Annotated in this window: 53 protein-coding genes and 3 pseudogenes; 38 read left to right on the top strand and 18 right to left on the bottom strand. The window is 61.7% G+C overall.

Annotated elements, in window-relative coordinates; genetic code table 11:
* Positions 1–225, top strand: a 225-nt coding sequence (locus AC1MH0_RS23745) for a hypothetical protein (RefSeq protein WP_480966478.1), incomplete at its 5' end; no start/stop codon positions are given.
* Positions 226–355: 130 nt separating this feature from the next.
* Here the strand turns inward: AC1MH0_RS23745 and AC1MH0_RS23740 are convergent.
* Positions 356–718, bottom strand: coding sequence for a hypothetical protein (locus AC1MH0_RS23740; protein WP_200910677.1), 363 nt, complete (start codon positions 716–718; stop codon positions 356–358).
* 368 nt (positions 719–1,086) lie between these two features.
* The gene (locus AC1MH0_RS23735; protein ID WP_156360279.1) at positions 1,087–1,461 is read right to left on the bottom strand and encodes a TFIIB-type zinc ribbon-containing protein; all 375 of its coding nucleotides are present in this window, start codon (positions 1,459–1,461) and stop codon (positions 1,087–1,089) included.
* 56 nt (positions 1,462–1,517) lie between these two features.
* Between AC1MH0_RS23735 and AC1MH0_RS23730 the strand changes: the two genes are divergently transcribed.
* The 16 genes from AC1MH0_RS23730 (at position 1,518) to AC1MH0_RS23655 (ending at position 15,656) form a co-directional block, all read left to right on the top strand.
* Complete coding sequence (locus AC1MH0_RS23730) at positions 1,518–1,775, top strand: hypothetical protein (RefSeq protein ID WP_156360278.1); 258 nt, start codon at positions 1,518–1,520, stop codon at positions 1,773–1,775.
* A 298-nt stretch (positions 1,776–2,073) separates the two neighbouring features.
* Positions 2,074–2,514 carry a hypothetical protein gene (locus tag AC1MH0_RS23725; protein ID WP_156360277.1) on the top strand — a complete coding sequence of 147 codons (441 nt, stop codon included), beginning with the start codon at positions 2,074–2,076 and terminating at the stop codon, positions 2,512–2,514.
* A gap of 65 nt (positions 2,515–2,579) precedes the next feature.
* Positions 2,580–3,950, top strand: a complete 1,371-nt coding sequence (locus tag AC1MH0_RS23720; RefSeq protein ID WP_480966477.1) for a TolC family protein — start codon at positions 2,580–2,582, stop codon at positions 3,948–3,950.
* A complete protein-coding gene (locus AC1MH0_RS23715) occupies positions 3,950–5,113 on the top strand; it encodes an efflux RND transporter periplasmic adaptor subunit (protein ID WP_200912159.1) in 1,164 nt (387 codons plus the stop codon). The genes AC1MH0_RS23720 and AC1MH0_RS23715 overlap by 1 nt, the downstream gene beginning before the upstream one ends.
* Positions 5,114–5,116: 3 nt before the next feature.
* Positions 5,117–8,362 carry an efflux RND transporter permease subunit gene (locus AC1MH0_RS23710; RefSeq protein WP_056060082.1) on the top strand — a complete coding sequence of 1,082 codons (3,246 nt, stop codon included), beginning with the start codon at positions 5,117–5,119 and terminating at the stop codon, positions 8,360–8,362.
* Positions 8,363–8,367: 5 nt separating this feature from the next.
* On the top strand, positions 8,368–8,700 hold the full coding sequence (locus AC1MH0_RS23705; protein WP_480966479.1) for a DUF190 domain-containing protein: 333 nt from the start codon (positions 8,368–8,370) through the stop codon (positions 8,698–8,700).
* Positions 8,687–9,262 carry an SRPBCC family protein gene (locus tag AC1MH0_RS23700; protein ID WP_056405879.1) on the top strand — a complete coding sequence of 192 codons (576 nt, stop codon included), beginning with the start codon at positions 8,687–8,689 and terminating at the stop codon, positions 9,260–9,262. The genes AC1MH0_RS23705 and AC1MH0_RS23700 overlap by 14 nt, the downstream gene beginning before the upstream one ends.
* A gap of 41 nt (positions 9,263–9,303) precedes the next feature.
* Entirely contained in the window at positions 9,304–9,639 is a 336-nt protein-coding gene (locus AC1MH0_RS23695; RefSeq protein ID WP_235524600.1) for a hypothetical protein, read from the top strand.
* Positions 9,636–10,253, top strand: a complete 618-nt coding sequence (locus tag AC1MH0_RS23690; protein WP_056060071.1) for a cation efflux transmembrane domain-containing protein — start codon at positions 9,636–9,638, stop codon at positions 10,251–10,253. The genes AC1MH0_RS23695 and AC1MH0_RS23690 overlap by 4 nt, the downstream gene beginning before the upstream one ends.
* Positions 10,246–12,729: a heavy metal translocating P-type ATPase gene (locus AC1MH0_RS23685; RefSeq protein ID WP_056405877.1), complete on the top strand. Its 2,484-nt coding sequence runs from the start codon at positions 10,246–10,248 to the stop codon at positions 12,727–12,729. The genes AC1MH0_RS23690 and AC1MH0_RS23685 overlap by 8 nt, the downstream gene beginning before the upstream one ends.
* 59 nt (positions 12,730–12,788) lie before the next feature.
* A complete protein-coding gene (gene fliE / locus AC1MH0_RS23680; protein WP_056405875.1) occupies positions 12,789–13,145 on the top strand; it encodes a flagellar hook-basal body complex protein FliE in 357 nt (118 codons plus the stop codon).
* Positions 13,142–13,546 carry a hypothetical protein gene (locus tag AC1MH0_RS23675; protein WP_056060068.1) on the top strand — a complete coding sequence of 135 codons (405 nt, stop codon included), beginning with the start codon at positions 13,142–13,144 and terminating at the stop codon, positions 13,544–13,546. Before fliE (AC1MH0_RS23680) ends, AC1MH0_RS23675 begins: the two co-directional genes overlap by 4 nt.
* Complete coding sequence (locus AC1MH0_RS23670; RefSeq protein ID WP_480966476.1) at positions 13,534–14,220, top strand: ZIP family metal transporter; 687 nt, start codon at positions 13,534–13,536, stop codon at positions 14,218–14,220. The genes AC1MH0_RS23675 and AC1MH0_RS23670 overlap by 13 nt, the downstream gene beginning before the upstream one ends.
* Positions 14,221–14,279: 59 nt before the next feature.
* Complete coding sequence (copM, locus tag AC1MH0_RS23665) at positions 14,280–14,654, top strand: CopM family metallochaperone (RefSeq protein ID WP_056405872.1); 375 nt, start codon at positions 14,280–14,282, stop codon at positions 14,652–14,654.
* A gap of 76 nt (positions 14,655–14,730) precedes the next feature.
* Positions 14,731–14,973 carry an NAD(P)/FAD-dependent oxidoreductase gene (locus AC1MH0_RS23660; RefSeq protein WP_321164096.1) on the top strand — a complete coding sequence of 81 codons (243 nt, stop codon included), beginning with the start codon at positions 14,731–14,733 and terminating at the stop codon, positions 14,971–14,973.
* Positions 14,970–15,656, top strand: coding sequence for an NAD(P)/FAD-dependent oxidoreductase (locus tag AC1MH0_RS23655; protein WP_321164095.1), 687 nt, complete (start codon positions 14,970–14,972; stop codon positions 15,654–15,656). Before AC1MH0_RS23660 ends, AC1MH0_RS23655 begins: the two co-directional genes overlap by 4 nt.
* 370 nt (positions 15,657–16,026) lie before the next feature.
* On the opposite strand, the gene AC1MH0_RS23650 is transcribed toward AC1MH0_RS23655, so the two are convergent.
* A complete protein-coding gene (locus AC1MH0_RS23650) occupies positions 16,027–16,722 on the bottom strand; it encodes a DUF6118 family protein (RefSeq protein WP_183937714.1) in 696 nt (231 codons plus the stop codon).
* Between the two features lie 62 nt (positions 16,723–16,784).
* Complete coding sequence (gene traA, locus AC1MH0_RS23645) at positions 16,785–19,706, bottom strand: Ti-type conjugative transfer relaxase TraA (RefSeq protein WP_480966475.1); 2,922 nt, start codon at positions 19,704–19,706, stop codon at positions 16,785–16,787.
* Between the two features lie 155 nt (positions 19,707–19,861).
* On the opposite strand from traA, the gene AC1MH0_RS23640 reads away from it, so the two are divergent.
* The 6 genes and pseudogenes from AC1MH0_RS23640 to AC1MH0_RS23615 all read left to right on the top strand — a co-directional run.
* Positions 19,862–20,134 (top strand): hypothetical protein, encoded by a 273-nt coding sequence (locus tag AC1MH0_RS23640; RefSeq protein WP_156360282.1) that lies wholly within the window; start codon positions 19,862–19,864, stop codon positions 20,132–20,134.
* On the top strand, positions 20,134–20,463 hold the full coding sequence (locus AC1MH0_RS23635) for a conjugal transfer protein TraD (RefSeq protein ID WP_056405867.1): 330 nt from the start codon (positions 20,134–20,136) through the stop codon (positions 20,461–20,463). Before AC1MH0_RS23640 ends, AC1MH0_RS23635 begins: the two co-directional genes overlap by 1 nt.
* A 13-nt stretch (positions 20,464–20,476) precedes the next feature.
* On the top strand, positions 20,477–20,713 hold the full coding sequence (locus tag AC1MH0_RS23630; RefSeq protein ID WP_082446661.1) for a conjugal transfer protein TraD: 237 nt from the start codon (positions 20,477–20,479) through the stop codon (positions 20,711–20,713).
* A gap of 120 nt (positions 20,714–20,833) precedes the next feature.
* Positions 20,834–21,436, top strand: a pseudogene (locus tag AC1MH0_RS23625) (Tn3 family transposase); the annotation flags it as partial.
* Between the two features lie 93 nt (positions 21,437–21,529).
* Positions 21,530–22,060, top strand: coding sequence for a P-loop nucleotide/nucleoside kinase family protein (locus tag AC1MH0_RS23620; RefSeq protein WP_056405863.1), 531 nt, complete (start codon positions 21,530–21,532; stop codon positions 22,058–22,060).
* A gap of 89 nt (positions 22,061–22,149) precedes the next feature.
* Positions 22,150–22,899, top strand: a pseudogene (locus tag AC1MH0_RS23615) (type IV secretory system conjugative DNA transfer family protein); the annotation flags it as partial.
* A gap of 583 nt (positions 22,900–23,482) precedes the next feature.
* Here the strand turns inward: AC1MH0_RS23615 and AC1MH0_RS23610 are convergent.
* The 3 genes from AC1MH0_RS23610 to AC1MH0_RS23600 are packed head-to-tail and all read right to left on the bottom strand — an operon-like array spanning position 23,483 to position 25,422.
* Entirely contained in the window at positions 23,483–24,436 is a 954-nt protein-coding gene (locus AC1MH0_RS23610) for a replication initiator protein A (protein ID WP_056060039.1), read from the bottom strand.
* Positions 24,437–24,479: 43 nt separating this feature from the next.
* On the bottom strand, positions 24,480–24,770 hold the full coding sequence (locus AC1MH0_RS23605; RefSeq protein ID WP_311725827.1) for a ribbon-helix-helix domain-containing protein: 291 nt from the start codon (positions 24,768–24,770) through the stop codon (positions 24,480–24,482).
* Between the two features lie 4 nt (positions 24,771–24,774).
* A complete protein-coding gene (locus AC1MH0_RS23600) occupies positions 24,775–25,422 on the bottom strand; it encodes a ParA family protein (protein WP_056060036.1) in 648 nt (215 codons plus the stop codon).
* Between the two features lie 281 nt (positions 25,423–25,703).
* Between AC1MH0_RS23600 and AC1MH0_RS23595 the strand changes: the two genes are divergently transcribed.
* The 3 genes from AC1MH0_RS23595 to AC1MH0_RS23585 all read left to right on the top strand — a co-directional run bounded on the left by AC1MH0_RS23595 (position 25,704) and on the right by AC1MH0_RS23585 (position 26,860).
* Entirely contained in the window at positions 25,704–26,030 is a 327-nt protein-coding gene (locus AC1MH0_RS23595; RefSeq protein ID WP_056060099.1) for a type II toxin-antitoxin system RelE/ParE family toxin, read from the top strand.
* Positions 26,030–26,344 (top strand): helix-turn-helix domain-containing transcriptional regulator, encoded by a 315-nt coding sequence (locus tag AC1MH0_RS23590; RefSeq protein WP_056060032.1) that lies wholly within the window; start codon positions 26,030–26,032, stop codon positions 26,342–26,344. The genes AC1MH0_RS23595 and AC1MH0_RS23590 overlap by 1 nt, the downstream gene beginning before the upstream one ends.
* Before the next feature lie 63 nt (positions 26,345–26,407).
* A complete protein-coding gene (locus AC1MH0_RS23585; RefSeq protein ID WP_056060030.1) occupies positions 26,408–26,860 on the top strand; it encodes a hypothetical protein in 453 nt (150 codons plus the stop codon).
* Positions 26,861–26,936: 76 nt separating this feature from the next.
* On the opposite strand, the gene AC1MH0_RS23580 is transcribed toward AC1MH0_RS23585, so the two are convergent.
* Genes AC1MH0_RS23580 through AC1MH0_RS23570 form a run of 3 tightly spaced genes read right to left on the bottom strand, consistent with a single transcriptional unit; the run spans position 26,937 to position 29,835 of the window.
* The gene (locus AC1MH0_RS23580; RefSeq protein ID WP_480966474.1) at positions 26,937–27,491 is read right to left on the bottom strand and encodes a recombinase family protein; all 555 of its coding nucleotides are present in this window, start codon (positions 27,489–27,491) and stop codon (positions 26,937–26,939) included.
* A 50-nt stretch (positions 27,492–27,541) separates the two neighbouring features.
* Complete coding sequence (locus AC1MH0_RS23575; RefSeq protein ID WP_480966473.1) at positions 27,542–28,366, bottom strand: AAA family ATPase; 825 nt, start codon at positions 28,364–28,366, stop codon at positions 27,542–27,544.
* Positions 28,366–29,835, bottom strand: a complete 1,470-nt coding sequence (locus AC1MH0_RS23570) for a transposase (RefSeq protein ID WP_480966472.1) — start codon at positions 29,833–29,835, stop codon at positions 28,366–28,368. Before AC1MH0_RS23570 ends, AC1MH0_RS23575 begins: the two co-directional genes overlap by 1 nt.
* 148 nt (positions 29,836–29,983) lie before the next feature.
* On the opposite strand from AC1MH0_RS23570, the gene AC1MH0_RS23565 reads away from it, so the two are divergent.
* On the top strand, positions 29,984–30,580 hold the full coding sequence (locus AC1MH0_RS23565; RefSeq protein ID WP_480966471.1) for a recombinase family protein: 597 nt from the start codon (positions 29,984–29,986) through the stop codon (positions 30,578–30,580).
* Positions 30,581–30,806: 226 nt separating this feature from the next.
* Entirely contained in the window at positions 30,807–31,298 is a 492-nt protein-coding gene (locus AC1MH0_RS23560; protein ID WP_480966470.1) for a P-loop nucleotide/nucleoside kinase family protein, read from the top strand.
* Between the two features lie 410 nt (positions 31,299–31,708).
* Here the strand turns inward: AC1MH0_RS23560 and AC1MH0_RS23555 are convergent.
* Both AC1MH0_RS23555 and AC1MH0_RS23550 read right to left on the bottom strand, forming a co-directional pair.
* Positions 31,709–31,941: pseudogene (locus AC1MH0_RS23555) on the bottom strand (ATP-binding protein); the annotation flags it as partial.
* A 142-nt stretch (positions 31,942–32,083) separates the two neighbouring features.
* On the bottom strand, positions 32,084–33,526 hold the full coding sequence (locus AC1MH0_RS23550; RefSeq protein WP_082441329.1) for a TolC family outer membrane protein: 1,443 nt from the start codon (positions 33,524–33,526) through the stop codon (positions 32,084–32,086).
* A gap of 489 nt (positions 33,527–34,015) precedes the next feature.
* Between AC1MH0_RS23550 and lpdA the strand changes: the two genes are divergently transcribed.
* On the top strand, positions 34,016–35,410 hold the full coding sequence (gene lpdA / locus AC1MH0_RS23545; protein ID WP_056060025.1) for a dihydrolipoyl dehydrogenase: 1,395 nt from the start codon (positions 34,016–34,018) through the stop codon (positions 35,408–35,410).
* Between the two features lie 117 nt (positions 35,411–35,527).
* Here the strand turns inward: lpdA and AC1MH0_RS23540 are convergent, their stop codons facing one another.
* Positions 35,528–35,794, bottom strand: coding sequence for a hypothetical protein (locus tag AC1MH0_RS23540; RefSeq protein WP_056060022.1), 267 nt, complete (start codon positions 35,792–35,794; stop codon positions 35,528–35,530).
* Positions 35,795–35,902: 108 nt separating this feature from the next.
* Between AC1MH0_RS23540 and AC1MH0_RS23535 the strand changes: the two genes are divergently transcribed.
* The 9 genes from AC1MH0_RS23535 to fliE (AC1MH0_RS23495) all read left to right on the top strand — a co-directional run bounded on the left by AC1MH0_RS23535 (position 35,903) and on the right by fliE (AC1MH0_RS23495) (position 44,542).
* Positions 35,903–37,075 carry a sodium:proton exchanger gene (locus tag AC1MH0_RS23535; RefSeq protein WP_082446659.1) on the top strand — a complete coding sequence of 391 codons (1,173 nt, stop codon included), beginning with the start codon at positions 35,903–35,905 and terminating at the stop codon, positions 37,073–37,075.
* A gap of 928 nt (positions 37,076–38,003) precedes the next feature.
* Positions 38,004–38,348 carry a hypothetical protein gene (locus tag AC1MH0_RS23530; protein ID WP_156360280.1) on the top strand — a complete coding sequence of 115 codons (345 nt, stop codon included), beginning with the start codon at positions 38,004–38,006 and terminating at the stop codon, positions 38,346–38,348.
* A gap of 221 nt (positions 38,349–38,569) precedes the next feature.
* On the top strand, positions 38,570–40,105 hold the full coding sequence (locus AC1MH0_RS23525; protein ID WP_235516319.1) for a SulP family inorganic anion transporter: 1,536 nt from the start codon (positions 38,570–38,572) through the stop codon (positions 40,103–40,105).
* Positions 40,102–40,779, top strand: coding sequence for a carbonic anhydrase (locus AC1MH0_RS23520; protein WP_056405860.1), 678 nt, complete (start codon positions 40,102–40,104; stop codon positions 40,777–40,779). Before AC1MH0_RS23525 ends, AC1MH0_RS23520 begins: the two co-directional genes overlap by 4 nt.
* A gap of 371 nt (positions 40,780–41,150) precedes the next feature.
* Positions 41,151–41,360 (top strand): hypothetical protein, encoded by a 210-nt coding sequence (locus tag AC1MH0_RS23515; protein WP_056405858.1) that lies wholly within the window; start codon positions 41,151–41,153, stop codon positions 41,358–41,360.
* A 49-nt stretch (positions 41,361–41,409) separates the two neighbouring features.
* The gene (locus tag AC1MH0_RS23510) at positions 41,410–41,913 is read left to right on the top strand and encodes an MgtC/SapB family protein (RefSeq protein ID WP_082446662.1); all 504 of its coding nucleotides are present in this window, start codon (positions 41,410–41,412) and stop codon (positions 41,911–41,913) included.
* Positions 41,914–41,996: 83 nt separating this feature from the next.
* Positions 41,997–42,602 (top strand): DedA family protein, encoded by a 606-nt coding sequence (locus AC1MH0_RS23505; protein WP_082446657.1) that lies wholly within the window; start codon positions 41,997–41,999, stop codon positions 42,600–42,602.
* A 13-nt stretch (positions 42,603–42,615) separates the two neighbouring features.
* A complete protein-coding gene (locus AC1MH0_RS23500; protein ID WP_056405854.1) occupies positions 42,616–44,073 on the top strand; it encodes a phospholipase D-like domain-containing protein in 1,458 nt (485 codons plus the stop codon).
* A 118-nt stretch (positions 44,074–44,191) separates the two neighbouring features.
* A complete protein-coding gene (gene fliE, locus AC1MH0_RS23495; protein WP_056060013.1) occupies positions 44,192–44,542 on the top strand; it encodes a flagellar hook-basal body complex protein FliE in 351 nt (116 codons plus the stop codon).
* 454 nt (positions 44,543–44,996) lie between these two features.
* Here the strand turns inward: fliE (AC1MH0_RS23495) and AC1MH0_RS23490 are convergent, their stop codons facing one another.
* From AC1MH0_RS23490 to AC1MH0_RS23470, 5 genes are all read right to left on the bottom strand, one after another.
* On the bottom strand, positions 44,997–45,368 hold the full coding sequence (locus tag AC1MH0_RS23490; RefSeq protein WP_235516318.1) for a TFIIB-type zinc ribbon-containing protein: 372 nt from the start codon (positions 45,366–45,368) through the stop codon (positions 44,997–44,999).
* A gap of 63 nt (positions 45,369–45,431) precedes the next feature.
* On the bottom strand, positions 45,432–45,746 hold the full coding sequence (locus AC1MH0_RS23485) for a hypothetical protein (protein ID WP_156348781.1): 315 nt from the start codon (positions 45,744–45,746) through the stop codon (positions 45,432–45,434).
* A gap of 196 nt (positions 45,747–45,942) precedes the next feature.
* Positions 45,943–46,911 (bottom strand): magnesium and cobalt transport protein CorA, encoded by a 969-nt coding sequence (locus AC1MH0_RS23480; RefSeq protein WP_056405852.1) that lies wholly within the window; start codon positions 46,909–46,911, stop codon positions 45,943–45,945.
* Between the two features lie 305 nt (positions 46,912–47,216).
* Positions 47,217–48,176 carry an IS481 family transposase gene (locus tag AC1MH0_RS23475; RefSeq protein ID WP_056059999.1) on the bottom strand — a complete coding sequence of 320 codons (960 nt, stop codon included), beginning with the start codon at positions 48,174–48,176 and terminating at the stop codon, positions 47,217–47,219.
* A gap of 64 nt (positions 48,177–48,240) precedes the next feature.
* On the bottom strand, positions 48,241–48,690 hold the full coding sequence (locus tag AC1MH0_RS23470) for a DUF411 domain-containing protein (protein WP_056059997.1): 450 nt from the start codon (positions 48,688–48,690) through the stop codon (positions 48,241–48,243).
* Between the last annotated feature and the right edge of the window lie 304 nt (positions 48,691–48,994).

Below are 48,994 nucleotides of genomic sequence, written 5' to 3'. Positions count from 1 at the left end.
ACATTGGCTTTTTCAGTGTGCGCGCTCACCGCATGCACTGGTCCCCTTGCCCGCCCCCGCCACTCAGCCATGTCTGTCTACGATCATGTTTCTTGCAACACCCCCGGCGCGCGCCGTGAGGAACCGATCCCGTCAAATGCGGCGGAGTCGGAATCTACTCCGGTGAAGGCCGATCCGAATAAATCTCGTACCATCACTTGCGTGATTGAACATCGGCCTGGCTAAGAGCGCATTTGACATGCGGTTCTGCCGCTTGCTCGACGGAGATTTTGGCATGGCGACGTCTGCCAACCCTGATTGCGTTCAGGAATTGGCCGGGCAATTTCTCGGTGCTTATTCAGTCAGTGAACTCTTGCTAGCGAACCCCCTTGGCGGAAGCGTCCTTGGTAGCCTTATCCAGCGCAGCGACGGCCCGCGCTGCCGCCTTACAGTCATTGCCGCTTTCCTGACCGCGCTCGCAGCGTGTCACGATCAATCTGGCTTCTTTAGCATGAGTGCGGAAATATCCCTCGTCGGGCGGCGTGATCAGACTACAACCACATAAGGCAAGCGTGACGGCAAAGGTGACGGTCAAACGTGTCCTGTCAATCATCGAAATATCGCTTTTCTGATGTTGGGGTGTCCAAAAGAACTGAGGGCCAATTTGGTTTGAAGCTTGTTTACTATCAAGGCCTGTACGCCGGGGTGGTGGTGAACGAGCAATTTGCTGACTGATCAATCACTTGGGTCGAAACCCAGAACCGCCTGTTCCGATGAACGACGATCGTTATGCCGGACAGCGTGATCGCTGCTGTTATTTTGGGCGTGTGGCGCGCGAGGTAATTGCATGGAATAAGGCGAAGGCTGCGGCATTTGGTAGGCGGGACGGAGTGCAGAAGAGCGAGGGTAGTCTCCGTAGCTTCCTCCCTCATAGGCATGCCTACCGTCCCAGTTGACACCGCCATGCGTACCGCTCCAACTGACGCCAGCGCCATGGGATATGACCTGCGCGCTGACAGACGCTGTGGTCCATCTGACAAGGATTAATAAGGCCACGAGCTTGAGCCCGCATCTTCTGGTCACGCTATCTTCCTCTATGCACCACGACTATGAGACACCTATCTGTTTAGAACACGCGGCCGATTGCCGATCAATGCTGGAACAGACCGCCAAGGACGTCGCCAGGGCGATAGGCAGCATGACCACCGTGGCCATGCTGGCTGTCACGGTGCCCACCGCCATAAGGTCTCTCATTGTATCCGCCCCAAAGAGTAGGCTGGGCGTATCCAGGCTCAATCGGCTGTAACGGAAATCGGGTGCCGGCCTCGCCGTCGCCTCGAACAAAGCGTTCTTATCGATGATGATCTTGTCGAGTTCGCCGCGATTCAGCCAGATACCCCGACATTGCGCACAACACTCGATCTCACCCCCTGCCTGTCCGCAAGCATGAGGTCGATCCGGCACACGGGACAAAACATGCATTGTATCCGGGTGGTCGTGGTTACCGGTGCGGCGTCCGTCATGGTGCAGCCCCCTGGTTGATCGACGTCGACATGAGCGACTGCGTATCGGGCGTCGCTTTGATGTTAGTAACTATACCCGCCGTAACGCTGATTATGCTCGCGACGCTCATGCCGGCGCTCGCGATGCTCCTGATGCTCCTGCCGACCATTATAGCCGTAGCTGCCACGATAATAGCCGCCATTGCCACGCCAAGATTGGTTATAGCCAAGATCACGATCACGATCGCCAAAAGAGCAATCATGCCCAATGTTGCGCGGTATTGGTCACCGTAAACTTGGCCTCTACCCTAACCGCCATAGGATTGGGCCGTCGCAGCCGGGGTCAAAAAGGCGATGACCGCAAAAATTAAAATAATATTACTTTAATAAATAACTCCATTGCAAAGCGACTAAAAATTTCACAATTCAACTTATATGATATTATGAGTAAAAAAAGGTAATACTACCGGAAGCGAATACTCATAGAGGTACAATATTACATATCTTTGCATAAAACTGTACCTATGATTGGCATTATATCTAAGCCGATAAGACGGCGTACTGAGGTCAAGAAATTCGCAAACATCGAAAGTTGAAAATTTCGGCAACAGGATCGGTCGCACAGGGGTGCCGTTGCAATCCGGACTATCACTTCATCGTCGTTGATGCTACGGCGCAATCCGTGCGACGCCTCTTGAACATTTTTGCCTGCCTAATGCTCGTTTTCTCTCTTGAGACGACGGCAGCGGCGCATGTGTTCGAACGGCCGGATGCCAGCATCAGTGCAAGCGAGACGCCGGGCGAACAAATCGCCGAAGGGCACACGCCCGGCGACGCCGATCAGGTGCCCTCGGATGGCGACAAGGGTTATCCTCATCACCACGGTGGGTGCCACGGCGATCATGTCGCGGCGCCGGTCAAGATCGCCAATGCCGCCGTCACGCGCGACCTCCGCCTTGCCCCCGTTTTCGCAGGCCGATCGATGCTGCCTCTGTCCACGGCCGATCCCGCATTGAGGCCGCCACAAGCCTGACGACCCGCTAACCCCGCCGGCTGCTGCCGCGCGGGGCGAACTAGGTTCGTCAGGAGTCATCATCGATGCATCGTACAATCGCGACCTTCATGGTCGCGGCGTCCCTGGCCAGTGTGGCCGGGGCGCAAACATCACCGCCGCCGGGTCTTCCGGCGGCGACCACCTCGTCACAGGCGACGCCCGCCTTTTCGCTCGATGCCGCGCTCGGCGCTGCCGGCATGCCATCGGCTTCTCGCACGACGGCAACAGACACCACAACAGGCGGGGCGGCGTCCGGTCCCGGCGGGAGCACGCAATCCGCGCTGCCTTCGATCGGAGCGGCGACCGCGAACGTCGCGGCCGCAACCGCCGCAAGGCGTGTAGCGGGGCTGCGCCCCAATCCCGAATTACAAACGCAGGTTGAGAATATCGGCGGCAGTGGTGCCTACAGGGGGGTCAGGAGTTCCGAGACAACCGTTGGCGTAGCGCTGCCGCTGGAGCTGGGCGGCAAGCGCCCCGCGCGTGTCGCGTTGGCGACGGCCCGGCTGACCCGCGCACAGATCCAGGCCGAGATCGCGCGGGCCGATCTGCGCTTGAGGGTCACACAACTCTACATCGAGGCCGCCGCAGCCGAGCGTCGCTCGGAAGTGCTGGGTGAGCAGGCGGGGATCGCCAACAACGCGCTGCGCATCGCCCGAGAACGCGTCCAGGCAGGCGACGTCGGCCCGATTGAGATGCAACGCGCAGAGGTACTGCGCATCAACGCACAGGTCGCCGCGGACAGCGCGACACGACAGGCGCAAGCGGCACGGGCCAATCTCGAAACGTTGCTCAATGCAGCCGTAACTGGACCGCTCGACCGCGCCTGGTTTGAGCGCATCGATGGCTATGGACCACAGCGCCCTGTCGAAATCGAAGGGACGCTGGCGCTCGTCGCTGCACAAGCTGATGTCCGCACCGCCGACGCGCAGGTTCGCGTCGCCCGGTCGTTGCGGGTTCCGGACTTGACGGTCAGCGCGTTCGCGCGGCGACTGGCGGCGACCAACGACACCGCGGCCGTCGTCGGCCTTTCGATCCCGCTGCCGTTCTTCAACAACGGCAGCGCGTTCGTCGCGCAGTCGCAGGCTGAACAAACCCAGGCACAAGCGCTGCGCAGTCTGGCCATCGTCGACACCCGTCAGCAGATCGCCAGCGCGCAGACCGAGGTGGCGAATGCTGCCGCCACCGCACGGGCGGCGGGTGGGCCAGGCCTTGCCGCCGCGCAGGAGGCTGCGCGCATCGCACGGATCGGCTGGACCCAGGGCAAGTTCGACCAGATCGCGCTGCTCGATGCCGAGCGCACACTGTCACAGACCCGCCAGACCTATGTCGATGCACTCGCCGCGTATCACGACGCGCAGGCTCGGCTCGATCGGCTCACGACGCCGGCCCCCACGATTTCCGGAGATGAACGATGATGAAGGATAAGCGCCTGCTTGGCGGCGGCGCGGCCGTCGCGCTCGTCGCCGCACTTGGCGGTTTCGGTGTTGCACGCTGTAGCTCGGATCAACCTGCTCCCACGGAAGCGGCGAACGGCAACACCGCAGCCCCGGCCGAGGAGGAAAAAACGCCAGACACGGTGGCGATGACCGCGCAGGCGATCGAGCAGGCCGGCATCGCAACCGAGACGATCAATCCCGGCGGGTTGGGCGCGGAGATTGTTGCGCAAGCGACGGTAAGCGCATCGCCGCAAGGCGAGGCGATCGTCAACGCCCGCGCAGCCGGTGCCGTGACGCGGCTGATGAAGCGGCTTGGCGACCCGGTGCGTGCCGGCGAGACGCTGGCGATCGTCGAAAGCCGCGATGCGGCGCAGATCGCGGCTGACCGCAGCGCTGCCGCTGCCAAGTCGACGCTGGCGCAGAAGGCGCTCGCTCGCGAGAGCTATCTGTATCGCCAGAAGGTCTCGGCGCGGGTCGAGCTGGAACAGGCACAGGCGGAAGCCGCCTCGGCCGCGGCCGAAGCGCGACGCGCCAGCGTCGCGGCGGGTGCCGCGCGCATCACGTCCGATGGACGCGGCGTGCTGGTGTCGAGCCCGATTTCAGGCCGCGTCACCTCGGAGAATGTCAGCCTGGGCGCGTTCGTCCAGCCGGAAACCGAACTGATGCGTGTTGCCGATGCGTCGAAGATACAGGTCGAAGCTGCGGTCGGACCGGCTGATGCACAGCGGCTTTCTGCTGGCGATCGGGCGATCATCGAACTGCCTGATGGCCGGACGGTGGAGGCGCGGGTACGCGCCGTCACGCCGGGCCTTGCCAACGACACGCGCTCGGCGACCGCGGTCCTTGATGTGACGGGAACACTGCAACCGGGTCTCGCGGTGCGAGTGCGTCTACTCCCGAGCCGGGGCAGCACGTCAAATGCGATCGTGGTGCCGGAAGATGCGGTCCAGACGGTCGAAGGGCGCGATGTCGTGTTCGTACGGACCGCCAAGGGCTTCCGCGCGCAAAACGTCACGATCGGACAGCGCAGCAATGGCCGCGTCGAGATCCTGAAGGGGCTGCCCGCTGGCAGCCAGGTCGCGACCAAGAACGCATTCCTGCTCAAGGCCGAACTCGGCAAGGGCGCGGGCGAGGAAGAATAGACCATGATAGCCAACCTCATGGCGCTCTCCGTCCGCGCCCGCTGGACGGTCCTCGCATTGTTCCTCGTCATCGCCGGCCTCGGCGTGTGGCAGCTTACCAAGCTGCCGATCGACGCGGTGCCCGACATCACCACCAAACAGGTTCAGATCAATACGGTCGATCCGCGGCTTTCACCGGTCGAGATCGAAAAACTCGTCACCTATCCGGTAGAAATATCGCTCGCCGGCATCCCCGGCCTGGAGACGACGCGCTCCATCTCGCGCAACGGCTTCAGCCAGGTCAGCGCGATCTTCACCGACAGCACCGACCTTTACTTCGCGCGGCAGCAGGTCGGTGAACGCCTGCGACAGGCCGCCGAGAACCTGCCGGACGGCGTGGAACCGCAGATCGGACCGGTAACGACCGGCCTCGGCGAGATCGTCATGTACACGGTCGGCTACGCCAATCCGGACGGAAAAGGCGCGAAGAAGGTGGCCGGCCAACCCGGCTGGCAACCCGATGGCAGCTACCTGACGCCGGAAGGCGAACGGTTGACCGACGCTGTCAAGAAAGCCGGTTATCTGCGCACCGTGCAGGATTGGATCATCGGTCCGCAGCTTCGCTCGGTGAAAGGCGTGGCAGGCGTCGATTCCATCGGCGGCTTTGCCAAGACGTTCGTGGTCGAGCCCGATCCGACAAAGCTCGCCAGCTTCGGCATCTCGTACAGCGAGCTGGGGCAGGCGCTCGAAAACGCCAATCTCGCGGTCGGCGCCAACTATTATAACAAGGGCGGCGAAGCCTATCTTGTCCGCGTCGACTCCCGCGTGCGAACCGTCGATGAAATCCAAAATGCCGTCGCGGCAACGCGGGGCGGAACGCCGATTACGATCGGCCAGATCGCCAACGTCCGCATCGGCGGCGATCTGCGCACGGGTGCGGGTAGCATGAACGGGCGGGAAGCGGTGATCGGCACGGTGCTGATGCTGATCGGACAGAACAGCCGCGTCGTTGCCGAGCAGGCGTCGACCAAGCTCGATCAGATAACCAAGACCCTGCCAAACGGGATACAGGTAAAGGTAGTGCTGAACCGCGCCGAGCTGGTCGGCGCTACGGTGGCTACGGTGCAGCGCAACCTGACCGAGGGCGCGATCCTTGTTGCGGTTGCGCTGTTCCTGCTGCTGGGCAACTGGCGTGCCGCGGTGATCGCGGTGCTGGTGATCCCCTTTTCGTTCCTGATGATGGCCATGGGAATGAACGCGTTCAACGTCCCCGGCAATTTGATGAGCCTGGGAGCGCTCGACTTCGGTCTGATCGTGGATGGCGCAGTCATCATCATCGAAAACTGTCTCGCCAGATTGGCGCATCGACAGGAACATGAAGGCCGGCTGCTCGCGCTTCGGGAACGGCTGGAAGAGACGATGCGGGCGGCGCAGGAGATGATCAAGCCGACCGTCTTCGGGCAAGCGATCATCCTGCTCGCGTTTGCCCCGCTGCTGACCTTCACCGGCACCGAAGGCAAGACGTTCTCGCCGATGGCGATCACGATCATGCTCGCGCTGGTGGCGGCATTCTTGCTGGCGATCACGCTTGTTCCCGCACTGGTCGCTATCCTGATCAGCGGCAAGGTCGCGGAAAAGGACGTGTGGCTGATCCGCAAATCCAAGGCGGGCTATCTTCCACTGCTGGATCAGGCGATTGCGCGGCCGTGGCCGTTTATTATCGGCGGACTGGCCTTCTTCCTGGCGGCAATCCCTGCGTTCGGGTTGCTGGGATCGGAATTTATCCCTCAGCTTGATGAGAAAAACCTGGCATTCGCGTCCACGCGCGTGCCCTCGGTCAGTCTCGAACAATCGCTCTTGATGGAGCGCAAGGTTGAGGCGGCGGTAACGAAAATCCCCGAGGTCGCCTTGATGTTCTCCAAGACAGGCACTGCGGAAGTCGCGACCGACCCGATGCCGCCGAACGTTTCGGACGGCTTCGTCATTCTGAAACCATCAGAGGAATGGGCAAAGGGCACAACCAAAGCCGATGTCGTCGCCAAGATTGAAAAAGCGACGGGCGGACTGCTCGGTAACCTTTACGAGGTCAGCCAGCCGATCCAGCTTCGCTTCAACGAGCTGATTGCCGGCGTCCGCGGCGACGTCGCGATCAAGCTCTACGGTGACGATCTCGACAAGATGTCGCAGACTGCGAATGAGATGGTGCGTGTCCTGCAGACCATCCCTGGTGCCACAAGCGTCAAGGCCGAACAGGTCGGTGGCGCGCCGGCGCTCGACGTGAAGCTCGACCGTGCGGCCATCGCGCGGCTCGGCCTCACGGTGCGCGATGTATCCGATACGATCGCGGCGGGCCTGGGCGGACGTGAATCGGGATTGGTATACGAGGGCGATCGTCGGTTTGACGTCACCGTGCGCGTGCCCGAGGCGACGCGTGCCAACCTCGACGACATTCGGTCGCTGCCAGTGCTGCTGCCGGAAGTCGAAGGACGTCCCCGGGCACAGGTGCCGCTTGCGCAGGTAGCACAAATCCGGCTGACCGAGGGGCTGAACCAGATCAGCCGGGAGAACGGAAAGCGTCGTGTTGTCGTCCAGGTAAACCTTGGCGGACGCGATGCCGGCTCGTTCGTGGCAGAAGCGCAGGCAAAGATCGCGAAAGTGAAGCTGCCGGCCGGCTACTACCTCGAATGGGGGGGGCAGTTCGAGAACCTGCAGGCGGCCTCGGCTCGGCTGTCGATCGTCGTACCACTCTGCTTCCTCGCAATCTTCGGGCTGCTCTACATGGCGCTCGGCGGGTTCGGGCGGGCGGCATCTGTGTTCCTGGCGGTGCCGCTGGGGCTCGCCGGCGGCGTGTTCACGCTCGCCTTAACCGGGATCAACTTCTCGGTGTCCGCGGCCGTCGGGTTCATCTGTCTCGCCGGCGTGGCGGTCCTGAACGGCCTCGTGGTGATGACCGCGATCCGGGAAAGCAGCGAAGCCGGACTACCCGTCGCGGAGGCTATCCGACACGGCATGGCCGAGAAGATGCGGGCGGTGATCATGACCGGGTTCGTGCCCGCCATCGGCTTCGTGCCGATGGCACTCGCTCACGGCACCGGCGCGGAAGTGCAGAAGCCGCTCGCCGTGACCGTAATCGGTGGCCTCGTTGCCGCGACCATCCTGACCCTGCTGGTGCTTCCAGCCATCGCCAAGGTCGTCCTGGGGGCGACGTCCGGCAAACGAACAAAGGATGACGACCGACCGACCGACGCACACGAGGAGGCCACGGCATGACCATGATGAAGCTGCTGCGGGTATATACCGACGAGAATGCGTATTTTGGGGACCGCAAGGTCTTCGAACTCATTGCCGAGCGGGCGCGCGACGCCCGTCTCGGCGGTGCGACGGTGATCGAGGCGATGATCGGGATCGGGCGATCGGCGCACACACACCGTCGTCATATCCTCGAGAACGACCGGTCGGTGGTGATCGAGATCGTCGACGACGACGCGAAACTTCGGACCTTCATGACGGGCTTGCGCGACCTGAAGGGCATCGGCCTGATAACGCTGGAGGCGGTGGAAATCATCGACCTCCATGCCGACGCGGACGCGGACGATGACGGACGTTGAGCATGGCGGCGCGATCGGTCCAGTTGGCGCTTCGCCTGATGGTGCGCGCCCGGCGAATGCCGCGCGCGCCGCGATCGAGAATGTCGTGATCCTGACGGCATCGCCGCTGCGCGTCTGGTCGGTCCTCACGGACTTCGCCGCGCATTCGCAATGGAAGCCGTTTGTTCAACTCGCGGGTGAAGCGGTCGAGGGCGGCGAGGCAACGTACAGCTTCCGCATCGGGGGGCTTGGGAAGCCTGTCACGACGACGGCTGACATCACCCGTGTCGAAAAGCCCGTCGTCTTTGCGTGGACTGCGGGTGTAGCAAAAGTGCTGTTATTCGAAGAACTGTACGAACTAGAAAGCGATCCGGCTGGCACTCGCCTGCGACATAGCTTGCGTTTTCACGGTTTACTCAATGGCATATGGACGGCGCTCCTGCGTAAGAAGCTGCAGGCAGGGCTTGTCCAGTCGGATCGATGCCTGGACCGGCGGCTTCGGTCGCTAGCAGTGCGGCCAAATCCGAAACCACGGCTCTTACCTGTCCGGCATGGTGGCAAGAAAACCAGGAGGCATAATTGATGCCACTTTGCAGCAAGGTTGCAACCCTGAGCTTGGCTTCGATGATGGCGCTGTCTGCCTGCTCTGAACAATCCCCGAAGATGCCACCAACCGAGCAGGAGACCCACGCCCGCGACAGTGCCGTGACAAGCGGTACGCCAGGTCGCCACCTTTATCGATGCGACGATGATCAGACGCTCTTGGTCGACTTCAAGGATCAGGGGCTCACCATCGAGTTACGGCGCGATGCGAGTGCGCCCGCGGCCGTTCTGACGGCACCGTTGCAGGGCCTCCAATACGTCGGAGATGCGGAGACTGCGACGTTTTCGGGCAACCAAATCAAAGTCGAGGCACCCGGCAAACGTCCGATGCTTTGCCAGAAAGCGACCCAGTTATGACTGATCCCACTCTAGATGCCGGCGCGACAGATCGTCAGCGACGTACGCTCTGGATCGTCCTGATCCTCAACGCGGCGCTTGCTGTAGCATTCGTCGCTACGGGACTGATCGGCGATTCCAGTGCGCTGATCGCCAATGGTCTCGACAACGGTTCCGATGCCGCGGTCTATGGGCTCAGCATCGTCGCGTTGACGCGCAGCGCACGCTGGAAGCAACTCGCGGCCGGGGTGTCCGGCATCATGCTGCTCCTGTTCGCGGTCGCGGTCCTCATCGATGTCGCGCGCCGTTTCGCGCAGGGCAGCGATCCGATCGGTCCGACCATGATCGGCATGTCGATCGTCGCGGGTATAATCAATTATCTTTGCCTGCGCCTCCTGCAGAAGCTGGAGAACAAGGACGTCAACCTGCGCGCGGCGACGACCTTCAGCCTTAACGACTTCATCTCGAACGGCGGCATTGTCATCGCCGGCGCTTTGGTCATGTGGCTGGGCGTGAACTGGCCGGACCTCGTGGTCGGGCTGGCGACGGCCGCCATCCAATTGTGGGGCGGCATCAAGATCCTGCGCGACGCGAAACAGGATGCGCGCCTAACCAAGGACAATCAGAATGGCTGAGAAAACCAGGCTCGACCTTGCCGTCATCCTGCCCGACGTGCCGGATGCCGCGGACGCCTGCGTCACGCGGCTTGTACAGAGGTTGGTAGACCGCGAAGGCGTCAGCGAAGCCCATGTCGTCCCCGCCAGCGGCGAGACGCCGGCGCAATTGTGCATTCATTACGATCCAGACCGGCTTTCACTCTTTCGCATTCGCAAGGTAGCGTCTGGCGCAGGCGCGCAAATCGGTGCGCGCTATGGTCACGCGATGTTCGACATCGCGGCCATGCATCAACGGCGCGCGCGTACCCTCGCCGATCGATTAAAGGCCATGCCTGGAGTACTGGAAGCCGATGTCGCTGCTGGTGGTCGTGTGCAGGTCGAGTTCGACCGGGAACGCACCGACGAAGCCACCATCCGCAGCGCCGTTGCCGATCGTGACGCGCCCGCTTCCCAAACCTCGAACGACGATCACGCGGGTCACGATCATGGTCCGGGCGAACACGATCACGGCAAGGAGGGACACAACCACAGTCATGGCGGTATCCTCGGACCGAACACCGAGCTGTTCTTCGCGCTCGGCTGCGGTGCCGTCCTCGGCGTCGGCTTCGCGATCGAGAAACTGGTTGTCGGGGCACCGTCCTGGCTGCCGCTCGCCTGCTACCTGATCGCCTATGTTCTGGGCGGCTTCTTCACCGTTCGCGAGGCGATCGATAATCTGCGAATGCGCCGGTTTGAGATCGACACGCTGATGCTGGTCGCCGCGGCGGGGGCGGCCGCGCTCGGCGCCTGGGCGGAAGGCGCGCTGCTCCTGTTCCTGTTCAGCTTTGGCCATGCCCTCGAACATTATGCGATGGGCCGCGCCAAGCGAGCGATCGAGGCACTGGCCGAGCTGGCGCCGAAAACAGCCCTGGTTCGCCGGGAAGGCCGGATCAGCGAGGTCTCAGTCGATACGCTGGTGATGGGCGACATCGTCGTTGTCAAACCCAATGCGCGGCTGCCCGCCGACGGCTTCCTGACACTGGGCTCAAGCAGTATCAACCAGGCGCCTGTGACGGGCGAGAGTATCCCGGTCGACAAGACCGCCGTCGACGATGCGGATCAGGCCCGGGCCGATCCCGACCGCGTCGATGCCGCCAGCCGTGTGTTCGCCGGCACGATCAACGGTAGCGGGGCGATCGAGATAGAGGTCACGCGCTTGTCGACCGAAAGCGCGCTCGCCAAAGTCGTGAAGATGGTCAGCGAGGCTGAGACGCAGAAGTCACCGACGCAACGCATGACCGACCGGTTCGAGCGCGTGTTCGTGCCGGTGGTGTTGGGTCTGGCCGTCCTGCTGCTGTTCGCGTGGGTCGTCATCGATGAACCCTTCCGCGACAGCTTCTACCGCTCGATGGCAGTCCTCGTCGCCGCCAGCCCCTGCGCGCTGGCGATCGCAACGCCGAGCGCCGTGTTGTCGGGTGTCGCTCGCGCCGCGCGCGGCGGTGTGCTGGTGAAGGGCGGCGGGCCGCTGGAGAACCTCGGTTCGCTGACCGCCATCGCTTTCGACAAGACCGGCACGCTCACGGAAGGCCAGCCTCGGATCACCGATGTTGTCGCTATGGCGGGGGTAGCCGATGACCGGCTTCTTATCACGGCCGTCGCCGTGGAAGCCCTGAGCGATCACCCTCTTGCTGCGGCGATCGTCAAGGACGGCAAGACACGCCTAAACGACGCCGCGTTGCCACAGGCTAGCGATCTGGAAAGCCTGACCGGCCGTGGCGTCCGCGCGACGCTGGAGGGCGATCCTGTCACGATCGGCAAGGCCGAGATGTTCGGCAAGGACGGTCTCGCTGCATTGGCCGAAGAAACGATGGCCGCGGTCGAACGGCTCCGCGCGGGCGGGCGGACGACAATGGTCGTGCGACGCGGTGACGTCGATCTGGGCGTGATCGGGCTGATGGATACGCCCCGTGCGGCAGCCAAGGCGACGCTCGCGATGCTGCGCACGCTCGGCATCAAGCGCATGATCATGATCTCGGGCGACAACCAGACGGTCGCTGAGGCAATCGCCCGCGAGGTTGGTATCGACGAGGCATGGGGCGACCTGATGCCGGAAGACAAGGTCGAGGCGATCAAGAAGCTGCGCAGCGACGGCAAGGTGGCGATGGTCGGCGACGGCGTGAACGACGCGCCCGCGATGGCGAATGCGACCGTCGGGATCGCGATGGGCGCGGCGGGCTCCGACGTCGCGTTGGAGACTGCCGACGTGGCGCTGATGGCGGACGACCTCGCCCATCTCCCGTTTGCGGTCGGCCTGTCGCGGCAGACCCGGTCGATCATCCGGCAGAACGTCTTCGTCAGTCTGGGCGTGGTGGCGATCCTGGTGCCCGCGACGATCTTCGGTCTCGGGATCGGGGCAGCCGTCGCCATGCACGAAGGGTCGACGTTGCTTGTCGTCGTGAACGCGTTGCGGCTGCTCGCCTATCGCGATCGGTTCGCCGCGTCGCGGACCGCCTGATGTCCTGGAGACCGCGTCCATCCGATGCGGTCTCCGCAGGTTAGGAAGGACCGTTTGAGATGTCCGATACCACCGTCTCCGGCGTCCTAGCCGTTCGTGCGCAGATCCTCGCACGCAGTCAGACGCTCAACCGCCTGGCGTCGCCTGCTGCGGCGCCGGGTGCAGCTACGGCCGTGCCGCGGACCGAAGCGCCCGCGACATTCGGGGACACCCTCAAGAACATCGTCGGCAAGGTGAACGAAGCGCAGGAAGCGGAGGATGTGGCCACCGAGCGCTACGATCGGGGCGAGACCACTGACATCGTCACTGTAGCGTTGATGCAGAACCGCGCTTCTGTGTCATTCGAGGCGACGCTTCAGGTCAGGAACAAGCTCCTGTCGGCCTACAGGGACATCATGAGCATTCCACTCGGATGACACAGATCAGCCGTGGAATCCTGTCTGGAAGCGTGTTCGTCAGGCGTGCGGGCGTGGTGCTAATCGCTTTGCTCGCCGCGGCGTGCTCGTCCCCAGATGCGGATGCCGATGGCGAGGCGCACAACACCTCGGCGCCCGGTTCCAAGATGCAGATGCATGTCTTCACCTGTGAGGATGGATCATCGATCCTAACTGGCTTGAGTGCCGACAGCTTCGTTGTCGATCTGGTCGGTTCAGCGCCAGAGGACCGTGAAACGCTGACCGTGCCACGCGGACGTGCGCGCGCAGTCGATGGAAGATTGACGGTCGCGATCGGCAAGGATCTGCTCCACCTCGAGCGGATCGGGCAAAAGGGTGGCAACGAACATCTGTCGTTCAGGGGAAAATCATGCTGGCGCTGAGCTATACCATCATTCCGGTCCTCGCGGTTATCCTCGGCGGTGCGTTCGCGACTTGGCGCAGGCCGGGCGACGCGTTCATATCTGCCATGCAGCACCTCGCGGCAGGTGTCGTGTTCGCCGCTGCGGCGACCGAAATCCTGCCTCAGGTCCTGCACGCCGGGTCGCCGCTGGCGACGTTCATCGGCGGATCGGCCGGGGTCGCGGTCATGCTGGGACTGAAAGCATACGAGGACCGCGCGGCCGGACCGGTCACATTGATATCCGCGGTCGGGATCGACATCGTCGTCGACGGATTGGTGCTGGGCCTTGCGTTCGTCGCCGGCGCCAAGGCGGGCGTTCTGCTCACCGTCGCGCTCACGCTGGAGGTGCTGTTCCTCGGCGTGACGCTGACGACGGAACTCGCTGAATCCATCACCTCTAAACTCAGGATCATCCTTACCGTGGTGGGACTCGCGCTGCTGCTGCCGATCGGCGCGCTGCTGGCGATCCCGGTCGCTGGCTTGTCACCCCCGGTGGTCGCCGGCTTCCTGTGCTTCGGCCTGATGGCGCTTCTGTTCCTCGTCACCGAAGAGTTGCTAGCCGAAGCACACGAGAAGCCGGACACGCCGCTGATCAGTGCGATGTTCTTCGTCGGCTTCCTGACGCTTCTTCTCATCGAGGAAATCGCACTTTGAGTAGGCATCGTTCACGCGGGTTCGATCCAGGAACCGACTATTTTAATAAGGAAAAAAGAATGTCGCTCATCAAGGCGCGCTGGCTCATTCTCAGTGTTGCTATGGCTCTGTCCGCCTGTTCCGCAGAAAAGCCTCCCTACCAGTTCGCGTCAAAAGAGTTGGGTTTGACCGATGCGATGCACGGGGCGAACCCTCCGCACGATAAGACAAGCATGGTCGTGCCATCCACGGGCGATCCGGACACCGACTTCCTGCGAGGCATGATTCCCTATCACGAAGGTGCAGTGGAGATGGCGCGTGCCGTAATCGCTAATGGAACAGATCCAAAAATTCGTGCGATGGCGGAGGAAGTAATCCGAACCCAACAGGCAGAGATCAAGACGATGCAGACTTGGCTTGCCGAACGGCAAGCTTCTGAAAAGGGCTCTCGATGACGGCTCGCAGTCATTTCGACAACGCTTCGCTACCCCTCGCGCCCTCTGCCCCTCGGGCTCCGATGGGACGGATGGCGTGACAGAAGCTCGATGCGATGCGCTCATCATCGGCGGCGGACCAGCGGGATTGACTGCCGCAATCTACCTTGCACGCTGTCATCGGCGCGTCATCGTGGTCGATGAGGGAAATAGCCGGGCAAAATGGATACCGCGTTCGCACAATCACGCCGGTTTTCCGGACGGGATCGCTGGTGATGATCTTCTACAACGGATGCGCGAACAGGCCGAGCGCTACGGTGCTACGGTGCTACGATTGTGACTGCCCGCATTGATGCAGTAGCGCAAAACGCCAATGACTTCGACGCTCGCGGGGTGGGAATAACCCTGTCCACGCGATCGATCCTGATCGCAACGGGTGTCGAGAACCGTCGCCCCTCGATCGACGCCGCGGCCCATCGCGACGCACTGGATCGCGGCCTGCTGCGCTACTGCCCGATCTGCGACGGTTATGAAGCGACTGGCCAGGCTATCGGTGTCATCGGTGCGGACACGCATGGCGTCGCTGAGGCGCTGTTCCTTCGCACGTTCTCCGACCGAATAACACTGGTGGCGAACGAGGATTTCGAACTCGACGCTTCCGACCGCGGCGCGCTGGAGGGGGCAGGCATCGCTTTCGCGCCAAGTGCACTCGAACAAATCGACTTTTCTGGAGAACACGTAACGCTGCGTCTAGCCGATGCGACCGAAATGCAGTTCGATACGATCTACCCGGCGTTGGGTTCGGACAGCAATAATGCTCTTGCGAAGCAGCTCGGGGTCGAGCTTAGCGATGATCGCTGTATTGTAGTTGATACCAAACAGCGCACTAGCATCTCGGGTGTTTACGCTGCTGGTGACATCGTTATGGCGCTAGATCAGATAAGCGTCGCCATGGGTCATGCAGCTATCGCCGCAACCGCTTTACATAACGACCTACGCAAGCTCGATGGCCATACCCACTGAAATAAGATTATTAGTCCTTGATAACTGCCATGGAATGAGGCTATGTTGTGACGATCAGCGAACTGCCTAATTTGACAATGAAATACTCGCCTCCGTTCATCCGCCATCCCATCCACTGGTGGGAGCTGGCGGTCCCAGCCGGCGTATGGATTGCCAGCGCGAAGATGCTATTGGCATGTGCCCGCACGTTGCGCCGGTCAGGATTTCGGCATCCAAATACTATATTTTTGCTTATTCGATTATCGAGTCGATTTTTTCGCATTGGTTTCCGGATTTGGCGGCACTTAGGAAGCAAGTGGCGCTAAACGCTGTAATGTATCTACGGCGCCGACGGGGTCCTGCAGATTGACATCCAATCGCCAGTACCAGTTCATTGTTTCAACGGATCAACACTAATCGTACATCGCACCGGCGTGCGCCCCTTGTTCGCGCGTTTTCTGCACGCCTGCAAAATAACGCGATTGGCGGTGACAATCCGGTCACCCGCCGCGATGTTAGCAAAAGCATCCGGTGCTGCGGCTTGCATAAGCCGCTGACCGGCTTCCCATTTCGGCAGGCCGAGCGTGCGCACCGCCATCCACTCGGGCACCTGCCATTTCGCCGGCAACTCGCGCGCGACGATCCCCGGCACGATCATCCATAGCAGCGCCCCGCCCAGGAACGCCCCGGCGCCGACCTGCCACAGGGTCCGGCGCTGCTCGTCCGCGCGGCGGGCATAACCACCGATGCCGTGCAAGGCGGTGGTCGCCTTGTCCATCTTCTCGCCGGCGGTCGCGATCAAGCGCCGGTCCTCATCACGGGCATGGGCGCCGGCCGCGACGATCCTGTCGGCGACATAGCGCGGCGCGACATTGTCCTCGGCCGCCTTCGCCAGCACGCCGACATTCTGCATGGTCGCGTTAAGCGCTTTCGCCATCTTCCCCAGCGTCTCGCTGTAATCGGGGAATTCCGGCACTTCGGCACGTTCAGCTGCCAGTCGCTCGACGGCGCGGCGCATCAATGCAAGCTCGCCACGCACGCCCTCGAACGCCTCCGCTGCGGCATCTAGTTCGTGATCGTCACCCATGCATTGCTTCTCCTTTTACCGCACGAAAGCACAAACCGGATCATACCCGAAGGCACGAACTCTCACCGGCTCATCCCCCGGTCCCGATCGCGCCCGCGATCAAGCGACGACGACAGGGCATCGCCGATCGCCCGCTCGCGCTCGGTTTTCAGTACCAGCTCGGGCGCGCGGGCGCGCAACGCGGATTCGAGCTGTGGGTCGCGGTGCAGGCCACCCGCGGCCTTCTCCATCCGCTCGCGCAACCGCTCGGCACCGGCGCTGTCGCCGGCCCGCTCCATGCCCGCCCGCGCCTGCTGCATCTTCTGCCAACCCTCCACGAACCGGTCCGCGCGCGCCTCCGGATCGAGCCGCACGCGCTGCTCTTCGGCCATCGCGCGCGCGGCACCGGTCGTATTGCCGCCCGCCACCTGCTCGATCAGCTTCGGGTCGCGCGCCAACGCCGATGCAAGATCACGCGCGGTATGGGGACGGCTCGCGTCCAGCGTCTCACCGGCTTTCTGCAAGGCGCTTTCCTGATGCGGCAGCACCGGCAGCCCCTTGTCGCGCATCCGGCCTATATCGCCCACGGCACGCGCATAGCGTTCGATCGCCTTGGCCTGGTCGGGCTTGCCAGCGGTCGAAAGCCCGCCGCGATCAAGCACTGGCGACGCCGCTTTCTCCAGCGGCGGTTTCGGCCGGAAGCCGGCGAACATGCCCCTGGCCTTGTCGCGGACCTTCTCGACCACCTGGCGCGCGCGTTCCGGGAACCGGATCTCGCGCCGATCGGCGAACGCGCGGGCCTGGTCCTGCTCGGGCTTGGCGTAATCGCCGGCCATGTCCTTGCCCCGCTCGCGGCTGAGCGTGCGGACAAGCTGGCGCTGATCGGCGAAGTCGTCGCGGCCATAATGGAGCTGCACGTCGTCACGATGCCGCGACATGCCGACATAGGCGCTGTGGCGGTCCATGTCGGGGGTGGCGAGGACATGCGCCCGATCGACCGTCACGCCCTGCGATTTGTGAAACGTCGCCGCATAGCCGTGATCGACATGGGCGTAATCCTTGGTGTCGAACGCGACCCCGCGCCCGTCATCGAGGCGCACCGCCATGCCCTCGGGCGATACCCGCTCGATCGTGGCGAGCGTGCCATTCTTCACCCCCATACCCCGTTCGTTACGCAGGAACATGATGCGGTCGCCGGTCGCGAACTGCCGCTCGCCACGCTCGGCCTTCACCGTCACGTCGTCGCCAAGGTCGCCGCTCGCGCGCAACCGGTCGCGCGCCTCGCCATTGAGGCTCTGCACTTCGGCGTTGGTGTGGGTGAGGATGATCCGGGTGCTTCCGGCTTCGGCCTGGCGCGCGCGATCCCACCCGTCGACCAGTTCGCCCCGCGCCTGCTCGCGGGTGTCGGCCGCGTGGACCATGCCCTTGCCGTCATAGGCGTGGATCGCTTCGCCGGTGCGCCCGGTCGCCAGCGCGCGGGTGGCGTCGCGCTGCCAGTCCTCGCGCTGCCGCCTGATCTCGGTGATCTCGGCCGCGCCGTGGCGCTCGGTGACGCTGCGGAACGCCGCGCCCGCCTCGATCGCCTGCAACTGCTCGGGGTCGCCGACCATGACAACCTTGGCCCCGGCATCGCGCGCCTGCGACAGCACCCGCTCCATCTGGCGCGAGCCGATCATGCCGGCCTCGTCCACCACCAGCACGTCCCTAGGGCTTAGCTGCTCGCGCCCCTGCCCCCATGCGTGTTCAAGACTGGCGATGGTGCGGGACCGGATGCCGGACCCGCCCTCAAGGTTCTCGGCCGCGATGCCCGACAATGCCGCGCCACGAACCGTGTAGCCCTGCCCCTCCCATGCCTCGCGCGCGACGCCCAGCATCGCAGATTTGCCGCTGCCGGCGTAGCCGACGACGGACGCCAGCCCTGCGTCGCCGGTGACGTGATCGAACGCGTCGCGCTGCTCGCGGGACAGGACAAGCCCCCGCGCCTCGGCCGCGCCGATCGCGGCGTCACGCTGCCGATCGCCGACACTGTGTTCGCCCCGGCCCGCCAGCTCGTCGCCGGCCCGCTCAAGCCGGTTCTCTACTGCAATCATGTCGCGCGACGTGAACCGCTCCTGGTCCCGCCCGTCCTTCCCCAATGCGACCAGCTCGGGCGACGCCCGTACCGCCCCCATTACCTGGTCGAACTGATCCTTGCCGTCGCTGTGGCGGAACGCGAACGTCGCAAGGTCGCGGGTGGTGAACGTCGCTTGGCTGCGCGTGATCGCGTCCAGCGCGACATTAGGATTGGCGATGATCTTCGCGCCGTTCTCACGGGCGATGCGCGTGTGATCCTCGATCCGCTCCGCCTCAAGTCCCTGCTCCGGCCGGCGCGATGCTGCGGGTCCGATCTTGTGCTGCGGCTCCAGGCCAATCCCCTGCGCCTCATAGGAGCGATGATCGATCCGACCCTCAAGCCCCAGCTCGGCCATGCGCTCGTTGACGTGCGCGCTCCACGCCTCGCGCCAGTCCTTCAACAGCTCGGTGCTGTTCCAGTCCCGGTTCTTCTTCCCGAAGCCGTCCGGTCCCACGTCGCGCATCGTCATCATCACATGCGCGTGCGGCTTCGGCGTGCCGTCCTTCGCCTTGTCCCAATGCACGTTCAGGTCTGCGACCATCCCGCGATCGACAAACTGCTTCTTCACGAAATCGCGTGCGAGCTGGACACCCTGCTTCTCGTTCATCTCGCGCGGAATCGAGAACTCCACTTCGCGGGCAAGCTGCGCGTCCTTGCGCTTCTCACCGGCCTCCACTTCGTTCCACAAGGTCGAGCGGTCGTTTAAACGCTCCGGTGCGCCCTCCGGCAACATCACCTCGGAGTGGATCACACCGGCCTTGTTGCTGAAATCGTGATCGCGGTTCAGACGGTCATCGTGCAGCTCGGACGCGGAACGATAGGCGGCGCTCGCAACGGCGCTCGATCCGTTCGCGCGGCTCACAACCTTGGCGGAAAAATGGTAGATCGCCATGATGCTCCGCACATTGCCTTACTTAGCGCACGTCGGCAACGACGTATAAGCGCGCACTCATCACTCGCTACGCTCCTCATGATTGACTTCGTGCTGCTTCCTGCTTGATCTCTCCATACACTCTGGCAAACTGCCTACAGCAGGGAGAGAATTTGATGAGCCATCCCCATAAGGGTGCGATGAAGCATCATCGCAATGAGCATATTGCCAATGCGCTGGGGATCGATGTGGGTACGCTCAGGAAGCACCCCTTCAGCGTGACGAAAACACCAGTCACAACGGCATGGCGTGAAGATGGGGTAATCTATGGCTGGCGCATTGTTTGGGAGGGGAAAGCACCGCCCGGCATCGATGTGGATGGCACAGCGGGTTCGCTGTGGTCGGATATTCCAGCTGCGTTGGAGGAACTGGATGAGGATAACTCGTGATGCGTAAGGTTCGCGATTACGATGCCGAGCTGAGGGCGCTGAACGACAAGGCTCGGTCGCTCAAGGCGAAGCGGGTCGAACAGCTCGGCCAGCTCGTTGCCGCTACAGGTGCCGATGCGCTGGATGCGCAAACCCTTACCGGCGTCCTGCTCGATGCGATTGGATCGAAAGACGCTGCGGCAAAGGAGGCGTGGCGATCGAAGGGCGCGGCGTTCTTTCAGCGGCGTGGGCGCAAAGGTGGCGGCGTTGCTGCAATCGACGGATCGGGCGCTACGATTGAACCGGGCGGCGACGCTGCGAGCGGAAGCGGCGGAACGGCGAACGGATAGCAGGAGCTGGGTCGTGCAACGTCGCGAACGAACACGCCACCTGATTGAGCTGGGCGGACTGGTCCAGAAAGCTGGCTTGGTCGAGCTGACAGACGATGATCGCGCCACCCTTTACGGCGCGTTGCTTGATCTCGCCGGGCGTGGTCGCGGCGACGATTCTGGCGATATGCTGGCGCTGTGGAAAAGACGCGGAAAACGCGCGTTCGATTCTGAGGCCGATGCACCTTCTGGCTCGCTTGCTGAGGGGTGACCCCGTGAGGGTCGATCATCATGAAGGGGGAGGATCGACCATGCGTTTTTTTTAAAAACAATGGCCTGACGATCGTGCTGCTCCTGCTGTTCGCGGCCAGCATCATCGGACATTTGCTGGCCGGATGGCAGCTCGCCAACTCCGACGCTGCTCGTCATGGTCGGCGATCCGATCGCGCACGACCATGCAGCCGCGCATTGGGACGAACTGCTGCGGCTTGCCACCTCGATCCGGACTGGGACTGTCACAGCCTCGGCGATGCTGCGCAAGCTGTCCGCCTATCCGCGCCAGAACGGTCTGGCACTGGCATTACGCGAGGTCGGGCGGCTCGAACGCTCGATCTTCATGCTCGACTGGTTGCAGGACATCGATCTGCGCAGGCGAACCCAGGCCGGGCTGAACAAGGGCGAGGCGCGCAACGCGCTTGCTCGCGCATTGTTCTTCAACCAGCTCGGCGAACTGCGCGATCGCCGGTTCGAGAACCAGTCCTACCGTGCCTCCGGCCTCAACCTGCTGGTCGCCGCGATCATCCTGTGGAACACCCGCTATCTCGAACAGGCACTGGCCGACATGGGAACGCTGGAAGACGTTGCCCGCCATATCGCACCGCTGGGCTGGGAGCATATCGCGCTCACGGGCGACTATAGCTGGGAGCGGGGCGACAGGCCGGGGCTGGGTCAGCTAAGGCCGCTTCGCACATCGCCCTCATTACTGGCCGCCTGAAACCGTCTGTGGGACCAGAATCACTCAGTTGCGGCCGTTCTCGACCTAACCGGCAATTCCTGTAAGCAAACGTGATTTGGCAACGGAGGTCTTATGCTCATCGTGCTTAGCGGTCTGCCCGGGACCGGCAAGACGACTATTGGGAAGGCGTTGGTTACCAAACGATCGGCAGCCTATGTCCGTGTTGATGAGATCGAGCACGTGCTGAGGCAACAGTCAGGATTTGCCGGCGATATCGGTGCCGCAGGCTATGTCGTTGCTTTCGCCATCGCAGCGTCGAACCTCAAGCTGGGCAACTGGGTTGTTGCCGATAGCGTCAATCCCGTCCCCGAAAGTCGGCAAGGCTGGCGTGGTGTGGCGCAAGCCATTGACGGAGCAGGCGTCTTTGAGGTCGGAATCATCTGTAGCGATGTAGACGAACATAAGCGCCGGGTAGAGGGTCGTGCACCCGACATAGAAGGTTTCAGACTTCCTACGTGGTCGTCCGTCACATCGCACGATTACGTCCCGTGGACCGAACCCCGCCTGATAGTGGACACGGCCCTTTTCAGCGCCGTGGAGGCTGTTGCTATGATTGAACAGCGGCTTGAGATGATAGCCGAGGATCGAGCGCCGTCGCCATGAGCGGACAAACCGCTTTCCAACAACTCCTGCCGTTCGCCGTTCGTTCGCGCCTAGCGTACGTAAAATTCACTTTCGTGCAGTGACCCCAAGGTGGCCTGGTCGCGCGCGCCGCCAACCGCCAGCTCGGCAAATCCGATCGCGAAGCGGCCGGCGTGCTGTCCGCCGCGCAACGCCATACCCACTTTCTCGACTCCCCGCGCATGGCGACGGTGTTGGGCGGCTCGGATTTTACGTTCGCCGGGTTGAAGGATGCGCCGGCGACGGTGTTCCTCGTGCTGCCGCCCGATCGGCTCGCCAGCTATGCGCGCTGGCTGCGGCTGATAGTCGCGCAAGCCCTGACCGAGCTGGCGCGCGCGCCGGGTCGCCCGCCCTGGCCGGTGCTGTTCCTGCTCGACGAGTTCGCGGCCCTCGGCCGTCTCGAACCGGTCGAACGCGCGATGGGACTGATGGCGGGCTATGGCGTCCAGCTCTGGCCGATCCTCCAGGACGTTCACCAGCTCCGCGCGCTATACGGGCAGCGGGCCGGCACCTTCCTGTCTAACGCAGGGGTGCTACAAGTGTTCGGGGTCAACGATCAGGACAGCGCCAAACTCGTCTCCGATCTGGCCGGGCAGGAAACCGTCGTGTTCGAGACCATGAGCCGCGCAATCGACGCGGAAGAAAGCGGCCTATCCTACGGGCAGCAGCATGTCGGCCGCGCCCTCCTCACCCCCGATGAAGTCCGGACGCTGCGCCCCGATCGCCAGCTCCTGTTCCTCGCCGGGCAGCGCCCGATCATCGCCGCCAAGCTGCGCTACTACGACGATCGCGAGTTCGCCGGGCGGTTCGATCCGGCGTGACCGGTCGCGGCCTGCTTGTTCGGCCGCAAACCAACGGGTTGATTTAAGCCCCGCTGGTGACGTTCACTGCGATCAGCACCTGGGATAGTCGAAGGCCCTTTCCCTGCCCTCCACCGCGCTCCTGACGGTCGCTGTGCAACCTTCTGGCCGCTACCTCGCCCACTTCTTTCCCGCTTAGCCAGCGGCGCTTGCGCCGCCCTTGTGATGCCGAAGGCGGCACGAAACGAAGGCGGATCGGCCATAGGCCGATTCCATTTGACCTTCTCTCGTAGGGTTCTGGGCGTACTGCTGACGTTAAAAGAATCTGTTAAATATGAATCGTTAAGTAGGTTAAGCCGCAAAAAGTGGCCATTTCCTCCTTTAGGATCAATGGGTTGCATAAGTCGGCGGTGGGTGAAAACACGTGATTCGGTGTGTGAAAACACGATAGCGCGGTGTGTGAAAACACGTATCAAAGGTGTGTGAAAACACGATAGAAACGGCTCGAAAATGCCGATCGCGGGTGTCCTGTTGGCCTTGTCGGCTCCTGATCTCAACGGGGCTGCATCGCTTCCGAGGGCGGCGGTGTGTGATAACACGATAGTTAGGAGCGTCCTGAAAGCCGGTCCATCAGGTCATCGACCTCTACGGTGCGCCGTCGATCGGCTTCCATGCGGTCGCGCCGGTCTTGCTCGGCCTGGAGCTGCTCGGAGAGTGCCAAGGCTTCTGCCTCCCCTCTCAACCGAAATAGAATGGCCGGGCTACCGTCGTTCGTTGCCACCATTTCCACCGCATAATCGGGAAGTTGGTTGGTCTCCACGATTTTGCGGAGCATCCGGTTGAACTCTTTTGGCTTGCTGTCGCTGCCGGTTTTGTCGCGCAGCACCTCCACCCGGCACGTCCACCCTCCACGCTGATTGCCAGCGTGCTTGCGCGCGATACGATAAAGCGCCCGCTCAAGCCCGCCGGTTAGCAGGAAGTAGTCGGGGTGCATGGTCAGAAGCGACCGCTCCGCCATGATTCCCTCATAGACCCAATCCGACAGGGTGATGGTCATGCCGCGAGGCTGGTCCGTTTCGGGGTCGACCTCCAACGTCCATTTGTCGAGCCAGTTGAAGCCCGCCTTGCTGCGACGTTTGGGCGCGCGGATCGACGTGGAAATGGAGGTCGTCTGCAACCGCTGTAGGGCGGCCTGGAGATCTTGATAGGCGCGACCGCTGGTGTTGCGCTTGATCGCCCGCAAAAGGTCGTAGGACGTGGTGGTAAGCGTCCTGGGCAGGTCGTTGCCCCCCTGCTCCCGCATCCGATTGAGCGCCGACGTGGCCCATATGATGATATCGGCGTCCCAGATCGTCGCCATGCCGTAGGCCGGTATCGCCTCGATCTTCACCCAGGTCGCGCCGTCCGGGCTGGTATATTCGATCGGCTTGACCCGCTTGCGTTTCTGCAAGGAAAAGAACGGCCGCTCCATCGTCTCACGCTGATCCTTGAGCGGAAGGTCGCCCATGATCGGCAGGAACAGGTCGAACTCCGGGCTAGGGTCGCGCCGCTTCTTCATGGTTCAATCCTGCACGTTTGCAGTTGTGCATATGTGCACACGTTCAAGCACGTCCGAACTGCTTGTCGGCGTCGTATTTGGCGACCAGCTCGGCGATCGCTTCGGCCAGCAATTCCTGATGGCTGCGGCGTGTCCTCGCGGCCAGAACTCGGAACGCCTCGGCGGTGGGGTCGGCCGGATCGAAGTAAGCGCCCAAGTGATATTTGCCCGGTCGTTGCCCGCTCGACCGGGGAGCGCGCGCGTCCGGTGGGGACGTTACACGCTCAGGCGAGGCGGACTCGGACTTTGCCTTTGTGGCGACCGCGGGCGCGAGGAGCGATGATCGTCGTGCCATGATATCAAGCCTTCACATTTGCAGGTGTGCAATTCTGCAATTCATGAAACAGGAATTGGCGAAGTGATGCAATCTCCTGGGCGGCTTTGCCGGACGGTTCATGCTCGGTCACGCCAAGCCCGTAGGGCCATGCTGCGCGATAGGCGCTGCGCTCCCTGATGACTGCGCGCGCGACCTTTAGCCCGGTATCCTCCGCCAGTGTCCTCGCGTCATACAGTAGCGTCGTTGCCGTAGGCGGAGCCGCATTGAGCACGACAAAGCCGGTCCTGCCGGTGCTGATGATGAGCTGGGCCGTGCGCTTGATCGCGTCGAGGTCGATAAGGGAAGGGCGGCACGGTATCAGCACGATATCGGCTCGTTGCGCGGCTGCGGCTGCCTCGGCCCCGGCTGCCGGGGGCGTGTCGATGATGGTGAGGTCGAAACCGTTTGCCTCGGCCGCGTCGATCGCCTGGTTCAAGCGGCGCGCGCTGATCGGCTCTACATGGGGTAGCTCGGCCTCGCGGCGCTCGCTCCACGCCGTCGCGCTTTCCTGTGGGTCAAGGTCGAACAGGGCCGTCCTGATGCCTGCCGCCTGCGCCGCAACCGCCAGATTGACCGCAAGCGTCGTTTTGCCGACGCCACCTTTTTGCGCTGCAAGTGTGATTATATGCACGTGTGCACACCTTCAATATTGAAGACATGATAATATGCAGATTGGCAGGATCGCACAACCTTTCTTGTAGCCGGTCTAAAAGGCCGGCCTCAGGGCTGGGCGGGCGGGACAACAACACGGCCGCCTCGGCGGCCTCTCTGTTCGCGCGAGCGATCGTAGCCCGTCAGGGGCGAGACGCCAGCATGGCGGCTCGATCGGAGCTGCCAAGCGGAGATAGAGCGCGGCCCGCTCGGGCGCGTCCACCCTTGACGATCGGCTCAATGGTAACATATATGGAACCGATGGTGCTAAAGGAGTATAAGGACGGGGAAGGGCGAAGCCCGTTCGGACTCTGGTTTGCCGCGCTGGATGCGGTAGCCGCCGCAAAGGTGACGGTGGCGCTGAACAAGGTCGAACGTGGCGCGCTTTCCAACGTCAAACCGGTGGGAGAGGGCGTCTCGGAATACAGGATCGATTTCGGGCCTGGCTATCGCGTCTATTTCGGCATGGACGGCCAAACCCTCGTCATTCTCCTGAGTGGGGGCACGAAGAAGCGGCAGCAGCGTGACATCGACACCGCCAAGTCGCTGTGGGCGGACTACAAGGCGCGGAGGAAAGGAAGATCGTGATGGCTCTCACTCGCAACTTCAAGGATACTGTGCGCGCCCGTGTTCAAGCGGACTCGGCGTTTCGCTCGGCGCTCCTCACCGAAGCCGTCAATGCCTTCCTCCTCGGTGATATCGACACGGGAAAGGCGGTCTTGCGCGACTACATCAAGGCGACGGTAGGTTTCGAGGAACTGGCCGAACAAACCGGACGACCGTCCAAGAGCCTGATGCGGATGTTCAGCCCGGCGGGCAATCCCGCTGCTGACAATCTGTTTTCGGTCATCAGCACACTGCAACGCGCATCGGGTGTAACACTGGAAGTTCGCGCCACGTAATTTGAACCCGAAAGCGGTAACTTTCCTCTTTCGTTCTGCTGCTGTCTGACTCATAGAATCGTCATGCCGATCGCGCGCGAACATCGCTGGCTCTATCCGATCGACTGGCGCGAACTGTCAAACCTCATCCGGTTCCGGCGCGCGAAGGGGCGTTGCGAGCATTGCCGTCGCCCCCACGGCCGCGACGTGCTGCACTTAGGGAATGGCGTCTGGTGGGACGCGGACGCCGCGACCTGGCGCGACGGGCAGGGCAGGGAGCTTCGCCGGCTGCCGTCGCCAGACGAGCTGGCGCGGGCGCAACCGGGTCTCGCCGGCATCGACCCGCCTGCTCATCTTCGGATCACGCGCGTGGCCCTCGCCAGCGCGCATCTGAACCATGATCCCGGCGACAACCGGCCGCGCAACCTCGCGGCGCTCTGCCAGCGCTGCCACATGGTCCACGACGCCACTGAACATCGCCGACGCCGTTGGCTCAACGCCTTCCGGCTACGTGCGATCGGCGACCTATTCGCCTGACTGCCGGGCCGCAAGGCCAGGCGCTAACGGTTGGGTGGGTGGGACAAAGACGCGGCCGTCGAACGAAGGCCTCCACCTAAGCCGGTTGGCTAAGCGAGCTGCGCCCGCCCGGTATGTGGCGATAGAGCGTCGACGGCTGCACGCCAATCTGATGTGCGACCTCCTCGACGGTGATGGTCGGATCGGCGAGCATCGCTTTGGCTCGCTTGATCTCGGCAGGCCCCATCGCCGGCTTGCGCCCACCACGCCGCCCCAAGGCCCGCGCCTGGGCAAGCCCGGCATGGGTGCGCTCCAAGGTCAACTCCCGCTCGAACTCGGCGACGGCCGCGAAGACGTGGAACACGAGCCGCCCGCCGGGGCTGGTAGTGTCGATCGCCTGGGTTAGCACCTTTAGGCCGATCTCGCGCTTGGCGAGATCCTCGGCCGTCTCCACGAGCTGCCGGACGGAGCGTGCGAGCCGGTCCAATTTCCACACCGCCAGCGTATCGCCGGCGCGGAGATAGTCGAGCGCGGCACGCAACTCCGGCCGATCGCGCTGCGCGCCCGACGCCTTCTCGGTGAACACCTTCTCGCACCCGGCTTCGCGGAGCGCATTAAGCTGTAGGGCAGGGGACTGATCCCTGGTGGACACGCGCGCATAGCCTGTAGATGTCAGCGGTGATTGGCACGGTTCTGTCAGCGCTAAGTGACACCGATCACGAGCGTGCTGCGGGCCGCTTCGACCACATCCTCGGTGATGACGGTCAGCTCGTTGAGACGTAGGATGCGCTCGATCTGGACGAACAGGCGATGCAGCAGCCGGAAGTTGCCTCCGGTCATGCGCACGATCGCGGCGACCGCCTGGGCGTCTGTGAAGTCTGCGTCGTCCAGCGACAACCCGAGATCACGCCAGCGCCTCGTCAGCACGAACGTCAGCTCCTGGTCCTGCAAGGGACGGTAGTGATGGGCGAAACCCACCCGGCTGAAGAGCTGGGGGTAGCGCGCCATGCGCTTGTCGATCCCCGGCATGCCGATCAGGATGAGGCCGATCCCCCGTCGATCGAACAGATCACGCAACCATTCCAGCGCTGTCGTGGTCAGCCGCTCGGCCTCGTCCACGATCAGCAACTCCACGTAGCGGGTCGTGTGGTCGATGATCTTGCACTTGCCCTCAACGCAGGGGCGAACGTGATCGTCGATGCACATGTCAGCGCGGCTGATAAGGTCCGGCACGTCATGCCGCAGCTCGCGCAGGCTGCAGCTGACGGTCGGCGTGAAGAAGACGGTCCGGGATCGGGCGAGGTAGGCATTGACCTTCGCCTCATCTGGCCCACGCCTGCCCCATACTTCAACGGTTTCGGCAGCCACATCCCAATGGGCGTAGCGGCGGGCGGAAAGCGTCTTCCCGACCCCGGCGGGGCCATGGCACAGGCCGATATAACGATGTTTGCGGACGGCATCGGCGAACTCGGTGAAGCGGCGATGCTCCTGGGTCGCGATGAAGCTGGTGGCGCGAGCCGTGCCCATCAGTCGCCTTCGCTATAGGTGCGCAGGCGCGGTTTCTTCGGCGGTCGTGTGACTTCGGCGCTGGCCGAACGGGCCGGTGTCGTTGGCAAGGCGGGGCGAATAACGAGGGCTGGAAAGAAGTCGGCGACACGGGTCTTCCGCTCTCCGATTTCGCATCGCAGGCGACGGCGGTGCGCGACGCGAGCGGCCTGTATGTCCTTCAGCGTGATGCTGTCGCCGGCATGGTCGGCGCTTACTGCCCTGCACAAGAAGGTGTTGCGGTGGAAGACACGGATCTCGCCCATGTCGCGAGGATCATAGCGGATCGTCACCGGCTCCCCGACATACGCCGCGAGCGTCGGATCAAAGTAGCGCAGCCCCTCGAAGCGGATGCCGTCGCGATGGACCGTGCGGGACTTGGCGACCATGACCAGCAACGCGTCCAACTCGGCGAGCGTATCTGGCATTCGGGGCAACCACCCGTCGCCGCGCCATGCCTCAACCGGGGCAACGCCGATCGCGCGATGCGGACGGGCATTGTAGGTCGAGACGATGTAGACGCCGATCGCCGCGTCCAGCTCTGCGAGCGACAGGCGGGGCGGCGAGGCCGGCTTGCCGTTGTGAAGATTCCCCGGCAGCTCGGGCAGTAGCTCAGTATTGATGGTGCGGAACAATCGCTCGATCTTGCCCCGTCCCTGTGGTCGGGCAACGCCCGAGTAGATCAGGCGGAAGCGCAGGTCGGCCGATGCTTGTTCGAGGTGGAGGCTGGTGAAGTCCGATCCGTGATCGACGTGCAGCACGTCGGGGATGCCGCACACAGGCCACGCCGGATCAGCCTTGCGCCAGATCGCCTGCCGAAGCGCGAGCGAAGTGTTGAGCGCGGACGGTGCGCCCAGCATCACCATGTAGCCGGCGATCGCTCGCGAATGATCGTCCAAAACTGTCGTCAGCCACGGTCGGGCCTCTTTGCCGTCGGCGTCGAGGATCAGGATATCGAGCTGCGTGTGGTCGGCCTGCCATGTCGCGTTGGGTCGGACGGCCCGGTGTCGATGGATTAGCTCGTACTTGTCGCGGAACGCGGCTGCGCCCTCGTGCGCCAGAGTCGCTATCGCCGGATCGATCCCGCCCACGATGCTACGCACGCTGCCGTAGGATGGTGCCCGCCATCCCCGCTCGCTGGCAAGGCCGGTGATGCGTCGGTGGATGGTCGCGATCGATGGCGGCGGCTTCAGGAGTGCCATGCCTTCGATCAGCTCGACCAACTCCTTTGGGAAGGTGCGCTTACCGGCTTCCGGTCGCGGCGGACGCACGAGCCCAGCAGGTCCATCAGCGCGGTAACGGGCGATCCAGCGCCGGGCGGTTCGGATCGGGATGCCGGCATCGGCCGCCACCTTCGTCAGTGGCACGCCATCGATCAGGTGCGGTCGCAACACAGCCATGCGCTTCGCGACTTCTGCGCTTTCAATCTCCGGCCCTCGATCATCCGCCATGGTGATCGCTCCTGTCCGATAGAGGATCGTTCAGCGGACGGTCGCTGGCTAACCTGTCGAGGCACGGGAAACCGCCAAAAGCCGAGTCTCACATAGATGGTACTATATCTTTTGCGTTGAAGGACCCCTTTACGTTACAGATTTGTCCATGACGCACACGCTGATCGGTTATGCCCGCTGCTCCACTGACAAGCAGGACCTTGCCGCCCAGCAGGATGCGCTGGTCAAACTCGGCGTCGCGGCCGATCGAATCTACACCGACAAGGGGTTCACCGGCACGAACCGGAGCCGCCCCGGTCTGGACCAGGCGCTGGCGGCAATACGAAGCGGCGACACGCTGGTAGTCCCGAAGCTCGACCGTCTCGCACGATCGGTGCCGGACGCGAGGGCGATCGGCGACGACCTTGCCGCGCGGGGCGTAAAGCTACAGCTCGGGGCCAGTGTCCACGATCCGTCCGACCCGATGGGCAAGCTGTTCTTCAACATCCTCGCCACCTTCGCCGAGTTCGAGGCCGACCTGATCAGGATGCGGACCCGCGAAGGCATGGCGGTCGCACGTTCGAAAGGGAAGCTGCGCGGCAAGAAGCCCAAGCTGTCGGATCGCCAGCAGAAGGAGTTGCGCCGCATGTATGACACCGACGATTATTCGATAAGCGATCTCGCCGAGGTGTTCTCGATATCCCGGCCGACCGTGTACCGCACGCTTGGACGCCAACCCGCTGCACCTGCGGGCAAGGCGGCATGATCCTCCCCCGGCCATCTCGTTAAATCTTCCCAATCGGCAAGGGCGGGATGCGACGATCGCCACTGGACTATAGCCGGTAGTTTTGGCACCCTATCGTTATGACCTTCGTGTTTCACATCGCTATTGCGTGCAGCGGACGAATTAACCGCCCGGCCTGATGCGTCGGGCCGGGTTTATCCGCATGTGAATGTCATGATGCCAAGCGCATCTGCGAAGGTTCTCGATTATGTCCTTAGAACACCCGACGCTGCACCTTGTGTGCGGTAAAATAGCTGCTGGAAAATCCACGCTTACAAGTGCCTTGGAAAAAAGCCCCAATACGGTTTTAGTGAAAGAAGACTATTGGTTGGCGCGCCTCTACCCAGGCGCGCAAAATTGCCTTGCAGACTATGTACGAAACTCAACGCGCCTGCGCGATGCAATGACACCGCATCTGATCGATTTGCTGCGATCCGGATTATCGGTAGTATTGGACTTCCCGGCAAACACGCCAGAAAGTCGCGCATGGATGCGCTCCCTGTTTGAACAGGCTGGATGCGCTCATCAGCTCCACTTTCTCGATGTAGATGACGATGTTTGCAAAGCTCGGCTTCATCAGAGGAATGCAAGCGGCACGCATGAGTTCAACGTCAGCGACGAAGATTTTGCTCTGTTCACCAAGCACTTTGTTCCCCCTGCAACCAGCGAAGGGTTCGACGTGGTGTCACATCGTCCATGACGATCGCCCCTCCGCTATCACGCCTTGGGCGTCGGTAGCGGAGGGCCAGCCGATTGCTTCAATCCAATCGTGATCAGATTACCGGTTCCCATTTGTGGATCGTTTGCGGGACCGCGTGCCCCGACGTAGCGTGACAATTACCGCTGACAGAGCGTGCCAGTTAGCGCTCAAATCTACACGCATAGCCGACGAGCAAGGGGCTTCTCCGAAAACTCGACACGACCTAGCCGGATTTCGGAGAAGGAAACAAGGGACGGTTTTAGGAAGTCAGATGGGCCGTTTTAGTGGCTTCCGCCGCGATCGGACCGGCTGTCGCGCGAACGACCGTTTGCGAGAGCATTTGTTGATCTCTACCTTCCGGCGATGGTCACTGCCCGGTTGTTCTTTTCGCTTGTGTTGATCGCGGTCCTGACCAGATGGAAGAGCAGCTGCCCGCCCGAGTGGCGAACGGCAGATAACCAAGCTCGTCGAGCATCACGACCTCAAGGCGTGACGGCCGAGCTGCGAACGTACCGGCCTCGCCGAGGCGGATTTCCTCCTCAAGCCGGTTCACTCAGTCGATCGTGTGAAGTAGCGGTCGCGGGCACCATTTGCCGGTAATGGCACTTGCAAGGCACGTCTTGCTAGTTCCGGTAATAGCAACCGAAATAGTACTGATTATAAATTTGGCTGTTGAAGTGAAATTCAAATAGTTACGACGATCGCCAAGTTAAGGTCGCGTTCACGCTCGGAATTATCATCCGCTCCCCTAGATCACGGGCCGACAAAATAAATAGGCTTTTACCCTAAGGTTCGGTGGACGATAATGAGGCGTTGAAAGGCTGCTCACCCTGCTCAATATTGTCGGAAGGTCCGTAATTGCTATCAAAGCGGCGATCTCGCACCGGCGCCTGATCACGAATTCTTGGCTGATACAACCCACCGCCAAACAATCCCAAGTCTCGCGCCTCTGCGCGTCCCATACTCGCAAGCAAGGCAAAACCGGCCACATAGGCGTCCCGTTCAGCAGTTACCAACTGGACTCTACTATTGAGCAGTTCCTGTTCGGCATTTAGTACATCGAGTACGTTGCGCGTGCCGACGCTATTTTCGGCGCGAACACCCTCAAGCGCCAGTTCGTTTGCCGCTACGGCTGCTTGCGATGACCGGATTACCCGCTCCGTCGCGCGGTGCCGGGTAAAAGCAGCGCGTGTTTCCGCAACTACCCGGCGCTCAACAAACACGATCTGTTCTAGTGATTGACTGGACAAAGCCTGTGCTCGTCGAACCTGAGCAGCGGGCAGACCACCCTGGTAGAGCGGAATCGTAGCAGAAAGCCCGACTGTAGCAGTTCGCTGGGATTGGAGGAACGCCCGACCGGGAATCGTGCTGGTTAGTGTGCCCAGATAGTTATTATAGTTGCTTGAACCCACAGCCGCTAGCCGTGGCAGCCGGGCGGCGTTAGCTACACGGATGTCGTAGCGTGCCGCCGCAGCGTCGAACTTCGCAGCGATCAACAGTGGGTTGTTGCGGAATGCCGTCACCAGCGCCGCCTCTACGTTCGCCGGCAGTCCCAGAAACTTCGGCGGTTTCTCCAAATTTTGTGCTGGAACACCAACAAACCGAATGTAGTTCTCGAGGCTGGTAACCAATTGTGCTTTTACAAGTTCGAGCTGCCCACGAGCGAACTCGAGCCGTGCCTCCGACTGAGCGACGTCGGTCCGGGTAAGGTCACCGACCTGAAAGCGATCACGGGATGCGCTAAGATTGGTTTCAAGAACTTCGACATTACGGGTGTTTAAACCGACAATGGCGCGGTCACGAATGACATCCATGTAGACTGATACAATAGCGGTGAAAACGTCCGCTTCAGTTGCTCTAAGGTTTGCCCGGCCGGAATCCACCCGAGCGTCCGCCGCGCGAATGCCGTTTTTGACACGGCCGCCTTGATAAAGCGGCAGCGACACATTCGCCGCCGCATTAGCGGCTCGCAGTGGTGCAGAGAAGCTATTAGCGGTACGAACGATAAACTCTTGATAATCTGCCGTTGCCGACAGGGTCGGCCGCGCGGCGGCCTTTGCAATCGAAACGCCTTCATCAGTCACGCGCAAACCCGCTCGCGCACCTGTCAGGCTTGGGTTCGTGCGATAGGCATTTATGAGTGCCTCGCCGAGCGTGTCTCCTCGAACCGGAACAGTCGTACTTAAAAGAATTGCGATCGCGCATGGATAAAGGGCGGCGTACTTCATTTGCACTCCCGTGCGTTGTTCTCCCCATAAATGCCTGAATGGGACTCACGGGCTTGTTTGATGTACTATTCAGGTAAACGTTACCCCAGCCTTGTACGGGTGGCCGATCAGACCGGCAAAGAATAGAAAGGGCAATAGCGAGCCTTTGCGCTCAATCACGAAAATTTGATGATTCCGATAGTAGAAACCGTGCGATTGGGGGAACGACCCTATTCAAAATACCGATCATAGTCTCTGAGCTTACCATGGCTTGTTGAAACATACGTTACAAGTTGCACCATCTGGTCGGTCCTCCAACACCGGCCCCATGCGCAGTCGTTTAATGGGACCTGAGTCAAGTCACTCCTCTCCGGTTGATGGAATTAACTCTAGATTTCCTGCTTTGGCAAGTCGCGTTTCCGCCTTCCTGCATAACCCATTGTCAGTTGTCAGTGTTCGTGCTCCTGAGCAAACGGCGGTGTCCCGCCATCAGGCCGAACGGAGTTTTAAATGGGTGACTACGACTACGACATTCTTGTCATAGGTGCCGGTCCCGGCGGCTATGTCGCTGCCATTCGCGCGGCGCAGCTCGGGCTGAAGACAGCCTGCGTAGAGGCGCGCGAGACCCTTGGCGGAACGTGCCTCAACGTCGGCTGCATCCCATCGAAGGCACTGCTCCACGCCTCCGAGCTGTACGAGGAAGCCAAGTCGGGCGCTCTTGCGAAGTTTGGAGTAGAAATCGAAGGCGCTCGCCTGAATTTGACGCAGATGCATTCCGAGAAGAGCAAGGCCGTCGGAGAGCTGACCGGCGGCATCGCCTTCCTATTTAAGAAGAACAAAGTCGAGTGGCTCAAAGGGCTGGCCACCTTCACCGGCAGGGACAGCGTCGAAGTCGCAGGCAAGACCGTGCGCGCAAAGAATATCGTGCTCGCTACCGGTTCGTCGGTGACACCGCTTCCGGGTGTCGAGGTGGACGGCGAAGTGGTTGTGGACTCCACAGGCGCGCTGGCGTTCCCCAAGGTCCCCGAACATCTCGTCGTCATCGGTGCCGGCGTGATCGGCCTTGAACTCGGCTCAGTTTGGAAGCGGCTTGGCGCCAAAGTGACGGTGATCGAATATCTCGACGAAATTCTTCCTGGCCTCGACGGCGAAGTGCGCAGGGAAGCGCGCAACATCTTCGGCAAACAGGGGCTCGCGTTCAAGCTCGGCACCAAGGTTACCGCGGTCGCACGCAACGGCTCAACCGCAACCATTACGGTTGAGCCCTCTTCCGGTGGCGAGGCTGAAACGATCGAGGCCGACGTGGTACTGGTCGCGATCGGACGGCGCCCTAACACCGGAGGCCTGGGACTCGACAAAGCCGGGCTTGGCTTGAACAAGAAGGGGCAGATCGAAGTCGACCACCGCTTTGCAACCGCTGTTCCCGGCATCTGGGCGATCGGCGACGTCGTTCCTGGCCTTATGCTTGCGCACAAAGCGATGGACGAGGGAATTGCGGTCGCCGAGAATATTGCGGGGCAAATCGGTATCGTGAATCACGCGGTGATACCATCCGTTGTCTACACCCATCCTGAGATCGCGGGCGTCGGCCTGACCGAGGAGGAGGCGAAAACACGCGGGGAAATCACGGTCGGCAAATTCCCCTTCGCAGCCAACAGCCGCGCCAAGACCAACCGAGATACCGACGGCTTCGTCAAGGTCGTTGCCGATGCCAAGACCGACCGCGTGCTTGGGGTTCACATCATCTCCACACTCGCCGGCACGATGATCGCTCAGGCTGCCCAGGCGATGGAATTTGGCGCAACTAGCGAGGATATCGCCTACACCTGCCATGCCCATCCCACGCACTCGGAGGCGCTCAAGGAAGCGGCGATGGCGGTAACGGGCAAGCCAATTCACATGTGAGGCAAAATCTTTGGCTGCCCCAGCCTCCTCTCCGCAGGGCGTCTTGTCCAAGGGGTCACTGCACGAAAGTGAAGTTTACGTACGCTAGGACCGAACGAACGGCGAACGCTGACGGTGCTAACGTCGGAAGGGTATGACGACGGCATGGTCGAGGAAGGCGCGCATACCTTCTTCATCGACGGTCTGACGAAAAACAGCATGCGCGGCATCATCAGTCGCGAACAGGTCGTCCCAGACCGTAGAAGTTCCATGCTCGTTTTCGACTTCAAGCGACCAGCCCGGCTCATTTTCCAACCGGATGATGTTCACTCTCACGGTGACGCCCTGTTCGGTGACGAAACCAGACAGGCTCGAGGTGACGATGTTGGGATCGCGTTCGTGCATCACTCTTTCCTCATGTTTTGTGTGCGGTTTTAGCAGCGGTGGGGTCGGTTCCGGTTGAGGGCGGAATGACACCCTAAGCGTGGGGCACGAAGCACGCAGTCTGAGTTTATGGTCGCCGCGCTCTTCGGCATTGCGATCCTCGCAGCGGGCTTCATGCTGTCCTGGGGTGCGGAGGCCGCAGAGAAGCGCGTCAGCCAAGGGCTGATCGTGGCGGCAATCGCGCTCGTCACCGTGCTGCCGGAGTATGCGGTCGACTTCTACTACGCCTATGCCGCGGGACAGGACCCGTCGTCTAACTATGTTCACTACGCTGCCGCGAACATGACGGGCGCCAACCGCCTGCTGGTCGGACTGGCGTGGCCGCTGATGGTGCTCGTCCACTGGTTTCGCACCCGCCAGCGCCGCATCGACCTTGCACCGGTCAACGCGGCAGAAGTCGTGTTCCTACTGATCGGCACCGCCTGGTCGTTCACGATCCTGATGCGCGATGCGATCGGGTGGATCGACAGTGTCGTGCTGGTCGCGATCTTCGCCGCCTATGTCTGGCGCGTCAGCTATCTCCCCGAGGCGGAAGAAGACGAGGACGACGAACCTGGCCCCGCAGCCGCGCTTAGCCAGCTGTCGTCGGCGCGTCAGTGGGCCGCGATGGCGGCGCTAACGGTCGTTGCGGCGACCGTTATCCTGATCTCGGCTGAACCGTTTGCCGAGGCAATGGTGGACTCAGGGCGCTCGGTCGGCATCGATGAGTTCCTGCTGATCCAGTGGCTCGCGCCACTCGCCAGCGAGGCGCCTGCGGTGACCATCGCGGTACTGTTCGTGCTCTCGGGGCGGGCGGCTAACGGCCTTGCAACGATGATCTCGGACAAGATCAACCAATGGACCCTGCTGGTCGGCATGCTGCCGTTAGCAATGAGCCTCGGGGCAGGCGGACTCACCGCTCTGCCGCTCGATGCGCGGCAGCATGAGGAGTTCTTTCTCACTGCCGCGCAATCGCTGTTCGGCATTGCCCTGCTGTTGCGGTTGAGACTGGGTGTGTGGGGTGCGCTGGCGCTCACCGGCCTGTTCGCCCTTCAGGTCGGCTTGACGCTGAATTTTCTCGGAGACGATGCGCGAACGATCGCCAGCCTGACGTGGCTTTCCTGGGGGTATCTGGCGCTTTCCGCGATCGTCGTGGCCACGAACGCAAAGTCGCTTGGACATCTGTTTGCGGTCGGTCTCTTCGCCAGCCACCCTGAAGCCCATCCGCCCCGCGCCGCTCCCGCCGCAGGCGAGCAGTCATGAACGATTGAGCGCCTATCCGGGTGAATGACCGAGGCCGATACCGGCTGCGTCCCGGCCCCAGGCGGCGACGTGCAATGTTCGAGAGCCGAACCATATATATTCGGTCCGGCAGCCCAACTGCCGACCAAGAACGAATGGAACGCACCATGCCGAACATCCGCAAGCCTATCATCATCGTCCCGCTGGCCGGGGCGGTTCTGCTGGGCGGCTGCGCCACCTATGCGCCGCGGCCCTCCGCCTATTCCTACTTCGCCGTGCCGTGCGACACTCCCGGTGCGATCCGGGCAGTACCGATCTCTCCGCCGGATGGTCCGCCCGGGGGAACATCCGCTGCACTCCCGGCGCCCGTTCCGCCGCAAGCGGCCGTTCCCGCAGCGCCGGGCAGCGTGGCTCAAGCGGGCGCAAGCGACTGCCTGATCGCGGTCGCTGACCGCGGGCGCGGTTGGCGCGGCGCTGGCTACTATGGCGGCGGCTATCCCTATCGTTATCAAAGCCCCTACGGCTACTACGGCTCGCCCTTCTACGGATCGCTCGGGATCGGGATTGGTCTTGGTGGCGGCCACTACCGAGGCGGCCATTTTAGCGGAGGTCATCTCGGAGGGGGGCACCGCGGCGGAGGGCATGGCCGACGTCATTGACGTGACGCTTGCTGAACGGAACTTCTTCAGTGTGAGGGTCGCTCATCGACGCTGAGAACCCGGGCTAACCCAGTCGGATGAGCGATGATCGTTGTGCTCGGCAAAAAGGGGCGCTGATACTGCTTTGATAGTATGGCGAGCGAGGCGCTTGCGCGAGGTAAGGGAACGGCTGTGCCATCGTCGCGACCGCGTCGATCGACAACCTGCGCGCCGCGATGAAGTGATCATTTTGGGGAAGGATAGGAAAAGGCAGTGGCCTTGAACGTGCAAGATCGCTACGCGACCGTTCGATGAGCCGCCTGCTTCCTTTCCTGATCGGCTTGATGCTGGCCTCGCTCCTGGGACTGGGTTCAGTTTTCCACGTAAGTGACGAAGGATCGAGTACCCGTCGCGTCGCCACGCCTGGCCTCGTCCTTTCGATGGCGAGCGTGAGCGAGCCAACAAGGGATCAAAGGCCTGTTGGTGTTAGCCCATGGCTGCCACATGCTCATAGTGAATGCCACGGCGATCACCTGATCGTGCCTGCCAAGGCGATCATCTCGCAGATGAAGCCCGAGGACGCTTATTCGGCGATCGAGCAGCGGATCAGCGAAGGCATGACCGCCGCGCCAACGTTGAGACCGCCAAAACTGTAAGCCTCGGCAACGGCCGACTGTGTCGCTGAGTGCCGGCATGGTCGCTGTTAAGGGTGACTTCGCGACGCGATTTCACCCGATTTTGGACGTCGGGGCGATCCGCTTCCGACTCAAGATAAGCGGCAACCCTGCTTTGCTCGCCGCTCGCCAAATCCTGCATGCAGTTACGGAGTACCCTTGTGTCCTCTTCGAGACATCCTCTTGCGTCCTTGCGGACAGATGTGCCCGCATCCATCGTCGTCGCGCTCGTCGCGCTCCCGCTCTGTCTGGGCGTCGCCCTCGCTTCGGGAGCACCCCTGTTTTCTGGCCTGATAGCAGGTATCGTGGGCGGCCTCGTAGTCGGCGGCCTGTCCCGGTCTCCGTTGTCCGTCAGCGGTCCTGCCGCGGGCCTTACGGTTATCGTACTCGACACCATCAATTCTCTACCGAGCTATCCGATCTTTTTGTCGGTAGTGGTTTTGGCGGGCGCGTTGCAGCTGACATTTTCTACGGCTCGCGCGGGGATCCTGAGCGAATTTATCCCGTCCTCAGTGATCACGGGGATGTTGGCATCGATCGGACTCATTCTTGTTATCAAGCAGATTCCGTTCGCGATCGGCTATGAAGTCGAGGCTGAGGGTAGCTTTCAGTTCTCCTCTGGCAACGGGAACACGTTCACCAACCTTTTCGTGTTCCTGAGGCGCAAGTTTGAGCCGGGCGCGCTGATCATCAGCCTTGCGGGCCTTGCTTTCCTGTTCTGGTGGAACAGCGCGAAACCCAAGCAGGGTCCGCTCCGTTTCTTGCCAGGCCCCTTGGTGGCCGTCCTGATCGGCGTCATCGGCAATGCGCTGCTCGGGGCGTTTCTACCTTCCTGGAAGATTGGCACGGAGCATCTTGTTCAGGTGCCAGTCTCCAAAAGCCCGGCCGAATTTGCTCAGCTTTTCTCCCTTCCCGATTTTTCGGGTATCGGGAGCAGTGCCGTCTGGATCGCAGCAGCCACGATTGCCATCGTCGCTAGCCTGGAGTCGATGCTCAGCATCAAGGCCATCGACGAGCTCGACCCGCAACGACGCACCACTGACAAGAACTGGGAACTGATGGCCCAGGGTGGCGGCAACATCGTGTCGGGACTGCTGGGAGGGCTGCCAGTCACCTCGGTGATCGTGCGTTCCTCGGCCAACGTCGGTGCGGGCGCGCAGAGCAAGGCGTCGACGATGCTGCATGGGCTATGGCTGCTGTTGTCGGTCGCGTTGATCCCCATGGTGCTCAACCTCATCCCGCTAGCGGCACTCGCGGCGGTGCTGATCGCAACCGGCTACAAGCTTTGCACGCCCCAGCTTTTCCTGGACCGCTACCGACAAGGCTGGACCCAGTTCATCCCGTTCGTAGTAACCGTGATCGCGATCATGTTCACCAACTTGCTCGAAGGCGTCCTGATCGGCCTTGTGATTGGGTTCGTGTTCGTCATAGCGCGTAATTTTCGATCTGCCGTAACGTTTGCATGCGAGGGCAATGATTGCCTCATCCGTGCACGGCGTAACCTGTATTTTATCCACAAATATGAACTTCAGAAGCAACTAAACCGCATTCCCGAAAATAGCCGGCTTCTGATTGATCTTTCCGCGACGAGCTATGTTGATCTCGATAATGTCGAGATTATTAACTCCTTTATCAAAGCCGCTCGATTCAAGTCGGTAGATGTGGTCGTTCGTGGCGATCTTGCCGAACGGACATCTCCTTTGATCAACGCCCCCGTAGTTGGAGTAAGATTCGCATGAGAGAATATCGACAGCTTCTTCTCGCCAACCGGGCTTGGTCGCAGGAACTTATCGACGAGCGCGCGGACTTCTTCACGCGACAAGCCGATGGCCAGAAGCCAGCGTTCTTGTGGATCGGTTGCTCGGACAGCCGGGTCAGCCCTGAACAGATGACCATGACTCCTCCGGGAGGTATGTTCATTCACCGCAACGTCGCCAACCTTGTTAATCCGAGCGATCTCAACCTGATGGCGGCGCTGCAATATGCAGTCCAGGTGCTCAAGGTTCCGCACATCATTGTGTGCGGTCATTATGGGTGTGGTGGCATCAGGGGGGCATTCGCAGGAGGAGCTACCGGTCAACTCAGGCAGTGGCTCGATCATGCGAGTAGCGTTGTGCGCGATCATGCCGATGAACTTGCAGCGTTGGATGGTGAGGAAGCCAAGCTCAACAGACTCGTTGAAATGAATGTCAGGGATCAGCTGATCAACTTGGCAAGAACCGATATAGTTGAAAGCGCGTGGAAAGACGGCCAACCGCTTTGGTTGCATGGCTGGATTTACGACATTCGCGACGGTCATATCAAACCGCTGATGGAACTGGATGCAGACGCTTCCTTGGAAGAGGTCGGCCGCCCAGATAGCGTCCTTTTCTCGCATCCCGATCATACCAAAAACAGCATCTCTTTGGATTAGGACAAAGGACGCTTATAGAAAGTGTCATTAGTAACACGAGCATCGGCGCGCCACCGTCTTTTCAGGACGCACGTGTGATCGAGTGTTTCATCAAGTAGGAGGCAACGAGCCATGCGTATTGTGAACTGTTTGATGCTCACCGTGTTACCCGGCGGGCTCGCGGCCTGCACGCTCCCGTTCTCGCAAAAGCCTGTCATCAGCACTCCCGTCTATGATCACGTGCCGTGCCGCACCCCAGGGGCCCGGCTCGAAGAGCCGGTCGAATTCGGCGCGGCTTCTCGAGGATCTGATCGACCTGACGCCCAGTCAGGCTCGGCAAGGCCCAAAACGCCGACTTGCGTAGTCGAACGAGGGCCGAAATACCGATCGCGATGATATCTGACGACCCGCTCAAGGAACTTTCTATGTCGGATGATGAGATTCTATATTTCGAACACAGAGCGCAGGTTGAGGTCGAGCTTGCCGAGAACTCTACCAAACCAGAAGTGATCGACGCCCATCGCAAAATGGCTAACGCCTATTTTGAAAGGCTGGTCGAGCTGAGATTGTCGAGAGCTAAACAGGACCGCGCGCCTCTCTAGTTCCTCCGTATCTCCGTCACAATCAAACAAAGGGTGATCACTATTGACCTTGGTTACCAGTAGTTTCTCAGAAGCCTTATGGCACCTTCTCAGTCTTCTGATCGCCTATGTTCTGGCTCTTCCGATTGGCTGGGATCGAGAAAAAGAGGAGCGAAGCGCCGGCATTCGCACCTTTCCACTCGTTGCCGTCGCCAGCTGTGGCTTTGTGCTCATAGCGATAGCCGTTCTTGGTCGGGAGTCGCTTGGTCAGGCTCGCATCCTTGAAGGCCTGATCACCGGCGTCGGGTTCATCGGCGGCGGAGCGATCCTGAAGCAAGGGAGTCGAACATCAGGGACGGCCACGGCGGCGAGCCTGTGGGCGACAGGGGCCGTTGGTGCCGCGGTCGGATATTCGCTGTACGATATCGCCATCATCATCAGCGCTGTCACCTTCCTGACTCTTCGACTTTCACGTCCACTCAAGAAAACCGCGGGCGAACAGGGCGACAACGTGGATAGCGCACCGGCACTGCCAGGCGGGGCCAACGCCCGACCGGAACCGGATTCAGGATAGTCGATTGCTGCGCGGATCGGATTAAGGTCGGGCGCTACGCGACGACAAATGGTTTCGACCCACATAAGATAAGGAGAAGCAGTTTGGGCCAGTGGATCCAGCAGCTCGTCGACCAGCTCGGCTATCTTGGCGTCGCGGTGCTGATGTTCGCCGAAACCGTGTTCCCGCCGCTGCCCTCGGAAGTCATCATGCCGCTTGCCGGCCTGCGCGCTTCGCGCGGTGCACTGTCGCTGCCGGGCGTGGTCGCCGCCGGAGCGGCGGGCGCCATGGCGGGCAATCTCTGCTGGTACGCCGTCGCAAGGATGCTTGGCATCGAGCGGCTGCATGGCCTGGTCGATCGGCACGGCCGATGGCTGACGCTCGAATGGCAGGAGGTCGAGCGCGCGAAGACCTGGTTCCACGGCCACGGTGGCCCGTTCGTCTGCATTGGGCGGATCGTCCCCACGGTGCGATCGGTCGTATCGATCCCGGCCGGGCTCGTGCGGATGCCACTCGGACCCTTCCTCCTGTGGTCGACGATCGGCACGGCAGCCTGGACCGCGATGCTGGCCGCCGCCGGCTATCTGCTGGGGCAGCGCTATGGGGCGGTCGAGCGCTATGTGGGTCCGGTCTCGACAGCGATCATCATCGCGCTCGTGCTCTGGTACGCTTGGCGGGTAGCCACGTGGGGGCGTCGTCATGGGCGTTGAGGTGCCAAAGCCCATGAGCGACGCCACCATTCGGCGCGCGTTCTGGCGGACCGCCACGGCAAGCCGTGCGGCCGTCATCGTCGACGCCGATGACTATTTCAGGGCCGCCCGCTCCGCGATGCTCAAGGCCAAGCGGCGCATCGTGCTGATCGGCTGGGACTTCGACGCCCGGATCCAGTTCGCCGGGGAGGGGCAGGACGAGGGTCCGCCGACGGTCGGAGCGTTCATCAGCTGGCTGGTCAAGCGCAGTCCCCTGCTCGATATTCACATACTGCGCTGGGATACCGGTGCGCTCAAGACGCTGTTCCATGGCCGAACCCTGTTCACGATCCTGCGCTGGATGCGCGACCGCCAAATCCACCTCAAACTCGACGGGCATCATCCGGTCGCCGGATCGCATCACCAGAAGATCGTGGTGATCGACGACTGCATGGCCTTTTGCGGCGGCATCGACATGACCCGCGAACGATGGGACACGCGAGACCACCAGGACGAGGAACCGCGCCGCGTCCGACCGGACGGCACGCCGCACGGGCCGTGGCATGACGCGGCCATGGCGCTGGAGGGCCCGGTGGCACGCGCCCTCGGTGACGCCTGTCGGGAGCGGTGGCATGCCGCCGGCGGGTATTCGATCGAGCCCGTGACCGATGGCGCGGATTGCTGGCCTGATGGGCTCGAGGCAGACTTCAGGGACGTGCCCGTCGGGATCTCGCGCACGCTGCCAAAGCTCGCCGACCAGGAACCGGTCCACGAGATCGAGGCGCTGTATGTCGCGCTCATCGCGCGGGCGCGGCGGCTGATCTATGCCGAAAGCCAGTATTTCGCCTCCCGGCGGGTCGCGGAGGCAATCGCCAGACGACTCGACGAGACCGATGGTCCGGAAATCGTCGTCATCAACCCGACGACCGCGAACGGCTGGCTCGAACCGATCGCGATGGATACGGCCCGTGCCCGGCTGGTTGCCGAACTCCGGAAGCGCGACGTGCACGGCCGCTTCCGGCTTTATCACCCGTTCACCGCCGCGGGGGCACCGATTTATGTCCATGCCAAGGTCACGATCATCGACGACGTCGTGCTGCGGGTGGGATCCTCCAACTTCAACAACCGGTCGCTGCGCCTCGACAGCGAATGCGACGTGACGATCGACACGACCGGGGCATCCGACGCCGATGGGCATCGAAAGATAGCCGACATCCGCGCCGGTCTGCTCGCCGAGAACCTTGGCGCCAACAAGGACGCGGTCATCGCGAAGTTCGCCGAAACCGGCTCGTTGATCGCAACGATCGCGGCGTTGCAGGCACCAGGTCGCTCGCTACGCGAGTACGAGCTGCCCGAACTGTCTTCGATGGAAAAATGGCTGGCCGACAGCAAGCTGCTCGACCCCGAGGGACCCGACGAGATGTTCGAGCCGTTTTCGCGACGCCGAGGTCTGCTCTTTCACCTGCGGCACCGACACCGCCATCATCCGTGACCCGTACTGCCACGACCAGAAGGACCGGGGGCCAGTCCCGAACAAACATCCTTAACGATTTCTAATCATTCTTGCGCGAAGATGCGCGCTCTATCGTTCGCGTGAGAGGTCGACAGGCATGAATGTGAACGGCGTGGCCGATGTCATGGCGATGCGCAACGCGGTGCTTCAACGAAACGCCGCACTGAGGGATGTCGGCTCGGCTTCGTCGCCGAATGCGCTGCGGGGACCGGATGGCACTGCCCCATCGACGAGCTTTGCCGCGACGATGCAGACCGCGCTTCAAAAGGTGAATGCGCTCCAGGAACAGGAGGATGTCGCGACCGAAGCCTACGAACGAGGCGAGACGACCGATATCGCGACCGTGGCGCTGATACAGCAACGCGCCTCGGTTTCGTTCGAGGCCACCTTGCAGGTCCGGAACAAGGTTCTTTCGGCCTACAAGGACATCATGAGCATGGCCGTCTGATCACAGCCTGCGTCCATCGAGTGCCCGATGGCCGCGGGATGGCTCACCTGCTGTCAAGACTCCGAACCGCCGGTGGTGATGAACGACGATCTTCATGCCGGACGGCGTGATCGCTGCTGTCATTTTGGGCGTATGGCGTGCGAGGTTCATGCATGGGATAAGGCGTAGGCTGCGGCATCTGGTACGCGGGACGGGGTGCGGACGAGGCAGGGTAACCGCCGTAGCTTCCGCCCTCATAGGCATGCCCGCCATCCCAGTTGACCCCGCCATGCGTGCCGCTCCAGTTGACGCCGGCACCATGGGACATGACCTGCGCGCCAGCCGGCGCTGCCGCCAAGCCGGCAAGGATCATGATTCCAAGTGTCAGCCCGCATCTTCTGGTCACGCTATTTCTCCCTCCATGCACCGACAACCATGAAACGGCTGCCTGTTCAGAACGCCAGCCGAGTGCGGATCAATGCCGAAACAGACCGCCAAGAAAGCCGCCGGGACGATAGCCGCCGTGGCCACCACGGTCATGCCCGCCACCATGACGTCCACCGCCATGAGATCCTTCATTGTACCCGCTCCAGGGAGCAGGCTGAGCATATCCAGGTGCAGTCGGTTGTGGCGGGTAATCGGGTGCCGGCCTCGACGTCGCCTCGTACGAAGCGTTCTTCTCGATGATCTTGTCGAGTTCGCCGCGGTCCAGCCAGATGCCCCGGCATTGCGGGCAATAGTCGATCTCGACCCCCTGCCGGTCGGCGAGCACGAGGTCGACCCGGCACACGGGGCAGAGCATGCCCTGCAACCGGGTGGTCGCGGGTACTGTTGCGGCATCCGTCATGGTGCATTCCTCTCTTTGGTCGGCACCGCTGGGGCGGTCTGCCCGGGAAGCGCTGCTTTCATCTTAATAGCCATAACCCCCGTAGCGCTGATTGCGCTCCTGGCGCTCATGCCGCCGTTCACGACGTTCCTCGCGGCGATCATGGCGATTGTTGTAGCCATAACCGCCCTGGTAATAGCCGCCACCATTACCGCGCCAGGACTGCTGATGGCCACCGCCTCGATCGCGGTAGGCGTCGCCATATCCGCCGTGTCCTCGGACCTGATTGCCGTAGGACGGGCCGCCATTATGTCCGCCGTAACCGCCATGGGACTGGGCCATCGCGGCCGGCGCAGCAAACGCCAGCGCCGCCGCGGCCAAGATCAAGGATCCTCTCATGACTACCTCCATCAAGCGTGACCGAATGTCACGTCTAGTAGATAGGACCGCGATATTGAATGCAGGCGGAATGCGATCGACAGCTTACATTCACTAACAAGAGATGATATTATATTAATTGCGTAGTCAGGTAAGAGTCATGGCATAAAATTATCTCATCGAACCTTTAAGTGTCTCAAGGCACTTGTACCCTCGACTAGATCCATTTTGCGCGCTTGAACCTGATATAGAGCATGCTGCACACCGTAGCGACTACCGCGAGTACGACGAAATATCCATACTTGGTTTTCAACTCTGGCATGTTTTCGAAGTTCATACCGTAGATGCCTGCGAGGGCAGTCGGCACGGCCAGAATGGCCGCCCAGGCCGCAAGCTGCCGGGTACTCGCACCAGTGCGCTGCTGTTCGAGCAGATTGCTGACCTCAAAGACCGATGTGAGCACTTCGCGAAGGCCACCCACCGTGGTTTCAACTCTATGAATATGGTCTAGCACATCTCGGAAATACGGGATTACCTCCTGGTCGATGCAAGGCATGTCGGGGTGGGTGAGTTTGTTCGCTACCTCGCCCATGGGGCCAAGGACCCGTTGGAACCGCATCAGCTCACGTCGTAGATTGAAGATGCGACTGATTTCCTCCCGGGCCAGGAAAGCGTCAAGCGCCCGTTGCTCCATTATGACGACTTCCTCCTCGATGGCCTCCCCGATCGGCAGATAGCCATCGACGATGAAGTCGATAATGGCGTGCAGAACATAGTCGACACCATGCGCGAGTAGTGACGGCGCCGCCTCAAGCTGGCCGCGCAGCGTGCTGTGCGAGCGTGCCGATCCATGCCGCACGGTGATGACATGACTGGGACCCACGAATATCGCGGTTTCACCGTAGGCGATAACCTGATCCTCAAGCCGGGCAGTCAGCGCGACCACGAACAGCTGATCGCCGTAGACATCGACCTTCGGATGCTGGTGGGCTTTCAGAGCATCCTCAACCGCAAGCGGGTGAAGGCCGTAGTGCTCCTGGAGCTTCCGAAGCTCCTCCTCGGACGGCTCCAGCAGGCCGATCCAGACGAACTCCGCCTTGTCGTCCGAACAGAATGTCGGCTCGTCGATCGAAAGCGACCGGACCCGCTGGCCGTGGCGATAAAGGGAAGCAGCAACAACGCTCATCAGGACCCTCTAAACATTGATAGACAATCGCCCTAACAGGAGACGATCCTTACGTCGCTGCGAACGCCTATCCCCACTGCTGAAGCCTCAGACATGCCTGGGGCTTCCTCACGGCCCCTGTACATTATCAGGACATGGAATCACGGTAGTGGCTGATCGGGTATCTCGGGCAACCAACCGCATCAGAATATCAACTGATTGCAACGGCAAAAAGCATCAGTGCTAAGGTCATAAGCAATCCGCCGACGCCTAATCGCGTCCTCGATCTATCAGCGGGGCTTACGTTAAGTGAGCTAGCAGCCGGCCTAGGTGTTTAGTCCCGGCATCTGGTGGATCGGATTGACGATGAACCTATCCGGCTCTGACGTCCAGATTTTGGCGATGTATTCGTAGGGTGTGAGTCCGCTGAGCGTCTTGAGCCGGCGGGCAAAGTTATAGGCAGCCATGAAGTCAGCGAGGTGCGTCCGTAGCTGGTCATGGCTCTCGTAGTGGAAGCGTTTGACGGTCGCCTCCTTGATGGTGCGGTTCATCCGCTCGACCTGACCATTGGTCCAAGGGTGGTTCGGCTTGGTCAACCGGTGCTCGATGTCGTTCGCTTCGCAGATCATATCGAAGCGCATCTGACGCGACCAGGCGGTGTTACGGTTGCGCGGCTGGTCGGCGAACTGGATGCCATTGTCGGTCAGGATCGTGTGGATACGGTAAGGTACAGCTTTTAGCAGGTGTTCCAGGAACTCCCACGCCGTTCGCCGATCAGCCTTGTCGACCAACTGGGTGACGGCGAACTTGCTGGTGCGGTCGATGCCAACGAACAGGTAGAGCTTGCCTTCGGCGGTCTGCACCTCTGCAATATCCACGTGGAAGAAGCCGATCGGGTAGCGCTTGAAGCGCTGTCGCTTCGGCTTGTCCCCCTCGATGTCCGGCAGACGGGATATGCCATGACGCTGGAGGCAGCGGTGCAGCGCTGAGCGCGTCAGCTGCGGGATCGAGGGCTGCAACGCGTAGAGGCAATCGTCGAGCGGCAGTAATGTGTGACGCCGGAACGCGACGACGGCCGCCTCCTCAGCTTGGGTCAGGGTCGTTGAATGAGGGGCCTTCGGCCCGGTCTTTTGATCCTCGACCGTCGCCCGCTTACGCCACTTCGCTACCGTCTTAGGGTTGATCCCAAGCTCTCGGCTCAGCGCCGAGAGCGAAGCTTGCGATCGCTGTATTGCTGCTCTGACGGCGTGCGTGGTCGTGGCGCTCCCGTGACGTACCTGTCCCATACGGCTTCCTTCCATTCTAACGAAAGGATCGCACCATCAAACCGTGGGATCAAACATCTAACACCTAGCCTCCGTAACGGGTATAAACGCGCTGGCCAGCCGGGCCGAACGCGATGACGTCGAAGGGTTGCGGCTTCGCGCCTGGCACCTCCATCCCCGGCGAACCAAGTGGCATTCCTGCTACGGCTAGGCCGTGGACGCCCTTTGGATGCTGCGCAAGCACGCGCTTCATGTCGGCGATCGGCACATGCCCCTCAAATGCCATGCCATCAATGATGGCGGTGTGGCAGGATCCGAACTGCGCCGGTACACCCACACGGCGCTGAAAGGCGGCCCGGTTTGCGTCGTCCAAGATCTGTACCTTGCGCCCGAACTGCTGGTGGACCTGATCTGCCCATTTCTCACAGCAGCCACAACCTGGGTCACGGTGCATGGCAATATCGGCTGCATCCGATGCTACGCCAGGAAGGACCGTCAACAGGAGGACGGCGAGACCAGCCATTCGATATTTCATGTCAGATGCTGCCACCTGGCTTCTCCTTCTTGAGGCAATAGGCTGCTGCCACGGCCAAAATCGCTAATTAACAAACGCCAGATACATACTTTCTGCTGCACAAGAAACGGCAACAACATCGCAGTACCTCGCTTCAATCTTACCCGCGACCCTATCCTCACATTGTTTTTCCATCACACATTCGGAAAGCCGCGAAGGCAAAAGGTAGTATTCAACGGAATGGCTATTATTCTAGCCTACAACCACTACGGTAAGGCAAATATAAGAGACAGAAAGGGTTAAGATGCGTCTCCCTGCCATATCC

This window comes from Sphingomonas sp. AP28 (assembly GCF_056680455.1).
This window is presented reverse-complemented; position numbering and strand designations above follow the sequence as displayed.

Excerpts from the sequence above, each read along its gene's own strand:
- AC1MH0_RS23735 (WP_156360279.1), bottom strand. The coding sequence starts at position 1,461 with ATGCATGTTTTGTCCCGTGTGCCGGATCGACCTCATGCTTGCGGACAG.
- AC1MH0_RS23720 (WP_480966477.1), top strand. The coding sequence starts at position 2,580 with ATGCATCGTACAATCGCGACCTTCATGGTCGCGGCGTCCCTGGCCAGT.
- AC1MH0_RS23715 (WP_200912159.1), top strand. The coding sequence starts at position 3,950 with ATGAAGGATAAGCGCCTGCTTGGCGGCGGCGCGGCCGTCGCGCTCGTC.
- AC1MH0_RS23710 (WP_056060082.1), top strand. The coding sequence starts at position 5,117 with ATGATAGCCAACCTCATGGCGCTCTCCGTCCGCGCCCGCTGGACGGTC.
- AC1MH0_RS23705 (WP_480966479.1), top strand. The coding sequence starts at position 8,368 with ATGAAGCTGCTGCGGGTATATACCGACGAGAATGCGTATTTTGGGGAC.
- AC1MH0_RS23700 (WP_056405879.1), top strand. The coding sequence starts at position 8,687 with ATGACGGACGTTGAGCATGGCGGCGCGATCGGTCCAGTTGGCGCTTCG.
- AC1MH0_RS23695 (WP_235524600.1), top strand. The coding sequence starts at position 9,304 with ATGATGGCGCTGTCTGCCTGCTCTGAACAATCCCCGAAGATGCCACCA.
- AC1MH0_RS23690 (WP_056060071.1), top strand. The coding sequence starts at position 9,636 with ATGACTGATCCCACTCTAGATGCCGGCGCGACAGATCGTCAGCGACGT.
- AC1MH0_RS23685 (WP_056405877.1), top strand. The coding sequence starts at position 10,246 with ATGGCTGAGAAAACCAGGCTCGACCTTGCCGTCATCCTGCCCGACGTG.
- fliE (WP_056405875.1), top strand. The coding sequence starts at position 12,789 with ATGTCCGATACCACCGTCTCCGGCGTCCTAGCCGTTCGTGCGCAGATC.
- AC1MH0_RS23675 (WP_056060068.1), top strand. The coding sequence starts at position 13,142 with ATGACACAGATCAGCCGTGGAATCCTGTCTGGAAGCGTGTTCGTCAGG.
- AC1MH0_RS23670 (WP_480966476.1), top strand. The coding sequence starts at position 13,534 with ATGCTGGCGCTGAGCTATACCATCATTCCGGTCCTCGCGGTTATCCTC.
- copM (WP_056405872.1), top strand. The coding sequence starts at position 14,280 with ATGTCGCTCATCAAGGCGCGCTGGCTCATTCTCAGTGTTGCTATGGCT.
- AC1MH0_RS23650 (WP_183937714.1), bottom strand. The coding sequence starts at position 16,722 with ATGGGTGACGATCACGAACTAGATGCCGCAGCGGAGGCGTTCGAGGGC.
- traA (WP_480966475.1), bottom strand. The coding sequence starts at position 19,706 with ATGGCGATCTACCATTTTTCCGCCAAGGTTGTGAGCCGCGCGAACGGA.
- AC1MH0_RS23640 (WP_156360282.1), top strand. The coding sequence starts at position 19,862 with ATGAGCCATCCCCATAAGGGTGCGATGAAGCATCATCGCAATGAGCAT.
- AC1MH0_RS23635 (WP_056405867.1), top strand. The coding sequence starts at position 20,134 with ATGCGTAAGGTTCGCGATTACGATGCCGAGCTGAGGGCGCTGAACGAC.
- AC1MH0_RS23620 (WP_056405863.1), top strand. The coding sequence starts at position 21,530 with ATGCTCATCGTGCTTAGCGGTCTGCCCGGGACCGGCAAGACGACTATT.
- AC1MH0_RS23610 (WP_056060039.1), bottom strand. The coding sequence starts at position 24,436 with ATGAAGAAGCGGCGCGACCCTAGCCCGGAGTTCGACCTGTTCCTGCCG.
- AC1MH0_RS23605 (WP_311725827.1), bottom strand. The coding sequence starts at position 24,770 with ATGGCACGACGATCATCGCTCCTCGCGCCCGCGGTCGCCACAAAGGCA.
- AC1MH0_RS23595 (WP_056060099.1), top strand. The coding sequence starts at position 25,704 with ATGGTGCTAAAGGAGTATAAGGACGGGGAAGGGCGAAGCCCGTTCGGA.
- AC1MH0_RS23590 (WP_056060032.1), top strand. The coding sequence starts at position 26,030 with ATGGCTCTCACTCGCAACTTCAAGGATACTGTGCGCGCCCGTGTTCAA.
- AC1MH0_RS23585 (WP_056060030.1), top strand. The coding sequence starts at position 26,408 with ATGCCGATCGCGCGCGAACATCGCTGGCTCTATCCGATCGACTGGCGC.
- AC1MH0_RS23575 (WP_480966473.1), bottom strand. The coding sequence starts at position 28,366 with ATGGGCACGGCTCGCGCCACCAGCTTCATCGCGACCCAGGAGCATCGC.
- AC1MH0_RS23570 (WP_480966472.1), bottom strand. The coding sequence starts at position 29,835 with ATGGCGGATGATCGAGGGCCGGAGATTGAAAGCGCAGAAGTCGCGAAG.
- AC1MH0_RS23565 (WP_480966471.1), top strand. The coding sequence starts at position 29,984 with ATGACGCACACGCTGATCGGTTATGCCCGCTGCTCCACTGACAAGCAG.
- AC1MH0_RS23560 (WP_480966470.1), top strand. The coding sequence starts at position 30,807 with ATGTCCTTAGAACACCCGACGCTGCACCTTGTGTGCGGTAAAATAGCT.
- AC1MH0_RS23550 (WP_082441329.1), bottom strand. The coding sequence starts at position 33,526 with ATGAAGTACGCCGCCCTTTATCCATGCGCGATCGCAATTCTTTTAAGT.
- lpdA (WP_056060025.1), top strand. The coding sequence starts at position 34,016 with ATGGGTGACTACGACTACGACATTCTTGTCATAGGTGCCGGTCCCGGC.
- AC1MH0_RS23540 (WP_056060022.1), bottom strand. The coding sequence starts at position 35,794 with ATGCACGAACGCGATCCCAACATCGTCACCTCGAGCCTGTCTGGTTTC.
- AC1MH0_RS23535 (WP_082446659.1), top strand. The coding sequence starts at position 35,903 with ATGGTCGCCGCGCTCTTCGGCATTGCGATCCTCGCAGCGGGCTTCATG.
- AC1MH0_RS23530 (WP_156360280.1), top strand. The coding sequence starts at position 38,004 with ATGAGCCGCCTGCTTCCTTTCCTGATCGGCTTGATGCTGGCCTCGCTC.
- AC1MH0_RS23520 (WP_056405860.1), top strand. The coding sequence starts at position 40,102 with ATGAGAGAATATCGACAGCTTCTTCTCGCCAACCGGGCTTGGTCGCAG.
- AC1MH0_RS23515 (WP_056405858.1), top strand. The coding sequence starts at position 41,151 with ATGATATCTGACGACCCGCTCAAGGAACTTTCTATGTCGGATGATGAG.
- AC1MH0_RS23500 (WP_056405854.1), top strand. The coding sequence starts at position 42,616 with ATGAGCGACGCCACCATTCGGCGCGCGTTCTGGCGGACCGCCACGGCA.
- fliE (WP_056060013.1), top strand. The coding sequence starts at position 44,192 with ATGAATGTGAACGGCGTGGCCGATGTCATGGCGATGCGCAACGCGGTG.
- AC1MH0_RS23490 (WP_235516318.1), bottom strand. The coding sequence starts at position 45,368 with ATGACGGATGCCGCAACAGTACCCGCGACCACCCGGTTGCAGGGCATG.
- AC1MH0_RS23485 (WP_156348781.1), bottom strand. The coding sequence starts at position 45,746 with ATGAGAGGATCCTTGATCTTGGCCGCGGCGGCGCTGGCGTTTGCTGCG.
- AC1MH0_RS23480 (WP_056405852.1), bottom strand. The coding sequence starts at position 46,911 with ATGAGCGTTGTTGCTGCTTCCCTTTATCGCCACGGCCAGCGGGTCCGG.
- AC1MH0_RS23475 (WP_056059999.1), bottom strand. The coding sequence starts at position 48,176 with ATGGGACAGGTACGTCACGGGAGCGCCACGACCACGCACGCCGTCAGA.
- AC1MH0_RS23470 (WP_056059997.1), bottom strand. The coding sequence starts at position 48,690 with ATGAAATATCGAATGGCTGGTCTCGCCGTCCTCCTGTTGACGGTCCTT.